54 protein-coding genes, 1 tRNA gene and 1 other RNA gene (1 of these 56 running past the window's edge) are annotated in these 57,671 nt (G+C 39.7%); 46 read left to right on the top strand and 10 right to left on the bottom strand.

Features of this window, described 5'->3' with window-relative positions; genetic code table 11:
* The 11 genes from lgt to ACFOZY_RS13785 form a co-directional block, all read left to right on the top strand.
* Nucleotides 1-199, top strand: partial view of a prolipoprotein diacylglyceryl transferase gene (lgt, locus tag ACFOZY_RS13835; protein ID WP_378156514.1) — the final stretch only. 617 nt of this gene lie to the left of the window's left edge; only the last 199 of its 816 coding nucleotides appear in the window; its start codon lies beyond the left edge, outside the window; the stop codon is at nucleotides 197-199.
* A gap of 31 nt (nucleotides 200-230) precedes the next feature.
* Nucleotides 231-1,172 (top strand): nucleoside recognition domain-containing protein, encoded by a 942-nt coding sequence (locus ACFOZY_RS13830; RefSeq protein WP_378156512.1) that lies wholly within the window; start codon nucleotides 231-233, stop codon nucleotides 1,170-1,172.
* Nucleotides 1,169-1,825: a pyrophosphatase PpaX gene (ppaX, locus tag ACFOZY_RS13825; protein ID WP_378156510.1), complete on the top strand. Its 657-nt coding sequence runs from the start codon at nucleotides 1,169-1,171 to the stop codon at nucleotides 1,823-1,825. Before ACFOZY_RS13830 ends, ppaX begins: the two co-directional genes overlap by 4 nt.
* Nucleotides 1,822-2,334 (top strand): acyltransferase, encoded by a 513-nt coding sequence (locus ACFOZY_RS13820; protein ID WP_378156508.1) that lies wholly within the window; start codon nucleotides 1,822-1,824, stop codon nucleotides 2,332-2,334. Before ppaX ends, ACFOZY_RS13820 begins: the two co-directional genes overlap by 4 nt.
* Before the next feature lie 116 nt (nucleotides 2,335-2,450).
* Nucleotides 2,451-3,971, top strand: coding sequence for a tetratricopeptide repeat protein (locus ACFOZY_RS13815; RefSeq protein WP_378156505.1), 1,521 nt, complete (start codon nucleotides 2,451-2,453; stop codon nucleotides 3,969-3,971).
* Nucleotides 3,972-4,039: 68 nt separating this feature from the next.
* The gene (gene trxB / locus ACFOZY_RS13810; RefSeq protein ID WP_378156503.1) at nucleotides 4,040-4,987 is read left to right on the top strand and encodes a thioredoxin-disulfide reductase; all 948 of its coding nucleotides are present in this window, start codon (nucleotides 4,040-4,042) and stop codon (nucleotides 4,985-4,987) included.
* Between the two features lie 336 nt (nucleotides 4,988-5,323).
* Nucleotides 5,324-5,809, top strand: coding sequence for an NUDIX hydrolase (locus ACFOZY_RS13805; protein ID WP_378156501.1), 486 nt, complete (start codon nucleotides 5,324-5,326; stop codon nucleotides 5,807-5,809).
* Nucleotides 5,806-6,684, top strand: coding sequence for an RNase adapter RapZ (gene rapZ, locus ACFOZY_RS13800; protein ID WP_378156499.1), 879 nt, complete (start codon nucleotides 5,806-5,808; stop codon nucleotides 6,682-6,684). The genes ACFOZY_RS13805 and rapZ overlap by 4 nt, the downstream gene beginning before the upstream one ends.
* A gap of 4 nt (nucleotides 6,685-6,688) precedes the next feature.
* Nucleotides 6,689-7,651: a gluconeogenesis factor YvcK family protein gene (locus tag ACFOZY_RS13795; RefSeq protein ID WP_378156497.1), complete on the top strand. Its 963-nt coding sequence runs from the start codon at nucleotides 6,689-6,691 to the stop codon at nucleotides 7,649-7,651.
* 25 nt (nucleotides 7,652-7,676) lie between these two features.
* A complete protein-coding gene (gene whiA, locus ACFOZY_RS13790; protein WP_378156495.1) occupies nucleotides 7,677-8,612 on the top strand; it encodes a DNA-binding protein WhiA in 936 nt (311 codons plus the stop codon).
* A gap of 73 nt (nucleotides 8,613-8,685) precedes the next feature.
* The gene (locus ACFOZY_RS13785) at nucleotides 8,686-8,943 is read left to right on the top strand and encodes an HPr family phosphocarrier protein (RefSeq protein ID WP_378156493.1); all 258 of its coding nucleotides are present in this window, start codon (nucleotides 8,686-8,688) and stop codon (nucleotides 8,941-8,943) included.
* Between the two features lie 42 nt (nucleotides 8,944-8,985).
* On the opposite strand, the gene clpP is transcribed toward ACFOZY_RS13785, so the two are convergent.
* Complete coding sequence (gene clpP, locus ACFOZY_RS13780; protein ID WP_378156491.1) at nucleotides 8,986-9,585, bottom strand: ATP-dependent Clp endopeptidase proteolytic subunit ClpP; 600 nt, start codon at nucleotides 9,583-9,585, stop codon at nucleotides 8,986-8,988.
* Between the two features lie 175 nt (nucleotides 9,586-9,760).
* Between clpP and ACFOZY_RS13775 the strand changes: the two genes are divergently transcribed.
* The 3 genes from ACFOZY_RS13775 to ACFOZY_RS13765 all read left to right on the top strand — a co-directional run bounded on the left by ACFOZY_RS13775 (nucleotide 9,761) and on the right by ACFOZY_RS13765 (nucleotide 11,615).
* Nucleotides 9,761-9,832: transfer RNA gene (locus ACFOZY_RS13775), tRNA-Arg, on the top strand.
* Nucleotides 9,833-10,254: 422 nt separating this feature from the next.
* Nucleotides 10,255-10,833 carry a LemA family protein gene (locus tag ACFOZY_RS13770; RefSeq protein ID WP_378156489.1) on the top strand — a complete coding sequence of 193 codons (579 nt, stop codon included), beginning with the start codon at nucleotides 10,255-10,257 and terminating at the stop codon, nucleotides 10,831-10,833.
* Nucleotides 10,833-11,615 (top strand): TPM domain-containing protein, encoded by a 783-nt coding sequence (locus ACFOZY_RS13765; RefSeq protein ID WP_378156487.1) that lies wholly within the window; start codon nucleotides 10,833-10,835, stop codon nucleotides 11,613-11,615. Before ACFOZY_RS13770 ends, ACFOZY_RS13765 begins: the two co-directional genes overlap by 1 nt.
* A gap of 174 nt (nucleotides 11,616-11,789) precedes the next feature.
* Here ACFOZY_RS13765 and ACFOZY_RS13760 read toward each other — a convergent pair whose 3' ends face one another.
* The 3 genes from ACFOZY_RS13760 to ACFOZY_RS13750 all read right to left on the bottom strand — a co-directional run bounded on the left by ACFOZY_RS13760 (nucleotide 11,790) and on the right by ACFOZY_RS13750 (nucleotide 14,707).
* The gene (locus ACFOZY_RS13760) at nucleotides 11,790-12,077 is read right to left on the bottom strand and encodes a hypothetical protein (RefSeq protein WP_378156485.1); all 288 of its coding nucleotides are present in this window, start codon (nucleotides 12,075-12,077) and stop codon (nucleotides 11,790-11,792) included.
* A 322-nt stretch (nucleotides 12,078-12,399) separates the two neighbouring features.
* Entirely contained in the window at nucleotides 12,400-13,122 is a 723-nt protein-coding gene (locus ACFOZY_RS13755; protein WP_378156483.1) for a sulfite exporter TauE/SafE family protein, read from the bottom strand.
* Nucleotides 13,123-13,343: 221 nt separating this feature from the next.
* A protein-coding gene (locus tag ACFOZY_RS13750) for an IS3 family transposase (protein WP_378156811.1) occupies nucleotides 13,344-14,707 on the bottom strand; the annotation gives its coding sequence in 2 pieces (ribosomal slippage) (nucleotides 13,344-14,248 and nucleotides 14,248-14,707; 1,365 coding nt in all).
* 368 nt (nucleotides 14,708-15,075) lie between these two features.
* Between ACFOZY_RS13750 and rpoN the strand changes: the two genes are divergently transcribed.
* The 10 genes from rpoN (at nucleotide 15,076) to ACFOZY_RS13700 (ending at nucleotide 25,399) form a co-directional block, all read left to right on the top strand.
* Nucleotides 15,076-16,341 carry an RNA polymerase factor sigma-54 gene (rpoN, locus tag ACFOZY_RS13745; RefSeq protein ID WP_378156481.1) on the top strand — a complete coding sequence of 422 codons (1,266 nt, stop codon included), beginning with the start codon at nucleotides 15,076-15,078 and terminating at the stop codon, nucleotides 16,339-16,341.
* A 17-nt stretch (nucleotides 16,342-16,358) separates the two neighbouring features.
* Nucleotides 16,359-16,592 (top strand): glutaredoxin family protein, encoded by a 234-nt coding sequence (locus ACFOZY_RS13740; RefSeq protein WP_378156479.1) that lies wholly within the window; start codon nucleotides 16,359-16,361, stop codon nucleotides 16,590-16,592.
* Nucleotides 16,593-16,720: 128 nt separating this feature from the next.
* Nucleotides 16,721-17,755, top strand: a complete 1,035-nt coding sequence (locus tag ACFOZY_RS13735; protein ID WP_378156477.1) for a sugar-binding transcriptional regulator — start codon at nucleotides 16,721-16,723, stop codon at nucleotides 17,753-17,755.
* Nucleotides 17,756-17,774: 19 nt separating this feature from the next.
* Nucleotides 17,775-18,779, top strand: coding sequence for a type I glyceraldehyde-3-phosphate dehydrogenase (gene gap / locus ACFOZY_RS13730; protein ID WP_378156475.1), 1,005 nt, complete (start codon nucleotides 17,775-17,777; stop codon nucleotides 18,777-18,779).
* Between the two features lie 298 nt (nucleotides 18,780-19,077).
* Nucleotides 19,078-20,265, top strand: coding sequence for a phosphoglycerate kinase (locus tag ACFOZY_RS13725; RefSeq protein ID WP_378156473.1), 1,188 nt, complete (start codon nucleotides 19,078-19,080; stop codon nucleotides 20,263-20,265).
* Nucleotides 20,266-20,277: 12 nt separating this feature from the next.
* Nucleotides 20,278-21,039 carry a triose-phosphate isomerase gene (gene tpiA, locus ACFOZY_RS13720; protein ID WP_378156470.1) on the top strand — a complete coding sequence of 254 codons (762 nt, stop codon included), beginning with the start codon at nucleotides 20,278-20,280 and terminating at the stop codon, nucleotides 21,037-21,039.
* Nucleotides 21,032-22,558 carry a 2,3-bisphosphoglycerate-independent phosphoglycerate mutase gene (gene gpmI / locus ACFOZY_RS13715; RefSeq protein ID WP_378156468.1) on the top strand — a complete coding sequence of 509 codons (1,527 nt, stop codon included), beginning with the start codon at nucleotides 21,032-21,034 and terminating at the stop codon, nucleotides 22,556-22,558. Before tpiA ends, gpmI begins: the two co-directional genes overlap by 8 nt.
* Before the next feature lie 20 nt (nucleotides 22,559-22,578).
* Nucleotides 22,579-23,874 (top strand): phosphopyruvate hydratase, encoded by a 1,296-nt coding sequence (gene eno, locus ACFOZY_RS13710; RefSeq protein WP_378156466.1) that lies wholly within the window; start codon nucleotides 22,579-22,581, stop codon nucleotides 23,872-23,874.
* A gap of 601 nt (nucleotides 23,875-24,475) precedes the next feature.
* Complete coding sequence (locus ACFOZY_RS13705; protein ID WP_378156464.1) at nucleotides 24,476-25,009, top strand: GNAT family N-acetyltransferase; 534 nt, start codon at nucleotides 24,476-24,478, stop codon at nucleotides 25,007-25,009.
* A gap of 21 nt (nucleotides 25,010-25,030) precedes the next feature.
* The gene (locus tag ACFOZY_RS13700; protein WP_378156462.1) at nucleotides 25,031-25,399 is read left to right on the top strand and encodes a DUF3221 domain-containing protein; all 369 of its coding nucleotides are present in this window, start codon (nucleotides 25,031-25,033) and stop codon (nucleotides 25,397-25,399) included.
* Nucleotides 25,400-25,480: 81 nt separating this feature from the next.
* Here the strand turns inward: ACFOZY_RS13700 and ACFOZY_RS13695 are convergent, their stop codons facing one another.
* Together ACFOZY_RS13695 and ACFOZY_RS13690 are read right to left on the bottom strand one after the other, a co-directional pair.
* Nucleotides 25,481-26,374, bottom strand: coding sequence for a GNAT family N-acetyltransferase (locus ACFOZY_RS13695; protein ID WP_378156460.1), 894 nt, complete (start codon nucleotides 26,372-26,374; stop codon nucleotides 25,481-25,483).
* A 165-nt stretch (nucleotides 26,375-26,539) separates the two neighbouring features.
* Nucleotides 26,540-27,676, bottom strand: a complete 1,137-nt coding sequence (locus tag ACFOZY_RS13690) for a M20 family metallopeptidase (RefSeq protein WP_378156458.1) — start codon at nucleotides 27,674-27,676, stop codon at nucleotides 26,540-26,542.
* A 312-nt stretch (nucleotides 27,677-27,988) separates the two neighbouring features.
* On the opposite strand from ACFOZY_RS13690, the gene ACFOZY_RS13685 reads away from it, so the two are divergent.
* Nucleotides 27,989-29,827: a DL-endopeptidase inhibitor IseA family protein gene (locus ACFOZY_RS13685; protein ID WP_378156454.1), complete on the top strand. Its 1,839-nt coding sequence runs from the start codon at nucleotides 27,989-27,991 to the stop codon at nucleotides 29,825-29,827.
* 18 nt (nucleotides 29,828-29,845) lie between these two features.
* Here the strand turns inward: ACFOZY_RS13685 and ACFOZY_RS13680 are convergent, their stop codons facing one another.
* Complete coding sequence (locus ACFOZY_RS13680; RefSeq protein WP_378156452.1) at nucleotides 29,846-30,547, bottom strand: ArsR/SmtB family transcription factor; 702 nt, start codon at nucleotides 30,545-30,547, stop codon at nucleotides 29,846-29,848.
* Between the two features lie 68 nt (nucleotides 30,548-30,615).
* Here ACFOZY_RS13680 and ACFOZY_RS13675 point away from each other — a divergent pair, with 68 nt between their 5' ends.
* The 9 genes from ACFOZY_RS13675 to ACFOZY_RS13635 all read left to right on the top strand — a co-directional run bounded on the left by ACFOZY_RS13675 (nucleotide 30,616) and on the right by ACFOZY_RS13635 (nucleotide 39,012).
* Nucleotides 30,616-31,086 carry a DinB family protein gene (locus tag ACFOZY_RS13675; RefSeq protein ID WP_378156450.1) on the top strand — a complete coding sequence of 157 codons (471 nt, stop codon included), beginning with the start codon at nucleotides 30,616-30,618 and terminating at the stop codon, nucleotides 31,084-31,086.
* A 365-nt stretch (nucleotides 31,087-31,451) separates the two neighbouring features.
* On the top strand, nucleotides 31,452-32,414 hold the full coding sequence (locus tag ACFOZY_RS13670; protein ID WP_378156448.1) for a tRNA dihydrouridine synthase: 963 nt from the start codon (nucleotides 31,452-31,454) through the stop codon (nucleotides 32,412-32,414).
* A 495-nt stretch (nucleotides 32,415-32,909) separates the two neighbouring features.
* Nucleotides 32,910-33,137, top strand: coding sequence for a preprotein translocase subunit SecG (gene secG, locus ACFOZY_RS13665; protein WP_378156446.1), 228 nt, complete (start codon nucleotides 32,910-32,912; stop codon nucleotides 33,135-33,137).
* 115 nt (nucleotides 33,138-33,252) lie between these two features.
* Nucleotides 33,253-34,002, top strand: coding sequence for an alpha/beta hydrolase (locus ACFOZY_RS13660; protein WP_378156444.1), 750 nt, complete (start codon nucleotides 33,253-33,255; stop codon nucleotides 34,000-34,002).
* Between the two features lie 42 nt (nucleotides 34,003-34,044).
* On the top strand, nucleotides 34,045-36,372 hold the full coding sequence (gene rnr / locus ACFOZY_RS13655; RefSeq protein ID WP_378156442.1) for a ribonuclease R: 2,328 nt from the start codon (nucleotides 34,045-34,047) through the stop codon (nucleotides 36,370-36,372).
* A 79-nt stretch (nucleotides 36,373-36,451) separates the two neighbouring features.
* A complete protein-coding gene (gene smpB, locus ACFOZY_RS13650) occupies nucleotides 36,452-36,919 on the top strand; it encodes an SsrA-binding protein SmpB (RefSeq protein ID WP_378156440.1) in 468 nt (155 codons plus the stop codon).
* Between the two features lie 88 nt (nucleotides 36,920-37,007).
* Nucleotides 37,008-37,363: a transfer-messenger RNA gene (ssrA, locus tag ACFOZY_RS13645) on the top strand.
* Nucleotides 37,364-37,570: 207 nt separating this feature from the next.
* Entirely contained in the window at nucleotides 37,571-37,804 is a 234-nt protein-coding gene (locus tag ACFOZY_RS13640; RefSeq protein WP_378156438.1) for a hypothetical protein, read from the top strand.
* 392 nt (nucleotides 37,805-38,196) lie between these two features.
* The gene (locus ACFOZY_RS13635; RefSeq protein WP_378156436.1) at nucleotides 38,197-39,012 is read left to right on the top strand and encodes a ZIP family metal transporter; all 816 of its coding nucleotides are present in this window, start codon (nucleotides 38,197-38,199) and stop codon (nucleotides 39,010-39,012) included.
* Between the two features lie 192 nt (nucleotides 39,013-39,204).
* Here ACFOZY_RS13635 and ACFOZY_RS13630 read toward each other — a convergent pair whose 3' ends face one another.
* Nucleotides 39,205-40,143 carry a cation diffusion facilitator family transporter gene (locus ACFOZY_RS13630; RefSeq protein WP_378156434.1) on the bottom strand — a complete coding sequence of 313 codons (939 nt, stop codon included), beginning with the start codon at nucleotides 40,141-40,143 and terminating at the stop codon, nucleotides 39,205-39,207.
* Between the two features lie 479 nt (nucleotides 40,144-40,622).
* On the opposite strand from ACFOZY_RS13630, the gene ACFOZY_RS13625 reads away from it, so the two are divergent.
* On the top strand, nucleotides 40,623-41,018 hold the full coding sequence (locus tag ACFOZY_RS13625; protein ID WP_378156432.1) for a hypothetical protein: 396 nt from the start codon (nucleotides 40,623-40,625) through the stop codon (nucleotides 41,016-41,018).
* A gap of 113 nt (nucleotides 41,019-41,131) precedes the next feature.
* Here ACFOZY_RS13625 and ACFOZY_RS13620 read toward each other — a convergent pair whose 3' ends face one another.
* A complete protein-coding gene (locus tag ACFOZY_RS13620; protein ID WP_378156430.1) occupies nucleotides 41,132-41,761 on the bottom strand; it encodes a flavodoxin family protein in 630 nt (209 codons plus the stop codon).
* Nucleotides 41,762-42,040: 279 nt separating this feature from the next.
* Between ACFOZY_RS13620 and ACFOZY_RS13615 the strand changes: the two genes are divergently transcribed.
* Genes ACFOZY_RS13615 through ACFOZY_RS13600 form a run of 4 tightly spaced genes read left to right on the top strand, consistent with a single transcriptional unit; the run spans nucleotide 42,041 to nucleotide 45,185 of the window.
* Complete coding sequence (locus tag ACFOZY_RS13615) at nucleotides 42,041-42,982, top strand: ring-cleaving dioxygenase (RefSeq protein WP_378156428.1); 942 nt, start codon at nucleotides 42,041-42,043, stop codon at nucleotides 42,980-42,982.
* 26 nt (nucleotides 42,983-43,008) lie between these two features.
* The gene (locus tag ACFOZY_RS13610) at nucleotides 43,009-43,629 is read left to right on the top strand and encodes a nitroreductase family protein (RefSeq protein WP_378156426.1); all 621 of its coding nucleotides are present in this window, start codon (nucleotides 43,009-43,011) and stop codon (nucleotides 43,627-43,629) included.
* Between the two features lie 15 nt (nucleotides 43,630-43,644).
* A complete protein-coding gene (locus tag ACFOZY_RS13605) occupies nucleotides 43,645-44,580 on the top strand; it encodes a ring-cleaving dioxygenase (RefSeq protein ID WP_378156422.1) in 936 nt (311 codons plus the stop codon).
* Between the two features lie 2 nt (nucleotides 44,581-44,582).
* The gene (locus tag ACFOZY_RS13600) at nucleotides 44,583-45,185 is read left to right on the top strand and encodes an alpha/beta hydrolase (RefSeq protein WP_378156420.1); all 603 of its coding nucleotides are present in this window, start codon (nucleotides 44,583-44,585) and stop codon (nucleotides 45,183-45,185) included.
* Nucleotides 45,186-45,338: 153 nt separating this feature from the next.
* Here ACFOZY_RS13600 and ACFOZY_RS13595 read toward each other — a convergent pair whose 3' ends face one another.
* Nucleotides 45,339-45,722 (bottom strand): hypothetical protein, encoded by a 384-nt coding sequence (locus tag ACFOZY_RS13595; protein ID WP_378156418.1) that lies wholly within the window; start codon nucleotides 45,720-45,722, stop codon nucleotides 45,339-45,341.
* Between the two features lie 425 nt (nucleotides 45,723-46,147).
* On the opposite strand from ACFOZY_RS13595, the gene ACFOZY_RS13590 reads away from it, so the two are divergent.
* From ACFOZY_RS13590 to ACFOZY_RS13560, 7 genes are all read left to right on the top strand, one after another.
* Nucleotides 46,148-47,107: an ABC transporter ATP-binding protein gene (locus ACFOZY_RS13590; protein WP_378156416.1), complete on the top strand. Its 960-nt coding sequence runs from the start codon at nucleotides 46,148-46,150 to the stop codon at nucleotides 47,105-47,107.
* Entirely contained in the window at nucleotides 47,100-48,623 is a 1,524-nt protein-coding gene (locus tag ACFOZY_RS13585) for an ABC transporter permease/substrate-binding protein (RefSeq protein WP_378156414.1), read from the top strand. Before ACFOZY_RS13590 ends, ACFOZY_RS13585 begins: the two co-directional genes overlap by 8 nt.
* Before the next feature lie 616 nt (nucleotides 48,624-49,239).
* Nucleotides 49,240-50,136 (top strand): DUF4747 family protein, encoded by an 897-nt coding sequence (locus ACFOZY_RS13580; RefSeq protein ID WP_378156412.1) that lies wholly within the window; start codon nucleotides 49,240-49,242, stop codon nucleotides 50,134-50,136.
* Nucleotides 50,111-50,737: a hypothetical protein gene (locus tag ACFOZY_RS13575; protein WP_378156410.1), complete on the top strand. Its 627-nt coding sequence runs from the start codon at nucleotides 50,111-50,113 to the stop codon at nucleotides 50,735-50,737. The genes ACFOZY_RS13580 and ACFOZY_RS13575 overlap by 26 nt, the downstream gene beginning before the upstream one ends.
* Before the next feature lie 508 nt (nucleotides 50,738-51,245).
* Nucleotides 51,246-53,996 (top strand): type I restriction-modification system subunit M, encoded by a 2,751-nt coding sequence (locus ACFOZY_RS13570; protein WP_378156408.1) that lies wholly within the window; start codon nucleotides 51,246-51,248, stop codon nucleotides 53,994-53,996.
* Complete coding sequence (locus ACFOZY_RS13565; RefSeq protein WP_378156406.1) at nucleotides 53,996-55,201, top strand: restriction endonuclease subunit S; 1,206 nt, start codon at nucleotides 53,996-53,998, stop codon at nucleotides 55,199-55,201. Before ACFOZY_RS13570 ends, ACFOZY_RS13565 begins: the two co-directional genes overlap by 1 nt.
* A gap of 18 nt (nucleotides 55,202-55,219) precedes the next feature.
* The coding region (locus ACFOZY_RS13560) for an HsdR family type I site-specific deoxyribonuclease (protein ID WP_378156404.1) at nucleotides 55,220-57,671 on the top strand (2,452 nt) is incomplete at its 3' end.

Here is a 57,671-nt window from a genome sequence, read left to right as displayed (position 1 = left end):
AATATTCCTTTCCTATCTGATTTGGTATTCAATCGGGCGTTTCTACATTGAGGGATTACGGACTGATAGCCTCATCAATGAATTATTTGGCGGATTGCGACAGGCGCAGGTGATTTCATTAGTCCTGATTGTTGTGGCAGTGGCGCTCATTATTTATAGAAGGGTTAAAGTGAACCCGCCAAGGTACTTAGACAGCTAAGATTAAGATAGATAAGGAAGTCGAAATGGGAATGTCAACAATTCAGAATGGCTTGAAAGCGGGCCTTAAGACAACTTGGGTATTGGGAAAGGTGATCTTTCCAATTACGCTCATCTTGGTCATGCTTCAATATACACCGGTTCTCCCATGGATTATTGAGCTGATCTCTCCTGTAATGGGCGTGTTCGGACTTCGCGGAGATGCAGCCATCCCACTCGTATTGGGCAATGTGCTCAATTTATATGCGGGGATTGCAGGGATTTTATCATTGGAATTGACTGTGAAGGAAGTGTTCATCCTCGCAGTTATGCTTTCGTTCTCACATAATTTATTGATTGAAACGGGGGTTGCCCTGAAAGTTGGAGTGAAGCTGTGGGTAGTACTGCTTGTCCGTTTTGGTCTTGCAGCAACATCTGCGATCTTAATCAATCTCTTCTGGAAGGGCGGCGGGGAAGTAGCGAAATATGGATTCGCTCATGTTGAAGAAGTGAATCCTGATGGCTGGTTTCAAGTTTTCTTATTAGGATTGGAAAAAGCATCATTTGGGATTCTTCAATTAGCCATGATCGTCATACCCTTGATGATCATCATCCAGTTCCTTAAAGACCGTCATTACTTACAAAAGTTTTCGGAGAAACTAACTCCTATTACGAAAGTTTTAGGTGTTCAGCCAAACACGTCGTTGACACTGGTCACCGGTTTGACAGTCGGGCTGGCATTTGGAGCCGGTGTTATGATCCAAGCAGTTCAAGAAGATGGTGTGAGTAAAAGAGATGCAACCATTGCGTTCATTTTCTTAGTAGCATGTCACGCCATAGTGGAAGATACATTAATTTTCATTCCATTAGGAATTCCTGTATTACCATTATTTCTGATTCGAATAATCGCGGCATTCGGATTAGCGTGTACCGTCTCCAACTTATGGAAACGATCAGAAGCAGCAAAAAGAAAAGAGGTGGCCATGTCATCATGAATGAACGTCCTATAACCACATTATTATTCGATTTTGACGGAACATTACTTGATACAAACGAATTGATTACGCAAACCTTTCTGACCGTACTTGGTGAACGGTTTCCCGGGAAATATGATCGTGAATCGGTTTTACCATTCAACGGACCGACATTAAAGCAGACATTTGACGCGATCGATCCTGAAATGTCGGACGAACTTCTGGCCGCTTATTATAAAGTCAATCAAACACTTCATGATGAACTGGCTGTGGAGTTTGAAGGAGTGTCGGAAACACTGAATAAGTTAAAGGCTCATGGCTTTAAAATGGCAATTGTTTCGTCAAAAAGACGGGACTCGTTAGATAAAAGCATGAAGCTTATAAGTGCTCGCGAAGTGTTTGATGTCATTATTGGCGCAGATGATGTAACGAATCCGAAACCAGATCCTGAACCGATTCTCCTTGCTTTGGAACAATTAGGAGCTTCGAAGGATGAGTCCTTAATGATCGGGGATAATTATCACGATATCGTAGGGGGGCAAAATGCTGGCGTTCGTACAGCCGGGGTTGCCTGGTCTGCCAAAGGCGAACAGTACTTAGCCACTTTCAATCCGGATTATATGCTTCAGCATATTTCCGACTTGTTAGAGATAACAGGAGTAGGAGTGAAATGAGGAGAACGGAACGCCATCCGGTAGACGGACCGAATTCCTTGTGGCAGCTATATAAAACAGTGTCATTTTGGAAGGTGGCGAAAAATTTCGTTGTCATCCAAATTGGCCGCTATACACCTTCCATGGCATTGAAACGTTTTCTCTATCGTACATTCCTTCGGATGGACATAGGGAAGCAGACTTCTCTTGCATTAATGGTCGTGCCAGACACGATGTTTCCAGAGAGGATTAAGGTTGGAGAGAATACCATCATCGGGTTCAATACTACCTTACTTGCACACGAGTATCTCATTGAGGAGTACCGCCTTGGTGATATCGTGATTGGTGACCGAGTCATGATTGGTGCAAACTCAACGATTCTTCCAGGTGTTGTAATCGGGGACGGTGCGATTGTATCGGCAGGTACCCTGGTCCATCGTGATGTTCCAGCAGGTGCAATGGCTGGTGGCAATCCAATGCGAATCATCTATACAGCTGAAGAAATGGAAGCAAGGAAAAGATCTCACTAATGGGATCTTTTTTCTATGCCAGCTCGGGAGTGTCTAGTACGGCAATGTGTTATAATGGAAATTATGAGATAGAATGTACATGACATTCTTTAACTACTATTGAAGGAGTTACAAGTTTGAATAATCAGCAAAGAAAAGATCGAAAGAAGAACGTAGTGTCTTTCATTCCGAATGGCGACTACTATTACAATAAAGGTTTACAAGCCCTTCAGCGCGATCAGTTCGATAAAGGGCATAAATATATGAAGCGGGCAGTGGAACTTAGCCCTGATGATCCGATGATTTTAATGCAATATGCAATCATTGAAATGGAGCTTCAGAAATACGATCATGCACTTGAATTGTTGCGCAGCGCCAACAGTCTCGATCCGAATGAATCTGATATCGTGTTCTTTTTAGCTGAAGTCCATGCCCATTTAGGGATGCTGCGTGAGGCCAAGAGATTTGCCACGAAATATCGGGAGATGGACCCGAATGGACCGTACCTGGACGAAGCTTTGGAAATTTTAGAGTTCATCGACCATGAATTCGATTTCGATCTATTGGAAGATTCGAAAGAAAGTGAAATGCACTATTTGCAAGAGAAGGCTCGTCGATTGATGGAGCGTGGTGAATTTGAACAGGCTGTACAGCTATTGGAATCGGTCATCGAAGAATTCGACGATTTCTGGTCGGCTTATAACAATTTAGCGTTAGCTTATTTTTATATCGGTGAAGAAGAACAGGCAAAAGCATTGCTTCATACAGTTCTTCGGAAGGACAAAGGGAATCTTCATGCCCTATGTAACTTGGCGGTCTTCTATTATTATGAAAAGAACGAAGAAGAGTTAGAGGAGATCTTGGAAGTGCTGGTCAAGATCAATCCATATTCCCTTGAACACAGATATAAATTAGGGGCCACTTTTGCGCTTGTCGGCAAGAACGAAGAAGCATATAAATGGTTGAAAAGTCTTCAACGAAAGGGCTTTGAAGGGGATCCTGGCTTTTACTTCTGGCTTTCACATGCCGCTTATTTCTCCGGTTATGAGGATACGGCTAAAAGTGCATGGAAGCAATTGACCGACTTGGATCCGACGAAAAAAGGACTTGAACCTTGGCATGACCGTGATAAGGCGTTGCATTCAACGAGTGAGTTCGATCGGACCTTCATTTTGGAAAAACTGAATAACTCTTATAGCAGTGAACGTCTATTCGGTATTTTCCTACTTAGTAAGTCAGAACATAAGCAAGAAATCATCTCGCATCCAAAATGGGTGGATATCGAAAAGTTGACCACTTTTGAAAAACTGGCCCTTGCCTATGCATTAGGCCACCGTTTTGAAGCAGCAGAGCCGAAGCTTAAAACTTTTTTGAAAGCGATGAAAGCGACGGAAATCTTATACGAGCAAAATAGTCCGCTCGATTCGGTGAAATCCCATTTATTCCAAATGTGGTTCCTTCTTTTCGAAAAAGGGCTTGAAAAAGGCTACTTATTTAAGAACACGGATGCGTTAGCCGCTGCTGCGGATTATATGTTCCGTTCTTCTCGTTTTTCAGGCGTTACAAAGAAGGCTGTGGCTGAACAGTATGGCGTGTCTGTGCCAACTTTAACGAAGTATGTAAATGACCTGATTCAATTTTTGCCCATGTATGATTGAGCAGAAAGATTGAAGAAGTTACATGTTTCTTATACGATTTAGGTAGCGTATGAGGAGGATAATGACAAATGACAACAGAAAAAATTTATGATGTGATTATCGTTGGAGCAGGCCCTGCAGGTATGACTGCGGCCGTATATACATCAAGAGGAAGCCTTTCGACTTTAATGTTGGAACGCGGTATTCCCGGAGGCCAGATGGCCAACACGGAAGAAATTGAAAATTATCCCGGCTTCACTTCCATTTTGGGACCAGACCTTTCAACTAAAATGTTTGAACATGCGAAAGCGTTTGGCGCTGAGTATGCATATGGCGATGTTGAAAGTGTTGTGGATGGAGCGGAATATAAAACCATTAAAGCTGGCGGAAAAGAATATAAAGCGCGTGCTATTATCATTTCAACTGGGGCCGAATATAAAAAAATGGGCATTCCCGGAGAAAGTGAACTTGGTGGACGAGGAGTCAGTTATTGTGCCGTTTGTGATGGGGCATTCTTCAAACAGAAGCATCTCATTGTCGTCGGCGGCGGAGACTCGGCAGTCGAAGAAGGTGTCTACTTAACTCGTTTTGCTGATAAAGTAACGATTGTTCATCGCCGTGATCAGTTGCGTGCTCAAAAAATTCTTCAGGATCGTGCCTTTGCGAATGAAAAAGTTGATTTCATTTGGAATCATACTTTGAAAACGATTAATGAGGAAAACGGAAAGGTCGGCAGTGCGACGTTGGTATCCACTGTAGATGACACTGAAACAACAATGCCGATTGATGGGGTATTCATCTATATTGGAATGGTGCCTTTGACAAAACCGTTCCAATCTCTTGGGATCTTGAACGAAAACGGGTATATCCCGACAAATACCGAAATGGAGACATCCGTTCCAGGGATTTTTGCAGCTGGTGACGTACGTGAGAAGCATTTGCGTCAAGTGGTCACTGCAACAGGTGATGGAAGTATTGCTGCTCAAAATGTACAAAAGTACGTAGAAGAACTAAAAGAAAAATTAGAATCCAACTAATTTAACCTGTTCTTAACGAGCCTGTAATACGAATGAAATATGGTTGGGTTATAGTAAGTATAGTAATTTGACCCCCTTTTAAAATAGTATTACCTTTGGATGGCTGCTCACCAATTTGGTGGCAGTCTTTTTTTATTTATAGGAAGGGATGCTAAGTTCGCCTATACCCACGGTTCACTTGTCGCAAAATACATTGCTGCTTCAACATCCCTTTTGTCAGTGCAGTTCATTCAAGGCAGTATTTTGTTTGGCAGCACAACCAATCGTGTTGGCCCGGAAATGCTTGATTAGGTATAATAAAAGGAATGAGTCTACAATAGATATGGAGTGTAGAGGGTGCAACGAATCGCAAACTTAATCGTCCTACGAGACGGCCAAGTATTATTATTAAAAAAACCTAGGCGCGGCTGGTATGTGGCACCCGGAGGGAAGATGGAGCCGGGTGAATCGATTTATCAGGCCGCCATCCGGGAATTTTCGGAGGAAACGAATACTGTCCCTTCAAATCCACATTTGAAGGGCATCTATACAATGGTCATAGTCGACCCTGAAACCGAAACTGCTATTGATGAATGGATGCTCTATACGTTTGTAGCGGATGGTTTGACCGGAGATTTGTTGGAAGAAAATCGGGAGGGTGTACTGGAATGGCACCCTGTAGAAAGCCTCTATCATCTTCCGATGGCTGAAGGCGATCGGAGCAACTTGCTCTTTGCCGTAACGCAATCCGGATTGCAATATGGAACATTTGTCTATACACAAGATTTTGAGTTGTTAAAAGAAGACCTACAATCTTCGAATGAAGGGGATCATAAGAAATGAATGAAAATCATGATATGGAACTTGTCATTATCACAGGTATGTCTGGTGCCGGGAAGACAGTTGCCATTCAAAGTTTTGAGGACTTAGGGTTTTATTGTATTGATAACCTTCCGCCGGAACTTCTCGTCACATTTCTGGATTTGATGAAGAGATCCAACCAAAAAATGAAGCGTATTGCGGCAGTAATGGATATGAGAGGTGGCGGTCTTTTCGATTCTCTCATCGGTACCCTTGATACCCTTTCAAAGGACAGCAGCATCCATATGGAAATTTTGTTCTTGGAAGCTGACAATGAAACGCTCGTAAAACGCTATAAGGAAACGAGGCGTACTCATCCTCTTGCTTCTGGAGGATTGTTGCTTGACGGGATTCGGAAGGAAAGGGATTTGCTTGGAGAATTGAAAGACCGGGCACATTTCATCTTTAATACATCCCGTCTTAAACCGAAAGAACTGCGTGAAAAGATTCAAAAGAACTTTTCCGAAAACGGGGAATCCACCTTTACCGTCCATTTCATGTCATTCGGCTTTAAACATGGGGTTCCAATTGACGCGGATCTTGTGTTTGATGTCCGTTTTTTACCGAACCCTTTTTACATTGAAGGATTAAAGGAAAAAACAGGAATGGACTCTCCAGTTTCCGAATATGTGTTAAAATGGGAAGATACACAAATATTTGTTGAGAAACTTACAGATCTATTTAAATTCGTCATCCCGCGATATCAGAGGGAGGGTAAATCCCAGGCTGTTGTTGCGTTCGGTTGCACAGGAGGACAACACCGCTCGGTAACTCTCGCTGAATACTTCGGCAAACTATTTGGCAGCGAATATAAAACAGTCATTACCCACCGAGACATTAATCATAGAAAGGGTTGACTATATGGGGCGTAATAATGAGAAACGAATCGTCATTATAGGCGGGGGCACCGGATTATCAACCCTCCTCCGCGGATTAAAAAACTTCCCATTACATATTACTGCTATTGTGACGGTAGCAGATGACGGAGGAAGCTCCGGTAGATTGAGGGATGATTATGATATTCCACCGCCAGGCGATGTACGGAATGTCATGGCAGCCCTTTCGGATGTAGAACCGCTTGTAGAAGAAATGTTCCAATACCGCTTTGCACATTCTGCCGATTTAGGCGGACATTCTCTTGGAAATCTGATGCTGGCTGCACTGACTGATATCACAGGAGATTTCACACATGCCATTCGAGAGATGAGTCGTGTCTTAAATTTGAAAGGGACTGTCCTGCCAGCAGCCAATCAGCGGATTACTCTACATGCCGAGTTAAGCGACGGAACGATTGTTACAGGCGAATCCAAAATCCCTACATATGATCTTAAGATCAATAAAGTGTATTTGACTCCGCACGATGTAGAACCTCTTTCTGAAACAGTGACTTCCCTTCAATCTGCTGATATGATTGTGATCGGTCCAGGCAGCTTGTACACAAGCATTCTTCCTAATTTACTCGTTGAGAGTATTCGAAAGGCAATTATTGAGTCAACTGCCAAAAAGGTCTATATTTGCAACTTGATGACCCAAGCTGGTGAAACGAAAGGCTATACGGCTGCTGATCATGTACAAGCATTGTACGATCATGTAGGCAGTCCGTTTATCGATACGATTTTATTGAACGATGTAGTGATGCCACCAGAAATACGTAAGTTATATGAAATGGAAAAGGCAGCTCCGGTCGAGTATGAGATGGAAAAGTTGTCTGGACTTGTTCCGGAAATAGTGATGAAAAGCATAGCCACTTCCAGAGAGGGCAATATTCGCCATGAAGCCTCAAAAGTCGCCGCATGGTTAGTGGAAAATATGGAAATGAGATAGATTGGATTGAGAGGGGGAGTGGATCATGTCTTTTGCTTCCGATACAAAAAAGGAATTGACACAAATAGAAACGTCGCCTTGTTGCACAAAGGCAGAACTTTCAGCCCTGATCCAGATGAACGGTGTGTTGTCGTTCACGAATAGGCAATGGAGTTTAGATGTACAAACAGAAAATGCTGCGATTGCCAGAAGAATTTATACCAATTTAAAAAAGCTCTATCCGCTTAGAGTTGAATTATTAGTTAGGAAAAAAATGCAGCTAAAAAAGAACAATGTTTATATTTGCAGAGTCCGCGAAGGAGCAAGAAAGCTGCTGGAAGAACTGGAAATCGTTTCAGAAGGTCTTCAGTTCGAACAAACGATTTCACCAAATATTATTAAAAAGTCCTGTTGTAAACGTTCCTACTTACGTGGTGCATTTTTAGCAGGGGGATCCGTGAATAATCCTGAGACCTCGTCTTATCACCTTGAGATATTCTCGCTTTATAAAAGTCATAGTGAAGCGCTTGTTAGGCTTATGAACCTTTTCAAGTTGAATAGCAAATCGATTGAACGTAAGAAAGGCTATATTGCTTATTTAAAGGAAGCGGAAAAGATTTCGGATTTCTTAGGATTAATCGGTGCTCATGTGGCTCTGATGAAATTCGAAGACGTGCGGATTGTCCGAGATATGCGAAATAGTGTTAATCGCCTTGTTAACTGTGAAACTGCCAATCTGAATAAGACAATCGGAGCAGCTATTAGGCAAATTGAGAATATCCGATACATCGATCATATGATGGGGCTCGATCAACTTCCTGACAAACTCCGAGAAATCGCCCGCCTAAGAATTGAACACCAAGACGTAACCCTTAAAGAGTTAGGTGAAATGGTTTCGACTGGAGCGGTTAGTAAATCAGGCGTAAATCACCGGCTGCGAAAGCTGGATGAAATCGCGGAAAATCTTCGTAAAGGAATTTGAGATTTGTTCTTTCATGATATATTCGTTAAGATAAAGAGTAAGGGTTTTCAATGTAGAAGGAGGCACTAGTTAGATGACCGAGAAATCTGTCGAGGTTAAGTTAAAAACTGGATTGCAGGCGAGACAAGCTGCACTATTCGTGCAAGTTGCAAACCGCTTCTCATCTGATGTGTATTTACAAAAAGACGATAAAAAAGTAAACGCCAAAAGTATAATGGGCATTATGAGTTTAGCAATCAGCAAAGGTACGTCGGTCACATTATGTGCAGACGGTTCTGATGAAGAAAATGCCATTTCCTCTTTGGCTGAAATTATTGAATCAGAAGAATAAAAAATCCCGGAAGGAAAGTTTCCTCCCGGGATTTTATTTGTCTTATTTCTTTGGTAATTCACTTGGGGACATTAAGATGTCATCAATCAGTCCATATTCTTTTGCGCGTTCAGCTGTCATGAAATTATCACGATCAGTATCACGTGCAATCACTTCAAGTGATTGGCCAGTACGTTCAGCCAAGATGTTGTTGAGCTTGTCACGCAAGAAGAGGATTCGCTTAGCAGCAATCTCGATTTCAGTAGCCTGACCTTGTGCACCGCCAAGTGGTTGGTGAATCATTACTTCTGCATTCGGCAATGCATAACGTTTTCCTTTTTCACCTGCAGCCAATAGGAATGCTCCCATGGAAGCGGCCATACCGATACAAATAGTTTGGACATCCGGCTTGATGTATTGCATCGTGTCGTAAATCGCCATACCGGCTGTAATGCTTCCGCCGGGACTGTTGATATACACGGAGATGTCTTTGTCCGGATCCTCTGCTGCAAGGAATAGCAATTGTGCAACAATGGAGTTCGCGACTTGGTCGTTGATTTCGGAACCTAAGAGAATGATCCGGTCCTTCAATAGACGGGAATAGATGTCATATGCCCGTTCACCACGGTTTGTTTGTTCAATAACTGTAGGAATTAAATTCATTTCGGTTTTCCTCCTTTAAGGTGGATGTATTTTCAGGACATAAAAGCGAAATGCTTTAGATGTACCTTTATCATAATAGTATGGTCAAGGATGGTCAAATATAATGCATTTTATTTCGCCTCTTGATATTTATTTTATTCGTTTGTATAATAGATAAGGTCCGATACAATTTCATGGCCTCGTGGTGTAATGGATAACACTGGAGATTCCGGTTCTCCCGCTAGGGGTTCGATTCCCTTCGAGGCCGTATTTAAAACACTGAAAAATACCTTGCAGATTCTGTAAGGTATTTTTTTATATCATTTTTCTGAAGTTAATAATATTCCGTGTGCTTCGTCTATTGCAAGTCTAACACTTTGTATATGATGTATTGAGGTAGAAACGAGTGAAAGAAATAAGAGTGGAAAACTATAAAATCGCCGTATATTACACGGAAGGCACTGTTTTTTAGAATTAAAAGTGAATTAGTCACTGTCCACGGCAACTCGCGAACCTTGGGAACCCATTTCCCATCCAATAATGGGTGAAGAAGATATATAAACTGCTTTTAGCAGTGGCACACTTGCATTATACGCAGTGTGCCCTTTTTCATAATAGGCATAGATTTGTTTTAATTCTTTTCGAAATAGGTACATTACATATATAGGACCAGCATGAGGAGGACAACATATGAAGAAAGCTTTTGGACCGATAGCGATTATTGTAATTATCTTAATAATTGGCGCGATGATGATCATACCGAGCTATAACTCATTAGTGGATTTGGAAGAGAATGTAGATCAATCATATGCGCAAATAGAAAGTCAGCTTCAACGAAGACTTGATCTAATCCCTAACCTTGTAAATACAGTTAAAGGGTTCGCGGCACATGAGAAAGAAGTGATCGCGAGCATTTCTGATGCCCGAGCAAAGTTAGCAGGAGCCAATACCCCGGAGGAACAAGCTAATGCGGATGCAGAACTATCCAGTGCTCTAAGTCGATTGCTTGTCGTAGTGGAGAATTATCCGGATTTGAAAGCCAATCAAAACTTCCAACAATTGATGGATGAATTAGCAGGGACTGAAAACCGGATTGCGGTGGCAAGACAAGATTATAACGGTGTTGTCGCAGCTTATAACAAAAAGGTGAGAAGATTTCCTGGCAGCTTAATGGCCGGAATGTTTGGTTTTGAACAAAAAGAATACTTCGAAGCAGATGCAGCAGCGCAAGAAGCCCCAACCGTCGACTTTGAAGGGAATGGAGACTGATGAAAAAGGTTGCAGGTTGGTTGACCATCGCATGTCTGGTTCTGGGAATTCAGATCAAAGCCGATGCTGCAGCAATTCCACAGCAGGTCGGGGACATCTTTGTCCAGGATCATGCAGGTGTATTGACCCCTGAACAGAAGTCGGAATTGATCACGTTAGGAAAAAATTTGGAGGCAGGAACGACTGCACAAGTTGTGGTGATGACCATTCCGAGTTTGGAGGATGAAACGGTTGAAAGCTATGCGTTAAAAGCACTTAGGGAATATGGGATTGGTCAAAAGGGAGAGAATAATGGTGTTCTCTTTCTGGTTGCTCTAAAGGAAAGAAAAATGCGGATTGAAGTCGGATATGGATTAGAAGGGGCACTGCCCGACGGAAAAGTCGGGCGGATTTTGGATGAATACGCCTATCCATATTTTGAGCGAGATCAGTATGATGAAGGAATCATTAATACGTACAAAGTTCTCTACAATGAAGTGGCTGCTGAATACAATTGGAACGGTGAAGTCGCTCAAGTTCAAGGAGCAGGAAACCAAGGTGGCGGTGGTGGATTTTCAACCATTTTGATAATGATCGTCTTGTTCTTTATCATAAGCTCCTTCTTTGGAGGGGGCGGCGGAGGCCGTGGTGGCGGACGCCGTAGAAGAAGCGTTGTATTCTTCCCACCATTCTTGGGTGGTGGTGGAGGCGGCTTCGGAGGCGGCGGAGGCGGTGGCTTTGGCGGTTTCAGTGGTGGTGGAGGAGGTTCCTCCGGCGGCGGTGGAGCAAGTCGTGGCTGGTAAAGATGAAAAAGCAGAGACTGTCCTTTAATTCCGTTCAGTTTTGAATCACTAACTTGCAATTCGAACCACAAATAAGCATCCAATTAAAATATCAATTGGATGCTTATTTTTATTGATATCCTACCGTTGATTCCGCTTTTTTAACTTATTGGACTCTCACAATAATTGCAAAGGTCATAATTTCAAACGCATTCGTTCTAATAATATAGGTGCTATATTTAGCAAGATAGAAGCAATAGTCAAAAACCAAAATGCCCTTGCCATACCGGGTATTACATCTGTTATAGCGGCCCAATCTTCCGCTTTTACCCATCGAGTTAGATAACTGTAATCTGCACAAATTGTTAATGCTGTAAATGATAACCCGATCGCCATAGCAAGCTTATAATCTTTTCCTGCTTTATACATATAAAGATTTATTAAAGTTGCTACTATTGCAATAACCCCAAATATTATCCACATAACTATACCTCCCCTGAAATTCTTTCATTCTACGATAGGCCATAATTCCTTCTTCCACTAATAACACTTTTACTATGAAACGTTTAAAACGAATTGATGTTCCAATTTTAAATAAGCTCCACTAAGGTATATTTAATTCATCTGATGTAAATGTAGAATGTGCGTGCTTAACAAAATATTAAAAGTCACAACTCCTAATATCGTTACTACTAAAATAAAATTTTCTAACTGTATGAACCTGGCTGTTACCACAATAAAAAATGAGCTGCTGCAACAAATATTGGATTTAAAACTCCAGCAGCCATTTGTTTAATATGGATTTTTACGAATTCAAACTTACGATTAGAAGAAAAATTCCTGTAAAACTTAAGAGAAAATATGTAAGTATCTTGAAAATCCTTTGATTCAGCCATTTGAAAATAATTTGACCTATTAACAACCCCAAAAATACGACAGGAATTGCATATAGACTTGATTCCCAGATGAATTTATTTGTACCCGAAAAGATTATTTGAGTAATTAGGCTGATCAAATAAATAAACAGATAAAAAGCTAGAGTCGTTGCTCTGATCTTCCCTTTTTCAGTATCAGTTCCTGTAAAATAAAGCAATAACGGAGGGCCTGGCATGCCAATGCTTGTAGTTAAAAGACCAGAAGTCCCCCCAACAATGAAATCTCTAATGCGAGTTGGTTTTACTCTAAAGTTTAGTATTAACAGCAATGTTAATATTAATAGCAATATACTAACTCCCATTTTAAATGCAGTTATATTCATGGAATTAAAGATTAATAAACCGAAGGGTACCCCGACAATACTTCCGATAATAAATCTCTTTATCAGTAAAAAATCAATGTCTTTTCTTATTTTCCATATTAATGAAAGAGAAATAATCAAAGATAAAATAATATTTATTTGTATAGCTTCTTTTGGTAGAAATAACATTAATAAAAATGGTGTCGCCATTATGGAAAATCCAAAACCTGTACTTGTTTGCAGAACTGATGCCACTAATATAATGCAGAAAAAAGATAATATAGTGCCCAAATTGACCTCCTATATACAATTCAAAAAATTTTCATTAATAATATGATCTACTCTAATTCAACAAAACAGCTGGTTTAACGTTTATCAGGAACGTGATTCAATCCCTTTTTCTGATAAAACCTTACTACTTGAATTAGATGCCGCTTTACTTAAATAAGTTCAACAGAAAGGGCATTAATCCCTTCCTGATGTGACCCCCAAAAGTTAGACACTCTATTTAGTTATGCAGCCTTTGAGGATTGAATCCGGTATTGTACTGGACTCAATCCTTTTAATTTTTCCTTAATCCGTCTGTGGTTATAATAATCGATGTATTCTTCAAGCTCACACTTGAAGTGTTCCATACTTTGAAACTCTTGAATGTATAGTAGTTCAGATTTTAGATGGCCAAAAAAGTTCTCCATTACGGCGTTGTCCAAACAGTTTCCTTTTCGCGACATACTTTGGGTAATTCCGTGTTGTTTTAATTCATAAATATAAGGTCTCATTTGATAATGCCAGCCTTGATCCGAATGTAAAACAGGGGCTTGTCCTTCGGATAAGCAAGTTAAGGCTTTATCCAACATTATCGAAACCAACTCGTACGTAGGACGGCTTTGAATATTGTAGGCAATGATTTCTCCATTAAATAAATCAAGTACAGGAGAAAGATAGAGTTTCTCACCAAACAAATGGAATTCCGTAACGTCAGTTACCCACTTTTCATTGGGGTTGGTAGCCGAAAAATCACGCTCAAGGATGTTTGGAGCAATCTTACCGACATTCCCTTTATATGAACGATATTTTTTCATACGTACCAGGGATTTTAAGCCCAATACCTTCATCAGTCGTTGAACCGTTTTGTGATTAATGAGATAGCCACGATTACGTAATTCCAATGTGATCCGACGATACCCGTATCTTCCTTTATGTTCGTGATAAATAGTTGAAATCATCGATTTCAATTCGGCATATTTATCCGGACGATCAAATTGTTTGGTCCAGTAATAATAGGTGCTACGTTTGAGGTTAGACAGCTTGATTAATGCCTTTATGGAAAACTGATCCCTTAGTTCAAACACTACTTGCGTTTTGTCTTTCGTTGTAATGCTTCCTTTTCTTGAACTAAGGCATTCAACTTTTTTAAATAGGCATTCTCCATACGTAACCGTTCATTTTCTGCCTGTAATGCTTCAAAGGAGCCCTCGACGAGGGCTTTGTTTTTAGATGGTTTTTGATTGTCTTTTTTCACCTTTGGACGCCCCTTCTTCTTTGGTTTAAGGGCTTCTACACCATTGTTTTTAAGTCTAATTCGCCATTTGCGAATCGTTCCTGGAGAAGATAAATTAAACCGCACGGCGGTCTCAACAGTAGACAACCCATTTTCGTTCATGTAATTGAGTATGTTTAGTTTATCTTCTAACGAAAAACTTGTATAGCTCTTCTTAAAGGCATCTTCTCCGTGTAATTCATATTTCCTTACCCAGAAATCAATCGTTTCAGTATTAGAGACCTTAAGGGACTTAGCAATCGAATTAAGACTCTCACCACCTTTTTCGTATCGTTTAACAGCCTCTAATTTTTGTTCACTCGTTATTTGGGCCATAAAAAATACACCTCCAATTGTTAGTTTTGTGTCTAACAATTGGGGTGCAGTTCATCCCGGATCAACGCCCCGTGGTCATTCTCGAATCCTCCTACCATTCTCATTCGTTGGTAATGGTAGGTACTTTTATAGTAAATTCAATCCTTTACTGCCCGCTTTTTTATGAAGCGTTGATAGAATCGAAAAATCGCTGATATATCCTCAAGAATCGTTGATATCTACCTAAGAATCGTTGATATCCTGATTGGGTTCGAATTCCCCCGCACCTTTTGAATTATTTTCACTTTCACCAACATAATGATAGCGTTTTCATTCTCATCTTCCAACCATTCTCAATTTTGTTTATAATGGATTTGGGGGTAGGGAGATTGAACGCGACTTTAAAACAATCTGCAACAATGTCACAAAGGCTCAAATTGTCACGGACTATGAAGCAATCCTTGGAACTTCTTCAGTATTCAACCGAGGAGCTGCATACCTTCTTAAAGGAACGAATGGAAGAAATTCCTTTTCTGAAAGTCAATTTCTATGAAAGTTCATTTCCTCATTTAACCATTGATTCAGTGCCGAATAAATTGACGGGAAGACAAGTACTTCACCGGAATATCCGAGATCAGCTAATGAACGAACCTATACAATCTGAAGTGAAGAAAGCGATCCATTGGTTAGTGGACGATATAGAGGAAGACGGCTTACTACGATCAGGTTTAGAATACTATGCAAAATTAATCGGAACGAAAAATTCTGTAGTAGCCGAAGCGATTCAGTACATCCAAACTTGTGAACCTGCAGGCATCGGGGCTACTTCCTTAGCGGAATCTTTACTGATTCAAGCGAAGCGCGCCGGATTATCGCAAACCGTAATCGATATACTCTCCGAATACTTCGATGCGTTCAGTTCAAGGAAATGGAGAGAAATTGAACGGGAAAGTGGTTATTCTACCAAAGAAATACAAGAAGCTGCAGTTCAAATCGGACAGCTCAACATGTATCCATTGGTACATTTATTAGGTCAAAGTACGCAATACGTACGGCCGGATGCCGATATAACCGGAGGGGAAATACGTTTTTTCAAACATGCTTTTCCGGAAATCGGCATTAGCCACGAATATATTCAAGCGTTGCCGTCAGATGATGCAACAGTAAAACAGTATGTCATTGAAAGAACTGCTGACATCCAACAGATCAGAACCCAATTAGTCGAAAGAAAATCTACGATTAAATTGATAATTAGAAAAATCACTGAAAAACAATCCAGCTTTTTCAAAAATGGTTTTCCCGCCATTGTTCCGATGACGATGACCGACATCGGAAAAGAGTTGAACTTGCATGAGTCTACGGTCAGTAGGGCGATTCGGGAAAAATACATTCACACACCTTATGGGACTATACCATTGAGGAATTTCTTCTCACAATCTGCCACCACAAAAGAACTGGTAGAGGTTTCACCGAATCATGTGAAGGAGAAGATTAAAGGATACATCCATGTCGAAGATAAGAAAAAACCTTTATCGGATCAGAAAATAGCGGAATTATTGATGATGGATGGTATTCCACTTTCTCGAAGGGTTATTGCAAAATATCGGGAGCAATTGAAAATCCCAGCCTCTTCGTACCGGAAAAGGTTAACATGATGAAAGGGACAGATTAGATGAAGATTCACTTTTATACTCGCCCTGGTTGTCATCTTTGTGATGAAGCAAGGTTGATGATCGGTCTTGTCCAAGAGGATTTCCAGCTGGAAGTGCTCGAACATAATATAGAACTGGATGATGAATTACATGAAAAATACATGCTCATGATTCCCGTTATTGAGAAAGATGGGGAAGTGTTGCTATATGGCAACATTGACTATGTAAATTTAGTGGAAGCGTTAGAATCTTAACGCTTTTTTTATTTGCATTTTTTAGTCAGGAAGAATAGACTGTGATTAACAGGTTTATTTTTTTTGCCCCACTTGGGACTTTTATTGATATGGCGGGACGAAAATTGTCCCTATGAAGGAGGTTCCGGATGGACCCTGTTGTAGATTCTTTGAAAAAAATCATGCCAGAAGCGGTTGAAAGTCTGTTAAAAAGGTATCGAATACTAACGGCTATTAAAAATATGGGACCTGTTGGAAGAAGAGTCTTGGCGGAACACCTTCAGTTATCGGAGCGGGATGCAAGAAAAGAAACCGACCTTCTTCGAAACCAAAGCTTAGTGCATTATGATTCCTCTGGAATGATGATAACGGAAGATGGAGAGAATGTTCTTGTCGGCCTTCATGAATTGACGCGCGAATGGTCAGGAATCACAGAGGTGGAACGAAAGTTAGAAGAACTTCTGAACATACGTGAAGTCATAGTCGTTTCAGGTGATTGCGAACATGATCCGCAAACTAAAACAATGATGGGTTCCGAAGCTGCTAATCGACTTTCTACGGTTATTCAAAAAGGACAGACGATTGCTGTGACCGGAGGTAGTTCAGTTGCAGCTGTTGCAGAGTCGGTTCCGTCTTCTGTTAAGAACAAGGATTTGCTCTTTATCGCCGCGAGAGGCGGTATGGGTGGCGATTTGCAGACCCAAGCAAATTCCATTGTTGCTTCAATTGCAGAAAAGACTGCCGGCAAGTACCGTACATTGTTTTTGCCGGATCAGTTAAGCGAAGAATCATATGAAAGCATTATGAAAGAGCCGTTCATAGTAGACATGATCAATCTCTACCAAACAACGGACCTTGTTATTCACGGAATCGGAGACGCCACTGAAATGGCCGTAAAACGTAACTCTACAGACGAAGAAATTGGAATACTCAAAGATACAGGAGCTGTAGGGGAAGCATTTGGGTATTATTTCAATGAACAAGGTGAAGCCGTTCACAGGATTAGGACAGTAGGCATCCAATTGAGCCAATTAGAAAGAGTGCCTACAATCTTGGCAGTAGCGGGAGGTTCCAAAAAGGACCTTGCGATTCTATCTTATTTGAAACACGCACCTCAACAAACAACGTTAATCACCGACGAAGGGGCAGCGTTGAACATGTTAAATCGTTTATCAAACAAGTGAACAAATGGAGGAGAAAGTTATGACTTTAAAATTAGCGATTAATGGATTTGGACGTATTGGACGTGTGGTTTTCCGTGATACATTAGGCCGGGAAGATATAGATGTTGTAGCAGTCAATGACTTAACAGATGCTGCAATGCTCGCTCATTTGTTGAAATATGATTCCATCCACGGAACATTAGAGGCAGATGTATCGCACGAAGGTGAGTATTTAATCGTAAATGGCAAAAAAATCCGTGTGTATGCAGAAAAAGATCCTGCAAATTTACCGTGGAAAGATTTAGGAATCGATGTTGTAATCGAGTCCACTGGTATTTTCCGCGATCCGGAAGGTGCAGGGAAACATATTGAAGCCGGAGCTAAAAAAGTAATCGTTTCGTCTCCTGGTAAAAATATGCCAACATTTGTAATGGGTGTGAACGAAGATCAGTACAATCCAGCGAATGATCACATTGTATCCAACGCATCTTGTACGACGAACTGTTTAGCACCAGTAGCGAAAGTGTTGAATGACAAGTTCGGCATTAAACGCGGAATGATGACTACTATTCATTCATATACGAATGACCAACGTATTCTTGACTTGCCGCACAGTGACTACCGCCGTGCACGTGCTGCTGGGCAATCGATGATTCCGACTTCTACAGGAGCGGCATCTGCAGTTGCGAAAGTTCTTCCGGAATTGAAAGGGAAATTGGACGGCATGGCAGTTCGTGTACCAACACCTAACGTTTCATTGGTGGACTTAGTTGCAGAATTGAATACGAATGTAACGATCGAAGACGTGAACGCAGCACTGAAGGAAGCTTCTGAAGGTGAACTAAAAGGATTCTTAAGCTATAACGATCTACCATTAGTTTCTGCTGATTATAATGGCGATAAATCATCCTCTACGGTTGATGGGTTATCGACCATGGTATTGGAAGACAATATGGTGAAAGTCCTTTCGTGGTACGATAACGAAACAGGCTATTCTACTCGCTGTATTGACCTTGCTCTTCATATGTACGCAAAGGGATTATAATCAATAGCCAAATAGACAATGGAACCTCTATAATGAAATAGGGTAAAGGAACGGGGGTTACCCGTTCCTTGTTTTTTTGGTACTGATTAAGATATTGTTCACCTAACCATTCCGCTTCAGACGGACGCTTTCCGAGGCCAACAGGATGTTGGTCATGGATGCGTTGCCGCAGGACGCGGCGAACTTAGCAACCCTTCCAAGCTCGCTGTCCCGCAGGAGTCGCCGTCTTACGCTCCATTAGGATCCAAACAATATAGCTTACTGTACCTATTTACATACATGTAGGAGGGTTTTCTTCATGCAGCAAAAACAGTCAATCAATGATGTGCAAATGGACGGCAAACGAGTATTTTGCCGAGTGGACTTTAACGTACCGATGGAATCGGGAAAGATTACAGACGACACAAGAATTCGGTCTGCGGTTCCGACCATAGAAAAATTGTTAGATAAAGGCGCAAAAGTCATTTTGGCGAGCCACCTTGGACGTCCAAAAGGCGAAGTGAACGACGACATGCGCCTGACAGCTGTAGGGGAACGTTTATCCGAACTTTTAGGAAAGCCGGTAAACAAACTGGACGAGTCCATCGGGACGGAAGTCGAGAATGCCGTTGCCTCTATGAATAAAGGCGATATCATCCTTCTGGAAAACGTCCGCTTCCATAAGGGCGAAGAAAAGAATGATCCTGAACTGGCGAAGAGTTTTGCAAATTTAGCTGACCTCTACGTCAACGATGCATTTGGCGCAGCTCACCGTGCGCATGCTTCAACGGAAGGGATAGCGAAACATCTTCCTGCAGTTTCCGGTCTTCTTATGGAAAAAGAACTGTCCGTTTTAGGTAGTGCATTATCGTCACCAGAACGTCCGTTTACTGCGATCATCGGTGGAGCGAAAGTGAAGGACAAGATTGGTGTCATTGAATATTTGCTTGAGAAGGTAGACAACCTGATCATCGGTGGCGGTCTATCCTATACGTTTGTAAAAGCGAATGGGCATGAAATCGGAAAATCTCTCTTAGAAGAAGATAAGATTGACTTAGCGAAATCATTTATTGAAAAAGCAAAGCAAAAAGGAGTAAACCTCTATTTACCGGAGGACGCTGTCGTAGCAAAAGAATTCTCAGCTGACAGCGAAACGAAGGTAGTGGAGATCAATGACATCCCTTCAGACTGGATGGGACTGGATATCGGTCCAAAAACTGTACAAACATATGCAGAAGTCATCAAAAACTCCAAAACTGTCATTTGGAATGGACCAATGGGTGTCTTTGAAATGAAACCATTTGCAGCTGGTACAAAAGGTGTGGCAGACGCAATGGCCGAAACAGAAGCTTATACGATTATCGGAGGCGGGGATTCCGCAGCTGCTGTTGAAAAGTTTGAAGTGGCTGACAAAATGGACCATATCTCTACAGGCGGCGGTGCTTCCCTTGAATTCATGGAAGGTAAGGAACTACCTGGAGTCAGTGCGTTGAACGATAAGGAATAAGGAGGAATCGGCATGAGAAAACCAATTATTGCAGGCAACTGGAAAATGTATAAAACGCTTGAAGAAGCGACACAGTTTGCTGAAGAAGTGAAAGGGCTTGCGCCGGATCCTGAAAAAATGGATGCTGTCATTTGTTCACCAGCACCATATTTAGCTCAGCTTGTCCAAGTGTTGGACGGCTACCCAGTAGCTGTCGGTGCGCAAAACATGCATTACGAGGATGAGGGTGCTTTCACAGGCGAAGTAAGTCCTGTCCAATTAAAAGACCTAAGTGTCCAATATGTGATTATCGGGCATTCAGAGCGCAGGGAATATTTCAACGAAACAGATGAAGCGGTCAATAAGAAAGCAAAAGCCGCACTTAAATACGAATTGACTCCGATTATTTGTGTCGGCGAAACTCTTGAAGAACGCGAAGCGGGCAACACGGAAAAGAAAGTATCGACTCAAGTGAAGGCAGCACTTGAAGGCCTCAATGATAGCCAAGTAAAACAATCGGTCATTGCTTATGAGCCGATCTGGGCAATCGGTACTGGAAAGACTGCAACTGCCGAGGATGCCAATGAAGTGTGCGGGGCTATCCGAAAAACCGTTGCCGAACTCTACAGTGATGAAACCGCCCAAGCGGTTCGAATCCAATACGGCGGCAGTGTGAAGCCGGAAAATATTGATGAGCTTCTTTCAATGGAGCATATCGATGGCGCCTTGGTCGGAGGAGCAAGCCTAAAATCCGATTCCTTCGCCAAACTATTGGAGGCGGGAGCCAATGCCTAAATCTCCTGTCGCTCTTATTATCCTGGATGGTTTCGCTCTTCGTGAGGAAACATTCGGTAATGCAATCGCCCATGCGAAGAAACCGAATTTTGATCGATACTGGTCATTTTATCCGCATTCCACATTGGAGGCATGCGGTGAAGCGGTTGGCCTGCCAGAAGGACAGATGGGGAACTCCGAAGTGGGTCATATGAACATCGGTGCAGGCCGAATTGTGTACCAAAGCTTAACGCGCATTAACAAGTCGATCCGTGATGGAGATTTCTTTGACAATGAAGTACTGCTCAATGCGATCCGACAAGTGAAGGAAAACAAGTCTTCACTACATCTCATGGGTCTTCTTTCAGACGGTGGCGTGCATAGCCATTACGAACATCTCTTTGCGCTGCTGAAATTGGCCAAAGAACATGGCGTAAAAGAAGTGTATGTCCATGGTTTCCTTGATGGACGTGATGTAGGGCCTGACACGGCAATCGGCTACATCGAAGAAACAGAAAAACAAATGGCTGAAATCGGTATAGGGAAATTCGCGACGATGAGCGGCCGATATTATGCCATGGATCGTGACCGTCGCTGGGACCGGGTGGAACAGACTTACCATGCAATTGTAGATGGAAAAGGCGAACAGTTTAAATCAGCGGCTGCGGGCGTTTCAATGTCTTATGACAAAGATATCTTGGATGAATTCGTTGTACCATTCGTCATTGAAGAAGAAGGAGAACCTGTGGCAAAGTTGAAATCAGACGATGCAGTTATCTTCTTTAATTTCCGTCCAGACCGGGCGATACAGCTTTCAATGGCGTTGACGAATCCGATATTCTCCGGTTTCCCATTGAGTGTCAACCATCCGAAAAATCTGAAGTTAGTAAGCTTTACACATTATAGTGATGAAGTTTTGGCGCAAGTGGTCTATCCAAATGATAATTTGGAGAATACTCTTGGCGAGGTCATCTCTTCAAGTGGGCTTACACAGTTGAGGATTGCAGAAACAGAAAAGTATCCACATGTCACATTCTTCATGAGCGGAAGACGCGAGGAGCCATTCCCAGGAGAGGACCGGATCCTCATCAATTCACCGAAGGTCGCTACATACGACTTGAAGCCTGAAATGAGTGCGTACGAAGTGACGGAAGCTTTGTTGAATGAAATCAAGAACGATAAAGTTGATGGGGTCATTCTGAACTTTGCCAATCCAGACATGGTCGGGCATAGCGGAATGTTAGAACCTACTGTCAAGGCTATTGAAGTGGTGGATGAATGCCTCGGAAAAGTGGTAGACGCCATCGTCATGAATGGCGGTACAGCGATTATCACAGCAGACCATGGGAACTCCGATGAGGTAGTGACGATGAACGGCGATCCGATGACAGCACATACCACAAACCCGGTTCCGGTGATTGTGACGAAAGAAGGAATCGAGCTTCGTGACGGGGGCATATTGGCCGATTTAGCGCCAACAATGCTGAAGTTATTGAATTTGAAACAACCGGTTGAAATGACTGGAAAACCATTATATTAGTTTGAGGGAGAGAGACCATTATGCCAATCATTACACATATCCAAGCACGTGAAGTATTAGATTCCCGCGGAAATCCGACTGTTGAAGTAGAAGTGTTCACTGAAAGCGGTGCGTATGGCCGTGCAATCGTTCCGTCCGGCGCATCTACTGGTGAATACGAAGCGGTAGAACTTCGTGATGGTGACAAGAGCCGTTACTTAGGAAAAGGTGTTTTGAAAGCGGTAGAAAACGTCAATGAAGTCATCGCGGCTGAACTTGAAGAGAACTATTCAGTCCTTGACCAAGTGGCAATCGACCGTGCAATGATTGAGTTAGACGGTACAGAGAACAAAGGCAAATTGGGTGCAAACGCAATCCTTGGCGTATCGATCGCTGTCGCTCACGCAGCAGCTGATTACCTTGATATGCCGTTGTATCAATACCTTGGCGGCGTAAATGCGAAGCAATTGCCAGTACCAATGATGAACATCCTGAACGGCGGAGCACACGCGGACAACAACGTGGACATCCAAGAGTTCATGGTCATGCCTGTAGGTGCAGAAACTTTCCGTCATGGACTGCGCATGGGTGCAGAAATCTTCCATAGCTTAAAAGCAGTATTGAAAGAAAAAGGCTTGAACACTGCAGTTGGTGATGAGGGTGGATTCGCTCCGAACCTTGCATCCAATGAGGAAGCTTTATCAACCATTATTGAAGCGATTGAAAAAGCAGGCTATAAGCCAGGCGAAGAAGTCCTACTTGCGATGGACGTAGCATCTTCTGAAATCTTCAACAAAGAAGATGGCAAATACCATCTTGCTGGTGAAGGAATCGTGAAGACATCTGAAGAAATGGTCGACTGGTACGAAGAGCTTTGCAACAAGTACCCAATCGTATCCATTGAAGATGGTTTGGACGAAAACGACTGGGCTGGCCATAAGCTATTGACTGAGCGCATCGGTAAACGCGTTCAATTGGTTGGAGACGATCTATTTGTTACAAACACGAAGAAATTGGCTCGCGGTATTGAAGAAGGCGTGGGTAACTCCATCCTGATCAAAGTCAACCAAATCGGTACATTGACTGAAACATTCGATGCCATCGAAATGGCGAAACGTGCTGGTTACACTGCAGTCATCTCCCACCGTTCCGGTGAATCCGAAGATGCAACAATCGCGGACATCGCGGTTGCCACAAACGCAGGTCAAATCAAAACAGGAGCACCTTCCCGTACTGACCGTGTTGCGAAATACAACCAACTTCTTCGTATCGAAGATCAATTGTATGATACAGCACAATACCTTGGACGTAATACGTTCTACAACTTGAAAAAATAATGGTAGTTGACCCCGGATTTTTCCGGGGTTTTTTATTTGAACGAAATTTGAACCGTCAAAAACGGTATATCAACGATTCTTTACAGGATTTCAACGATTCTTGACCATATATCAACGATTAATGATAGGATATCAACGATTATGGAACAGTTATCAACGATTATCAGCATATTTCAACGATTCCCTAAAATAATCTGATATTCGAACGAAAGTATAGAGTTCATGCTTTCGCAATCTACCCCGTATGATGTTTCCGGGGTTTTTTATTTGAACGAAATTTGAACCGTCAAAAACGGTATATCAACGATTCTTTACAGGATATCAACGATTCTTAACCATATATCAACGATTATTGATAGGATATCAACGATTCTTGACCACTTATCAACGATTATCCATATATATCAACGATTCCCTAAAATAATCTGGTATTCGAACGAAAGTATGGAGATCATGTTTTCGCAATCTACCCCGGATGATGTTTCCGGGGTTTTTTGATGAGATTCCCAATGAATTGTAGAAACTATAATTGTATTCAACCATTGCAGAAAAATCCCTTTTCAAATTCAAAGATAAAATGAGAAGTTTTTTATGTAGTACAATGAAAAGAATTAATCTGAATTTGGCGGTGCAAATGATGAACAATAGACCGAATGTAAAGGAATATTCAAGTGAATATCAGGAACAAGTAGTAGAATTAATTCTTCAAATCCAACAACAGGAATACAATATCCCGATTTCTAAGGAAGACCAACCCGATTTGTTTAAAATAGAAGAGTTTTATCAAACAGGGAACGGTAACTTTTGGGTTGCCATTTATGATGAAAAAGTGGTAGGCACCATTAGCCTATTAGATATTGGAAATCATCATGTAGCCTTACGGAAAATGTTTGTGAGAAAGGAATATCGGGGAGCGATATATAAGACAGCGAGTCTACTATTAGAAACAGCACTTAACTGGGCAAAGACACGTGATGTCCATGCAGTGTACCTTGGGACAACTCCTCAATTCTTAGCCGCTCATCGATTCTATGAGAAAAATGGATTTATTTCGATACCGCCTACAGAGTTACCTAAGAACTTTCCAATACTGCAGGTAGATAAAAAGTTCTATAAATATGACTTGAATACATAAAGATGGTTGGGAGGATAGCCAATGAAAAAATTACTATCGAGTGTCGTAGTTTTATTACTAATCATCATAATGGGATTCTTTTTATTTTTGTCATCATCACATAAAACGACAGGAACGATTATCGGAAACTATGAAGCGGACGGAGAATTTAAAATTTGGGTAATTGATGATCGATCATCTCGATCAGAGGATATAAAAGGGAAATCAGAGGAGGAATTGGAAGAGGGATTCCAGCTTTCAGGAACAGTGTATACCATTCCTAATTATGTTCCGGGTTTTATAGTCAGCGATCTTCAAGTTGGCAAGAAGGTGAAAATCTATTTTAGTGGAATTGTAATGCAATCTGCTCCCAGCCAAGCTGACGCATACTGGGTCGAGATTTTGGACTAATGAACTAAGCGTGATCACACTACTTCCAAACTAAAACAGGGTCAACCAAGTTTATGGTTGACCCTGTTTTCTATAAAGAGATTAAAGTTTATAGGTATAGCAAACCAACGCTTCTTCCTTAATGAATCCTTCTTTCGTGTAAAGCTGTACGGCACGTTCATTATCCGCATTGGCACTTAACACTGCCTTTGGAAGTCCGATGCTCTGTCCAAAAGTTAAAGCTTTTCTCAGCAACTGACGTCCTAATCCTTTTCCTTGATGGTCCGGGATGAGAGCTAAAGGGCCAATATTGAGAACCGATTCCTCATTGTAAATATCTTCTGAAGCTCGTACGACACCAATCGGCTTTTCATTGTGATAAAGAAGAAAGACTCCACCCTCTATATACTCTTCTTTCTTCTGCATGTTCTGTACCTCTTCAATAGTCATCGGGGTTTCAGAACCCTTCAATGTAGCAAAACCGGCATTTCGCACATACAGATAGTCTTCCTCATCCAGACCGATTTCAAAAGTTTTAAAGTTGTAGCCATTTGGTAGTTTCGGTTGTTCGACATCCAATGCTTCTCTCGTTAGGAAATAGGCATATCGTTCAATTTCAAACTGCATGGAGTGAAATAAATCTCGAACAACTGAATGGTCTTCTTTGATAAAAAGGAAGACATTATTAATTTCTGATACATGCTCCTTGATGCTTTGGAGCATCAGCTTGTAAATCTCGAGCTTTGGCTCAACAGAGTTAAAAATTCGAAAGCGAGCCTTTTTACCTCTTCTGTAATAGGAATCCATAACAAGAGAAACTGCAGCAATGATCTCATCTTGGTCATTGATGACGATATAGGTTGGATTATCCTGATCAGGTTGGAAGTTTTGTAAGTCCTCCTCGTAAAGATAGGATTCATCGACTTCGTTCCTGTGCCTCTTACAGAATTCAATGAAATCTGAAACCCTTAATTCTGACAAATACTCAATCTTCATCAAATGACCCCCTGTGGTAAGTCTGTTAAGACTTATGCCATTCTAAAAACAATTCGATTATATCATGCGGTAGATGTGGAATTTGTCGCTTTAATAAGTGATGAAGCACTCCTATGTGATCGAAGTGGAGTGCCAATTATGTTGAGCTATTACTCTCTACAGCAATTACTGGACAGATGAGGTTTTCAGGAGAAGCATACTTAAAATTGCGGTTCGATTCGGAATCTCGTCTACAACAATATGTTCACTCCGTTCGTGAATGCCACTTCCCATAGCTCCTAATCCATCGAGTGTCGGGATACCTAAATGAGCGGTTAGATTTCCATCACTTGCCCCTCCGACCGCAGCCTCAACTAAGTGGACGCCTAAACCTGCTGCTGCTTCCTGTGCAAGCTTAAACAATTTAAAAGTCGCTTTCCCTCTTTCCATAGGAGGGCGATTGATGCCCCCTTTGACATTGAGGACGATCCCTTCCGTCTGAGGTTTAAGCCCCATGATCAATTGATGAATCCTCTTTTGTTCCTCGACCGTTTTCGCTCTTATATCAATTCCGATTGTCGCTTTGTCTGGAACGACATTGAGTTTCCCTCCACCTTTTATGGCTCCAACGTTCACTGTAGTTCCCTTGTCATAATCGGTTAAGGATTCCACATATAAGATTTGTTTTGCTATTTCGCGAATCGCACTGATCCCTTTTTTATGATGATTTCCGGCATGGGATGCCCTGCCGTTCACTTCAATTGTATACTTCGAAGTCCCTTTCCTTCCGGTCTTTAAAGCACCACTCGATGTAACTGGAGGTTCCATTACAAATGCTGCGTCGCTATTTAAAGCTTCCTGTTCGATTAGCTTTTTAGACGAGGGGCTCCCGATTTCTTCATCACTCGTACAGAGCATGACGATTCTTTTGTTGAGGTTGATACCCAAGTCATGAAACGACTTGATTGCCCATATTGCCTGGACAAGACCGCTCTTCATATCCAAAATGCCTGGTCCGTAGATCCGGTTCCCATCCTCTTTTACAGTCAGTTCGCCTGCATCCCAGACGGTATCAAAGTGAGTGAGAAGAAGAATTTGACGATCTCCTTCACCATATTCAAAACGCAAATGATTTCCATAAAGAGTTTCCTTCACAACTTCAGCAGGATAGCCAAAGTAACGGATGAATAATTGCTGAATTCTTTGTGCGCAACTATCCATCAGTTCTTTTTCTCTTGAAGGAGAGTCGGCTTTGACGATGTACTTAATGTCTTTTAGTATTTCTTTTTGATGTTCAAAAATATAGTCATGAATTTCATGCATTCGTTTACACTCCCAAACAATAGAATATCCCATCTGAAATAGGGGCGGGATATAGGTGAATCCCTAAGAAGTACCTCACTTAATTTAGCTGTAAACTTACTATATTGTACATCTTGAATAATCATTATAGTAAAAAATTAAAGAAAATTTAGTCGAAATCCCTCGGTATCTTTTTATGATGTGCTGCATACAGTAGCAAAGTCTGTGTATTTTAGACTTCGAAAAACAGTAAAAAAGATACAGAGAAAACATGAAACAAAAAGCAAGAGTAGAAGTCTAATCGATGTGTAAGAACGAAACATAGGGGGTTATATGTTGAAGAAGTTATTTGCGATGCTCATGTCATTCCTTTTAGTAGTGGGATTGTTCATGCCGGCAGCGGTAGGGGCAGCACCGAAAGGGTTCAAGGACCTAAAAGATGATTACTGGGCGAAGAAAGAAATCGAGTACTTGGTCAATAAAAGAATCATCAATGGCTACGATGACAAAACGTTCAAACCAAATAAGGGGATTACTAAAGCTCAGGCAGCAGTCATGTTAGTAAAAGCACGCGATTTAAAAACAGAAAAAGATCCAGCTCCGATTTTCAAAGACGTAAAGAAGAAAGACTTCGCGTATAAGGAAATTGCCGCTGCGGTCAAAGCAGGCATTTTTGAAAAAGGCGACAAGTTTTATCCGAATAAACCGATGACGCGTGCAGATGTGGCATTGGCGATTTCAAAAGGGTTTAACATCAAAGGTACAGGTAATGTGACGTTCAAGGACGTATCAAAAACATCGCCTGCTTATGGAGCAATTTCAGCTTTGGCAGAACATAAAATCATCATGGGATATCCGGATGGTACATTCAAGCCAAACGGGAAAGTAACGAGAGTGCAATTTGCGGTCATGGTATATAGGGCGATGAACGCCGATGAATTCACAAACCAATATGAGATTCCGGTCAATATGAATCCAATTACGATCATGTTTAAATATGTATTGGTCAATCCGGACGGTGCAAAGGAGATCTTCCTGCCAGAGAGCAATTTCAATCTGAAGGAATTTGGCAAAAACGTTATCACATTTGAAAATGTCAATTTCAAGGAAATTGCAAGAGTCAACGGCCTTACAGAGTTTGTGCTAACTTTTGATGCGAAATTAGAAAAGAATTACAAAGGTAAGTTAGTCGAAAAAGGCAATCGTCTGTATGTGGTAGTTAAGAAAACAGGCTTTATGGAGTTCAAAATTTCAGCTATTGGTACGACGCCACATCTTACAGCAGATGAATCTGTCTCAATTACCGATCAACAAGCATTAACCTTAATCGCTGACGCGAAAAATGCGTATTGGACCGTAGTTCGTGGCGGAGATGATAATCGTACACTCATTACGTTCATGTATAACGGGACAGAGTATCGATATATGGCCGAATCATTAAGTACGATGGAAAAACTTAAAGGATATTTAGGGAAATATTATACTCCGGCAAAAGTAGAAGACATTATTAAAAAACTGCGAATCATTTCGCTTAACGGCAAATTGGCACAACCGAATGCAGATGGCGGCAGTCTCATGGATTATCGAAGAGCAGTGATTAAACCACTATCATCGGTATCTTCAACTATCCGCAGTTTTGAATTGACAGTACCTCTTAGTGGAACAGGAAAAACTGAGAAAGTAACAGAGGAATTGCATTTAATCGCGGGCCAAGGCTGGAGAGTGGCAGAAGCAATCTCTAACCAACAGGCGATCGATCTTTTTACAGCATCTTCTAAAGTATACTGGTCAGTTGTAAGTGGCGGAGAAGGCAAACGGGTAACCGGTAGTTTCAACTACAATGGAAATTACTACCGCTGGATGGCAGAGTCCCTTGATACGATGCAGGAACTGAAAGAATACTTAAACTCGGTTTATACACCAGCTAAAACCGATGAGTTGATCAAACAACTTGGCATTGTTGAAATTAACGGGAAATTAGCGCAACCTGATGCTGACGGCGGCAGTTTATTGAATTACAATAAAGCATCGATTAATTCGATAAAAGGATCAGAACTAAAACGCGAATTCGAACTGATTGTTCCATTAGGGGATACAGGATTGAAAGAAAAAACACATGGTGAGCTGCAATTCGTTGTTGGCTCTGGCTGGAGAGTATCAAATTTAAAATAGACAGTAAGAACCAGTCCGTCAATTGATGGACTGGTTCTTCAGTTTAATCCCTAATTGTTCATGTATTGCATTTAAACCCTTTGTTGTGAGTTGGACAGCTCGGCTTTTCTCTGATTTGGAAACCCAATTCTGTTCAAAAAACAATTTAGCGATTTCGGATCCTAACCATCCAGCAATATGGTAGCGTCGTTCACTCCAGTCAAGACAGGGCTTTGCAAATATCCTCCTTGGATTTGCTTCCTCTATGTTGATTCCCCACTTTAAAAACCACATTTTCCCTTCTTCTGTGACTGCATATTCGCCATCTTTTAAAAAGAGATAGTTTCTGTTAATAAATCCTTCTGCTACCTCTACACCAAGTTTCCCGGCAAGATGATCATAACAAGTTCGCGCATGACGAACTTGTTGGAGATGATGAGATTGTCTTAACGAGCGAACTTCAACAGTCGGCGCAATGGTTCCGAATTTCTCGATCACTTCTGCTACCTCACTGTTTGCAATACGAAAATAGCGATGTCTGCCATGTTGCTCTACTAAAAGTAGATTGCCTTCAACCAATTTAGACAAATGTGAACTGATGGTCGGATGGGATACCTTCGCCATGTATGCCAATTCACCAGCAGGCAGCGCTTGGCCATTCATTAAACAATCCAAGATAATTGCCCTTGTAGGTTCAGCTATTAACTTTGCGATATATGAAATATTCGGATATACATTCATATTTCGATGTTACCCTAAATAATTGAACGATACAATGAGCTTGTGTACAGAACAAAGGAGGCATCAATATGAATGCAGTTGAACTTATTATATTAAATTTAAAAGAAACACGGCGACGCTCAATTAAGCTATGGCAATCCCTACCTGATAATTGGCTTGACTGGAGACCGCATAAAGAGGCCATGTCCTTTGGGGAAATGATTCGTCATGTATGGAGCGGAAGTTTTCATTATCATATGTTACTAATAAACAATGGATCTCTAAATGAAATACATGCTCCTTTTGACGGGATACCAATCACTTCTGTAGAAGAAGAAATTGCGTTATCAAAATCCTATTTTGAAGATTTTTTAGCATATGTCCGATCCATTACTGTAGAAGAATTAGATAGTAGGGTCATTGATCGCAGTGATGTTGGCTATCAACGTTATTTAGGGGATATGCTGCTACGGATTGCCTATCACGACTCAGTACATGCAGGCCAATTTTTACAATATTTAAGAATGGCAGAAATAGAAAGACCGAATATATGGGATTAGACTTACGACAAACAGCACTAATATAATCAGAATCAAGGATTCGTGGACTGAAACATTTAAACGGATACATCGAAGAGCTTCAAAGTCGAGATATGAGTAAAGGTTCTATTAAATATAGTGACGAATTAAAAATTGACCATCAAATTCCAATCGAATTTGATGGTCATTTAATTTGATTTATAGTAAAATTTTCTTTTAGCATTACTGTAATATGTCCATTTTTCGGATAACATAAATGTCTGGTAAAATATGGTTACCTTAGTAATTGGGAAAATGAAGCAGAGATTTCTTTGCTTTTTTATTTTGTAATTCTCAACAGGGTTTATCACGATTGCCCCCTGTTATGAAAGGATTTGAATATCAATATGTCTACAAATTTTTGGCGTGATTTACCACGGCCGTTTTTTATATTAGCACCAATGGAAGATGTGACAGATGTTGTTTTTCGACATGTCGTGAGTGCTGCAGCTAAACCTGATGTTTTTTTCACAGAGTTCACAAACTCGGAAAGTTACTGTCATCCAAAAGGACACAATAGTGTGCGGGGTCGTTTGGCTTTTACAGAAGATGAGCAACCGATTGTCGCTCATATTTGGGGAGACAAGCCCGAATTTTTCAGACAAATGAGTATCGGAATGGCGGAAGAAGGTTTCAGCGGTGTCGATATTAATATGGGATGCCCGGTACCGAATGTAGCGCAGAATGGAAAGGGAAGCGGCCTGATCCGTCGGCCAGAAGTTGCAGCAGAGCTGATTCAGGCAGCCAAAGCGGGAGGTTTGCCGGTAAGTGTCAAGACAAGGCTCGGATACACGGAAATAGAAGAATGGCGTGAATGGCTGACGCACATATTGGAACAAGACATCGTGAATCTGTCCATCCATTTGCGTACACGAAAAGAAATGAGCAAAGTGGATGCCCATTGGGATCTCATCCCGGAGATTAAGAAACTACGTGATCAGGTAGCTCCTGACACACTATTGACCATCAACGGGGATATTCCTGACCGTCAAAAAGGTTTGGAGCTTGTGGAACAATACGGCGTTGATGGAGTAATGATCGGTCGAGGCATTTTCAAAAACCCGTTTGCTTTTGAAATGGAGAAGAAAGAACATAGCAGTGAAGAATTGCTCAATCTGTTAAGGCTGCACCTCGATCTCTATGAGCACTATGCGAAGGAATTTGAACCACGAAACTTCAAAGCCCTCCAGCGATTCTTTAAAATTTACGTCAGTGGTTTCCGGGGTGCGGGTGAATTGCGTAATCAATTAATGAACACAGCGACACCGGACGAAGTGCGTACTTTGCTCGATCAATTTGTAAAAGAATGATTTCTTAACTTTAAGTAGAAAATCAGGCACTTTGAATGACACCATTCGAATTGCCTGTTTTAACCTTATTTAAATTTTGGTACAAAAGTAATCCTTAAATGTCCAGTTAAATAGAAAATTAAAGAAATTACAATAAAGATGATCATGAGTATTAGCACGTACTTGATAATAGTATTCGCTATATTTTTATATCCTGTAGCTGCTAAAATTCCTGTTATTGCTAATAATGTATACAAGTATGGCAGATATGAATTCAGAGTAAACTTTATAATTCTTCCTCCCAACGTAAACATACTTTTTTCATCTTATTCGGATTTTAAGCTGACGATTACAGCTTAAGCCGAGGGATGGGTGGATTAAAACAATGATATTGAACGGTAAAAAGAACTTTTCCGTAATCGTTCAAATCTTTCTGAAAAAAGTCGTATTGTATAAGTAGGGAGTTTTTGATAGAATTAGTTCTATGTGAAGGTGTTTATTCAGGAGGTGGAATTCATGCACGGAATTCTTTTGACTTTATTGGTCATTGTTTCGCTCGCATTAATCGTTGTCGTATTATTACAATCCGGAAAGAGTGCGGGACTGTCTGGTGCCATCTCCGGTGGAGCAGAGCAGTTATTCGGAAAACAAAAAGCGCGTGGACTTGACTTGGTTCTACATAGAGCCACAATCGTTCTTGCAGTTTTGTTCTTCATCTTGGCGATTTTAGTCGTGAAATTCTAATACTAAACATAGACCGCCTGACCGGCTACCGGTCAGGCGTTTTCTTTTCATTTTGAATCTTTTCTCCCGTATAGTGAGAGAAGGGAAAGATAGGCTATAACTATTGGAGGTCATCATGATGCGAATCACTCAACCGAAACCTTTCTTATTTGAAGCAGGACCAAGGGCCGTACTGTTATTGCATGGGTTTACAGGAAACTCTTCGGACGTTCGGATGCTCGGACGCTTTTTAGAGAAGAATGGATATACTTCTCTTGCACCACATTATAAAGGGCACGGCGTTCCTCCTGAAGAATTGGTCCATACAGGACCGTCCGATTGGTGGAAAGATGTGGTCGAAGGCTATAACCGTTTGAAAGACGTCGGCTATGAGGAAATTGCTGTCGCTGGACTGTCTCTTGGTGGTGTGTTTTCATTGAAATTAGGGTATAGCGTTCCTGTAAAGGGAATCGTCACGATGTGTTCGCCGATGACGATGAAAACGACCGAATTGATGTACGAAGGCGTATTGAAATATGCAAGGGATTATAAACGGTATGAAGGCAAATCACCTGAAGTGATCGAACAGGAAATTGAAGAGCTGAAAAAAACGCCGATGGAATCCCTGACGGATCTTCAGGCACTCGTGAAAGACGTCCGGGAACATATCGACTTAGTATATGCCCCGTTATTGGTCGTCCAAGGAAGAAAAGACAATGTAATCGATGTAAACTCGGCGAATATCATCTATGAGGGAACCGAATCGATCGACAAGAATATCAATTGGTATGAAGAATCCGGCCATGTGATTACATTAGGACCGGAAAAAGAGAAAATGCACGAAGACATCTTAGAATTTCTTCAGTCGCTCGATTGGAATGTGTAAAAAGATAGCACGTTGTACACGCTATAAAGGGAGGGATGTAACATGGACCAATACGAAATCGAATTAAGGGAACGACTTCTTTCATTCATGAAGGAAGAATCATATAAGCCAATGACTGTCCAGGAGATTCAGGACCAGATGAATATTACGGACGCAACCGAGTTTAAGGAGCTTGTAAAGACGCTCGTTAAGTTGGAGGAGCAGGGATACATAGTACGTTCCCGCACGAACCGATACGGTGTTCCGGAACGGATGAATCTGTTCCGTGGTAAATTCATCGGACACGCAAAAGGCTTCGGCTTTGTCGCGCCGGAAGAGGATGGAATGGATGATATTTTCATCCCGCCGAATGAAACCAATTCAGCGATGAACGGGGATATCGTCTTAGTACGTGTCTCGAAGGAGAAGTCTGGAGACCGACGTGAAGGGACCGTTATCCGGATTGCCGAAAGACGGACTACTAAAGTGGTCGGGATGTTCCAAGACCATAAAGGCTTTGGATTTGTCATTCCTGATGATAAAAAACTATCGATGGATATTTTCGTCTCGAAAGAAGATTCATTAGGCGCGGTAGATGGCCATAAAGTAGTTGTGGAAATTACAAGTTGGCCGAGTGATATTAAATCTGCAACCGGTATGGTCACACAAATTTTAGGACATAAAAACGATCCAGGTGTCGATATCTTATCGATTATTCACCGTTACGGAATTGAAACTGATTTCCCACAAGAGGTAATCGATCAGGCAAATAAAGTGCCGGACGAGATTTCCGAAAAGGATTTGTTCAAACGTCGGGACCTTCGCGATGAAGTGATTGTCACGATCGACGGTGCAGATGCGAAGGACTTGGACGATGCCGTTACGGTAACGAAAAATCCGGACGGAACGTATAAATTAGGGGTGCATATCGCAGATGTCAGCTACTATGTGACAGAGAATTCCCCTCTTGACCAGGAAGCGTTTGACCGGGCAACGAGTATCTATTTGACAGACCGTGTCATTCCGATGATTCCACATCGATTATCCAATGGAATCTGTTCACTGAATCCTCAGGTGGACCGTTTGACATTGTCTTGCGAAATGATGATTGATGGAAGCGGGAAAGTTGTTTCTCACGAAATCTTCCAAAGTGTCATAAAGACGACGGAGCGGATGACCTATACCGATGTCTATAAGATCCTTGAAGAGAAAGACGAGGAACTTATCAAGCGCTATGAACCATTAGTGCCGATGTTTGAATCGATGGCAGAGCTTGCAGCGATCCTGCGGAAAAAGCGGATGGAACGTGGTGCGATTGACTTCGATTTCAAGGAGTCGAAAGTACTTGTGGATGAAAAGGGCTGGCCGACAGATGTTGTCATTCGTGAGCGTACCGTTTCCGAAAAACTGATTGAGGAATTCATGTTGGCGGCTAATGAAACGGTGGCGGAACACTTCCACTGGATGCAGGTTCCGTTCATTTACCGGATCCACGAAGATCCAAAACCAGAGAAGCTACAACGTTTCTTTGAATTCTTAACGAATTTCGGACTTGTCGTAAAGGGTACCGGAAATCATATTCACCCGAGAGCCTTACAGGAAATCGTTGAAGCGATCGAGGGAACTCCTGAGGAAACAGTCATTTCGACGATGCTCTTACGTTCGATGCAACAGGCGAAGTATTTCGAAGAAAGCTTGGGCCACTTTGGACTTGCAGCTGATTTCTATACACACTTCACATCGCCGATCCGACGTTATCCAGATTTGATCGTTCACCGGTTAATCCGTACGTATCTCATCGAAGGGGACGTATCAAGCTCAACGATTGCTCACTGGGGAGCACGTATGCCGGAAATCGCCCAGCATACATCCGAACGTGAAAGACGCGCGGTTGATGCGGAACGTGATACGGAGTCACTGAAGAAAGCACAGTTCATGCTCGATAAGATTGGTGAAGAGTTCGAGGGTATCATTAGTTCCGTAACGAACTTCGGTATGTTCGTCGAGCTTGAAAATACAATTGAAGGTCTTGTCCATGTCAGCTATTTAGTGGATGATTACTACCACTTCGACGATCGTCAAATGATGATGATCGGTCAGCATAGCGGCAAACAATTCCGTATCGGGGATGAAGTGACCGTCCGTGTCGTGGCAGTAAAACCGGAAGAATCGGCCATCGACTTTGAACTTGTGGGCATGAAGAAAACATTCCATCGCACACGTACTGATGCACCAAAGGTTATACGTGCGAAGAAAAAGGATGGCGCACCTGGCCAGCGTGGACAAAAGGATCAGAAGAAAGACGATAAGAATAAACCGAAAAATAACAAGAAGAAAAAGTTCTACGAAAATGTTCCGAAGTCCAAAAGTCGGAAACGGAAGAACAAATAAAAGTGGGGCGGCACTTGCCGTCCCCTTCATTTATTTTATACAATGAAAGATACTAGTTGCTGGGTTAGAGGTGAGAAGTATGCCAAAAGGAATGGGGAAAACGGTTGCCCAAAACAAGAAGGCGAACCATGATTACTTTATAGAAGAAACATTCGAAGCCGGAATCGTCCTACAAGGGACAGAAATTAAATCTGTCCGTAACGGGAAAGTCCAATTGAGGGACGCATTCGTCCGAATCCGGAACAACGAAGCATGGATTTCAAATATGCATATCAGTCCGTATGAACAAGGAAACAGGTTCAACCACGATCCAATTCGTTCGAGAAAGCTCTTGCTCCATAAACGTCAAATTAACCAGTTGATTGGTACGATCAAGGAGCAGGGAATAACAATTGTACCGATTAAGATGTACATGAAGGACGGCTATGCAAAGGTCCTGATCGGAATCGGTAAAGGGAAGAAAAACTACGATAAGCGTGAAGACCTTAAGAAGAAAGAAGCGAAACGCGAGGTAGAGCGTGCATTCAAGGCAAGGTTGCGTGAGTAGACCCCTTGAAATTTCCTGTAAAATACCTTATAATAAGGTTACAACTTGCCAGATTCAATCCTTTTTAGGATTTCCTTACATCCCATACGGGGACGTTACGGATTCGACAGGGATCGTCTGAGCTTGAGTTGCGCGTCGGAGGGCTCGGCTCCGTATCAACGGCAGTTAATAATAACTGGCAAAACAAACAACAACCTAGCTTTCGCAGCGTAAGCTCGAAACTGCTCTATGTATCCATCGCCCATGTGGCTATGTAGAGCTCAACTTTAGTGGGATACGACGACTGGTACCACCTGAGTCAGCCGTAAGAGATTTCCAGGTTAGCGAACAGGACGCCTGCTTGTCGGCATAATGCTGCGTGAAATGTGAATAGGCAAGATACACGCGTAGAAGCTTAAGTGTTGGAGTCTCTGGACGCGGGTTCGATTCCCGCCGTCTCCATAGTACGTACTATGGTTTAATACGAATAATAAAGCCACTTTCCTTTAAAATAGGAAAGTGGCTTTTTCGTTGAGAGTTTCCTTGTGTCAGTAGAAACTTTCATTTTGATTTGGAGGATTCTTATCACATTTGTTGAATTAAAAAAGTAAAGGATAAAACTGAGGATACATTTTGAGGAAGTACTTTAACGTTAATTAAGGAGGCCAATCATTGGGAGATATTGATAAGCGAAATCGATTCGACGAGGAGATTTTTGCCTATAGAATTACAAAAGATAAAAAAGTATTTATCTCCTTTCAAGGAAAGCACGTAACCACGCTTGCAGGTAAAGCGAGTGAAAAGTTTTTGAGTAAGATACAATCTGCAGATTTTAAAGAAGCCCAATTACTAATGGCTAAAGCAACAGGTAATTTTAAGCATGGCAATGAGAAGGATCATAAGTGATCAACTTCATATGTTTTTTTCATCTCCCATTCGTATATGTAGGGCAATTATGACTGCTGGTGTCAGCGTAGAAACGGGTTCGATTCCCGACACTTTCATAGTAAATTGCTATGGAAAAAAACAGTACGTTCTTAAAGCATAAAGCTGTCATTATGACAGCTTTATGCTTTATTTATTTCCAAGTTTCTATTTGAGCTTACATCGAAATGGTCGAATTACAAGTTAATTAACTACACTCATATTTTGATTGAAGTATTCACCAGATCATTTCAAGGGTAATAAATTGAATGTGTCGTCAAAGTAAAAATGTTGCACGAAGGAAACTTTGAGCATACAATAATACCATTAATAAAGATTAGGATTGAAAATAATATGGGGGAGGCAGAAGCATTATGACTGACTATTTCGCAACGCTAAGTCCTGTTGCTCAAGCGCTGATAGCTACTCTTTTTACATGGGGTATGACTGCTATTGGTGCTGCATTAGTATTTACTACTAAGAAAATGAACCAAAAGCTTATGGACGGAATGTTAGGATTTGCTGGTGGAGTAATGATTGCAGCAAGTTTTTGGTCGTTACTGTCGCCTGCCATTGAAATGTCGGAAGGTAGTTCTTTTCCGGCATGGTTTCCGGCAGCTATTGGGTTTTTATTAGGGGGCTTTTTTCTTTGGGTAGCTGATAAGATTATTCCTCACTTGCATCCCACTTCTTCTATGAAAGATGCGGAGGGAATAAATCCTGCAAAAAGGCGTCGTAGCACCCTTCTGATCTTTGCTATCACATTACACAATATACCTGAAGGACTTGCAGTTGGCGTGGCTTTTGGTGCTATAGCAAACGGTTTTCCGTCAGCCTCTTTACCAGCAGCGATCGCATTAGCGATTGGTATAGGTATTCAAAATTTACCAGAAGGTACAGCTGTTGCTATGCCTTTGCGAAGAGAGGGTATGTCACGACGTAAAAGCTTTTTTTACGGACAGTTATCGGGTATGGTGGAGCCTGTTGCAGCAATAGTTGGGGTTCTTGCCGTAACATTAATGACACCGGTACTCCCATATGCTTTGAGTTTTGCTGCAGGTGCGATGATATTTGTTGTAATTGAAGAAGTTATTCCAGGGTCCCATGAAAATGGATATAAAGATTTAGCCTCAATATGCTTAATGTTAGGTTTTACAATCATGATGATCTTGGATGTTGCATTCGGATAAGAGATTGTAAAGAATCTATTGTATGTGCTGCCTTAATTACCGGCGAAACATTGAGTAACGTGTCAGTCCGTGTTGAGATAAGCATTTTTAAAAAAGCTATCAGAAAAATTCTGATAGCTTTTTTTGCTTTGTTTCTTGAGTTGTGTCATTGGACAATTTGGAAAATACATAAGTAATGATCTAAATGGAGTATTAATGATCGTCATGATGAGGAGAGCTTTCTTCATTTTGATTATGACACAAAATTGTATTTTCGTGAGGGTGATCATCATTTTCCATTTGAATCGTAATATGGCCAATCCCCAAATGTATCAATTCATGCTCAATTTCATTGATCATCTTTTGGCTCTCTTGAATCGTTAAATTGTCATTGATGACTACATGACAAGATAGGGCGTTTTGTCCGCTTGTAATACTCCACACATGCAAATCATGGATGTCGATTACTCCTGGTGTGTTTTTAAACGTACTTATAATGTCTTCAATATTAATATTACTTGGCGTGCCCTCCATTAGTACATTTACTGATTCTTTCGTAACCCGATAACCACTAATCAGTACGAGGATAGCAACGATGATACTTGCAAGTGGATCCGCCCATCCCCATTCCAAAAACATGATGAGAAGCGCAGCAACAATGGCTCCTACTGAACCAAGCATATCACTGAGTACGTGAAGAAACGCGGCACGAAGGTTTAGATTTTCTTTTGTATCCCCACCGCGCATGATGATCCATGCTACAAGTATGTTAATTAGTAAACCAATAAATCCAATGATTAACATACCAGTAGAAGCTATTTCGGGTGGATTAGTAAATCGTTGGACTGCTTCATAGGAAATGAAGATTGCAATAACGATTAAAGTAACACCATTAAATACTGCAGCTAATATCTCGAATCTTTTATATCCGTAAGTTTTATTGTAATTGGCTGCTTTTTCGCCGAATTTAAACGCTAATAACCCTACCGCCAGTGAGATAGAATCGCTTAGCATATGTCCTGCATCAGATAATAGAGCAAGACTATTCGTGAATACTCCGCCAATTACCTCGATGAACATAAAACCGGTAATAATAATGAACGATATTAATAATGTTTTTTTATTCGCGCTATGTGTATGATCATTGCCCATATGGTTACCTCCTTAGACAAAATGGAGTTACTCACACTGAAACCTGAAGCTTTCGATAAAATGGTAAATACATACTCACTTCATAGGTGTAATAAAAAGTGTTTCCATCCCGCTGAAATTTTACTATCATAAGCTCCGTTATATTCTTTACCCTAAATTCAACTTATCATTAAATGGTATTAAGAAGAATATTCGTTTTCCATGGTTTATATTTTGAGGCTATTCAATTAAGAAAGATGATTACCAATTTCAATTTCTATCTAAGAATAACAACGGGAGCGAAGACAAAATAGCCTCCTACTTACTATGGATTAGTTCAAATGGTGGAAATTTAGAAATAGTTGACGATAGCGATAGATATGTGAGATTAACAAAGCAAGATTCAGAAGTTTTATATGAAATTTTAGTTGGAGAAGATTAATGAAATCTTCTACTAAAGGAGGGAGGCGATTTATTTGAAATAGTTAGCTCTCATTTTTATGGTCTTCTTATTGATGGCTTGCCAAGGAAATGACCCCAATGCAATTACATTAAAAGAGGTTCTATCTTCATTTGAAGAACAGCAATTGTCACTAAAGGAAAGCAAAGTAAATAAGGACGACCATATATTTGGTATGAAACTTAATGGAGTTAGACCTTCTGGTCATGAATTAGATGGGAAAATGCTTTTAATTTATATTTATGGTTCAAGTATTGAACGAGAAGAGGGCTTGGAGGATTGGCGTGAAAAAACAGCAAGTATGGACACAGTCTCATACAAAGTGTACGAGGTTAATAATGTGATGCTGTTTTATGTCTATGAAGGAGAAAAGCTTAAAAATGAAATAGACAGCAAAATACAAAATGTAGTGAATGGGTTAAGTGAAAGTAATTAACTACTAACAATCCCTCAAGTTGTTTACGTCCAACAATCAGGTTAAAATCAAAAAGAATCAATCCAATTCTATTGAATCGGACTGATCGTTTTGTATCCTATCTGATATTTATATTAACTTTCAATCACATTTCCCTCGGCCGGAATCGGATGCTCTTTCAACAACCGGGCAAAATGCAGTAAATTGTAAGCAGTAATTTTTGCATGTTGCATTGTAAAATCGTTTTCGTACCCGTTTGCCTCGATATATGATGGACCAGGACCCGCTTCTCCTACCCAATAAGTATCCACATTTGGAGGAATCGTAAATCCGATATGCGACAATGTGTATATTATGTAGCTTGAAACGTTTTTCGCACCATCTTCGTTACCTGTAACAACCACTCCGCCAACTTTGTTATAGTAAATGTACTGGCCTTTTTCGTTCGTAAGGCTGCTTCCACCATATAATCTTTCTACTACCAAAGTGGACAGGCTGCTCTGTTCGCCAAGCCAAACGGGCGAGCCAAGCAAAAGAATATCTGCCTGTTTCACTTTTTCAAAAATCTCTGGCCATTGATCCTGATCATTCACTGCCTCATGAGTAATTCCTAAACCGATATTATAGTCAGCCATGCTGAGTACTTCTGTCTCCACGCTATTCTCATCAAAAATCTTAACAATCTCGTTAATGAGCGCACGGGTATTGGATTGCTTCGTGCTGTCCTTCAAACTGCAATTCAAGACTAACGCTTTAATGCTCATAGCTACATCTCCTTAAAATCATGGTAATAGTATTTCTTTACCCTGAGAATTCTATATAAAACGAAAGAAGCCGCTCGCTTTCGGTATAGAAGGGGTGTTACAACCGACTGTTAAGAGCTGCAGACTTGGTTAGAAGAATTAATACTCTACAATTATATATTTCAGTTTCGAGATAAAACCATTGACGAACAAATCCCTCCGTGTTATCTTGAATTAAAGATAATATCATAATCATATATCTCGAATTCGAGATAATTATAAAAAGTGGAGGTGGATGGGATGATGCAAATAGAAGGACATCACCATATTTCAATGGTGACGAAGAATGCTCGGGTAAATCATGATTTTTATAAGAAAGTATTAGGTCTGAGAAGAGTCAAGAAAACGGTAAACCAAGATGATCCACGTATGTACCACTTGTTTTATGGTGATTTAACCGGCAGTCCTGGAACCGAGTTGTCGTTTTTTGAAATACCTAATGCAGGTAAAACGCATAGAGGAACAAACGCCATTACAAGAATCGGTCTGTTTGTTCCAACCTTTGAAAGTCTGATTTACTGGAAAAACCGATTTGAGAATCTACAGATACAACATGAAGATATTTCATCATACGCAGGAAGAGATGCACTCCAATTTGAAGATTCTGATGGCTTGAGGTTAGTGCTTTTAAACTTAAATGGTGCTGACGTTCCTAATCATTGGCAGCGTTGGACAGATTCTCATATACCGTTGGAACATCAAATTTTAGGAATGGGAACAGTAGAAATGACCGTTGCCAATTCCAAACAATTGTCTGATACATTGGAAACTGTATTTGGCTATTCACTGGCTGAAGAACTAAAAGAAGGAATGCTTTATCAATCAGTTAAAGGAAACGTGTTTGGAGAGATTTTAGTTGTTCAGTTAGATGGGCCGAAAGAAAAACGGGGTAAAGGAAGCGTTCATCACTTGGCGATTCGTGTCAAAGATGGAGATGAACTTCGATTGTGGAAGGAACGCATCGTAAATGCCGGTTTTAAGGTTATGAAAATTACAGACCGTTATTACTTTGAAAGCTTGTATTTTAGAGAGAAAAACGGAATCTTGTTCGAACTTGCAACCGATGGTCCTGGATTCACAGTGGATTCTTCAATTGAAGAATTAGGTACTGTACTCGATTTGCCGCCATTCTTGGAAAATCGAAGAGAAGAGATTGAAGCTTATTTAGAACCGATTGATTGAAAAGGTTAAGCAATGGAGGACAAGACATGAGATCGTTCCAGCAAGTAGTAGAAGAACGGAGATCAGCGAATAATTTTCTGCCGGATTATCCGATTACCGAAAAAGATTTGAATGACATCTTCCGGGTATTGAAATATACGCCCTCCGCTTTTAACCTCCAGCACACCAGGTACGCCGCAGTCATTGACCCTGACCTGAAAATGCAGTTGAAGGAAGCGGCAAATGGGCAGTATAAGGTAGGAGCGGCATCGGGGGTAATTGTCGTATTAGGCGACACATTAGCCTATCAGGAAACGGCTCAAATCTATGAAGGTCTATTGACTTTAGGTGTATTGAGCGAAGACCAATACAATGATGAAGTGAATGATGTAGTGTCATTTTACAAAAGAAGAGGCATTTCTTTTCACCGGGATGAGGCAATCCGGAATGCGTCCCTATCTGCCATGATGTTCATGCTGGCGGCAAAGGATGCCGGATGGGATACATGTCCCATGATCGGTTTTAACCCGCATGAAGTGAAAAGAGTGTTAAATATTCCAGACCACCTTGAAGTTGTCTTGATGATCGCTATCGGGAAGGAGAAAGTGGCAAGCAGACGGCCAAGAGGCTATCGAAAGCCCGTAAGCGAATTAGTGAAGTACTATTAAAAGGAGAAGAACAATATGACAAAAAGAACAGAAGGAATCCATCATATTACTGCAATTGTCGGTCATCCACAGGAAAACATAGACTTTTATGCAGGCGTTTTAGGACTCAGGTTAGTTAAGAAAACCATTAACTTTGATGATCCTGGTACGTATCATTTGTACTTTGGAGATGAAGGCGGGAACCCAGGGACGATTATTACATTCTTCCCTTGGCCAAATGCTTATAAAGGACGCATTGGCGATGGACAAGTAGGGGTTACATCCTATGCAGTACCAACAGGTGCTTTGCCGTTCTGGGAAGAGCGTTTAGCGAAGTTCAATATTGACTATACAAAAGCTGAACGTTTTGGCGAGTCGTACCTCCAATTCGAAGATACGCACGGTCTCCGTTTGGAATTGGTAGAACGTGAGGAAGGCAAGAAGAGTGACTGGGAATTTGGTGGCATCACTTCTGACGTAGCTATTAAAGGTTTTGGTGGAGCTACCTTATTTACTGCCAAACCAGGAGCTACTGCTCAATTGCTTGAAGAAGATATGGGATTAGATAAGGTTGGTGAAGAAGGAGAAATGATCCGCTTCAAATCCTCTGCCGACATAGGCAATGTGATTGATGTTAAAATTACACCAAATGGCCGTGGAACAATGGGTGTGGGAACAGTCCATCATATCGCTTGGCGTGCGAAGGATGATGAAGACCAACTCGCGTGGAAAGCATATATCGAGGAAAAAGGTTACGGGGTTACACCGGTTCAGGACCGCAGTTATTTCAATGCGATTTACTTCAGAGAGCATGGAGAAATCTTATTTGAAATTGCAACGGATCCTCCAGGTTTTGCTACTGATGAAACAAAAGAAGGACTTGGTACAGATCTTAAACTGCCACAGCAATACGAACAATATCGAGATCAATTGAATGAACGGCTAATTCCAATCAAAGTAAGGGAGTTGTAAGGATGAAACATATTTATCAAAAAGCAGCCAATCCAACTAAACCAACCTTTCTATTACTACATGGAACTGGTGGGAATGAAAATGATTTAATTCCGTTAGCAGGTATGTTGGATGAGGAAGCAGGATTCCTTAGTGTGAGAGGGGAAGTACTGGAAAATGGAATGCCGCGTTTCTTCCGCCGTCTTGCAGAAGGTGTCTTCGATATAGAAGATCTAATCGCCCGTACACAGCAATTAAATGACTTTTTGGATGAGGCAGCACAGGAACACGGATTTGACCGCCAAAATATCATTGCAATCGGATATTCTAATGGAGCAAATATCGCAGCAAGCCTGTTGTTCCATTATGAAAACTCTTTAAAAGCAGCGATCCTTCACCACCCGATGGTGCCAAGACGAGGAATCGAATTGCCTAAATTGAACGACACTCCGGTATTTATCGGGGCTGGAACAAACGATCCGATCTGTTCGCCTGAAGAGTCTACGGAACTTGAAAAACTTCTTTCAGACGCAGGTGCGAAGGTGCGAATTCACTGGGAAAATCGCGGTCACTCATTGACAAGTAGTGAAGTGGCAGCCGCTTCAGAGTGGTACAAAAATATGTAATTTTCGTTGCGTTCTATAGGAATCATCTTATGCAGTGAAACTATGAATAAAGGCGACTCCAATTTTATTAAAGATGGAGTCGCCTTTTTTGTTAAAGCTGAAAAGCAGCGCATAAGCGGTGCAAGAATTATTATAGAAGAGTCTATTAGTGAGTTAGTATGGACGATAGCGATGGTGGTGTCTATGTGGGAATCCAGGACCTCCGAAACCAAGACCAGGGCCATAGCCGAAGCCGGAACCATAACCGCCAACACCTGGTGCACCAAAACCAAGACCAGGACCATAGCCGAAGCCAGAACCATAACCGCCAACACCCGGAGCGCCAAAACCAAGACCAGGACCATAACCGAAGCCAGACCCATAACCGCCGACACCTGGAGCACCGAAACCAAGACCAGGGCCATAGCCGAAACCAGAGCCCCAACCGCCAACACCTGGAGCTCCATAACCCATGCCAGGACCATAACCAAAACCATGCCTATAATCAGATGCTTCAAACCCAAAGTCTGCATCAGATAATTCCATTTCAGGATACATAGTTAAACCTCCCAAATTTAATCACTGCCTAAATAGTATATGTGGGTGTACTCAAAACACCGGTATATATGCCCATCTATAGAAGGATTACTTTGACACAGGCTCATCCTCAGACAGGAAGAAGTCATGAAAATACGATGGTTTGACTCGAAGAAGTAAAAAAGGCTAACTCGTAATGTTTTAAGCGACTCAATCTATTTAGCAGATTTAGTCGCTTTTTTTATTTCTAATAAATATCAATGTGTATGAAATTACCGTGTATCGATATAGGAAACAATGGCAGATGGAGTAGAGAAGGTGTATTAAATGAATCGCATCTTTTGTTGGTATATGATTATGACTAAAGATCATAGCAGCATAATCCAAGAAGGGATAGGCTAATGGAAAATAACAGTATAACCGACATCTAATTGTAGGAGGATAAAATGATCCAATTTGAAAATGTGACCAAACAATATGATGATGGTACGGCTGCCGTTAAGTCATTAAACCTCACCATCCATGAAGGAGAGTTTTTTGTTCTTATTGGACCGAGCGGCAGTGGTAAATCCACAACACTTAAAATGATTAACCGTTTAATCAATAGTTCTGACGGTTCTATTTACATTAATGGCAAAGAAATTAGTGAGTACGATATTCATGAACTAAGGTGGAATATTGGGTATGTGCTTCAGCAGATAGCACTTTTCCCGCATATGACGGTGGAAGAAAATATAGCAGTTGTTCCAGAAATTAAAAAGTGGAGTAAAGATAAAATCTCTCGTAAAGTGGACGAGTTATTAGAGATGGTCGGTTTAGATCCACAAACGTTCAAACATAGAAAGCCGAGTGAATTGTCAGGCGGTCAACAGCAAAGAGTCGGGGTTGTCAGAGCTTTAGCAGCTGACCCAGATATTATTCTAATGGATGAGCCTTTTAGTGCACTCGATCCGATCAGCAGAGAGAAATTGCAAGACGATATTATAAAACTCCAAAAAGCCATCAAGAAAACTATCGTTTTTGTTACACATGATATGCATGAAGCCCTTAAGTTGGGTGATCGGATTTGTATGATGAATGAAGGAGAGATTGTGCAAGTAGGTACCCCGAGCGAGTTGATCTCTCATCCTGCCAATGACTTTGTGCAGGAATTCATAGGGAAAGTGAAACAGGACCAACCTGAATTTAACTTGGAGAATTTGCTGACAAGAAGTACAGAACCCCTCGCAGTGGAAGGATTACCGATGATCCCAATTTCGAGTTCACTCCAACAGACGTTAGAAGCATTATCTGAACGAGATGAAGTAGGGGTGGAAAAAGACGGGGAAGTGGTTGGGCTTTTAAGCAGGCAATCTATGATCCAGCACGTATTACATAACGTGAAAGAAGGTGGAATAAATGAATAGTTTAATTGAAACCTTCTTCAATAGAAAAGAAGATTTGATAGATGGACTCTTTGAACATATCGAAATCGCATTTATCGCCCTATTTTTTGCGTTACTTATTGCCATTCCTCTTGGAATTTACTTGAGTAGAAGAGAAAAAGCTGCGGAGTTTGTCATCGGAATTACAGCTGTCTTCCAGACGATTCCGTCATTAGCTCTATTAGGATTATTAATACCGCTTGTCGGAATCGGAACAATTCCAGCTATTATCGCACTTGTCATTTATGCTCTACTTCCTATTTTGAGAAATATTTATACAGGAATAAAAGAAGTGGATCCAAACTTGATCGAAGCGGCAAAAGGATTAGGGATGAACAACCGACGATTGCTTTTTAAAGTCGAGCTTCCTCTTGCGATGCCGGTCATTATGGCAGGTATTCGAACATCCATGGTTCTGATTATCGGTACAGCAACAATCGCTGCATTAATCGGTGCTGGAGGGTTAGGTGACCTCATTCTCGTTGGCATCAGCAGAAATAATGCAGACCTGATTCTTTTAGGCGCGATTCCTGCAGCTCTTTTAGCGATCTTCTTCGACTTTTTGCTGAAGCAGCTTGAAAAACTATCCTTTAAAAAGTCGTTGATCTCCATTGTTTCGGTAATGGTAGCAGGTTTTTTAGTCATTACAGTTTCTTCTTTCGCGCAGCCAAACAAAGCGGATTTAGTAATCGGCGGTAAATTGGGGTCCGAACCTGAAATCTTAATGAATATGTACAAACTGCTGATCGAAGAGCACTCCTCACTAACGGTTGAGGTGAAACCGAATATGGGCGGGACAACATTCGTCTATAATGCCCTGACGTCAGGCAGTATTGACATCTATCCGGAATTCACGGGGACCGTCATAGTCGATCTCCTAAAAGAACAACCGAACAGCACGGACCGTGAAGAAGTATATAAACAAGCAAAAGAAGGATTAGCAGACAAATTGGACTTAGTATTGCTTGAGCCAATGGAATTTAATAATACGTATGCATTAGCGGTTCCCGCTTCTTTGGCAAAAGAGCATAACTTAAAGACGATTTCAGACTTAAAACCGATAGAGGGAAGCATTCACGCAGGCTTCACACCAGAATTTCCAGAACGTGAAGACGGATATCTCGGAATCCAAGAACTTTATGGTATCGAATTCCCTGAAGTAACCACTATGCAGCCAGAACTGCGATATACTGCAGTTGAGTCAGAAGAAATCAATTTAGTCGATGCCTACTCAACAGATAGTGAACTTCAACGGTATAACTTGACTGTGTTAGAGGATGACCTAAATTTATTCCCTCCATATCAAGGTGCACCTCTGTTGAAGAAAGAGACATTAGAAAAATACCCGGAGTTAGAAGAGATTTTGAATAAACTCTCTGGAAAAATCAGCGATGACGAAATGAGAAAGATGAATTATGAAGTTGCGGTGGAGAAGAAGAGAGCTGAGGATGTAGCGAGAGAGTATTTGGAAAGAAATCAATTACTAAACGATGAATAATCCTTGATCATTAAATAAGTGAATCAGTATTGTTCATGTTCTTTGCCTACTATTTTTATTAAAGTGTTTCTTGAAAGCATAGTAATTAATAACCGGGTGGGAACGGAAGAAGAAGAAAGAGTAGGAAGATCGGATTGATTAGGATTTTAAAGTGAAACGTCGAAGTTTTGGTATCTCATGTATTTCTTCCGTGGCCGTCGTGAACTTGGATTTGCTATATTATCAAGGAATCAGTATCTGCAGAATCGAACGGCTGATTTAAGGGGGAACCGTTAAAAACATTTTAAGATGCAAATAGCGATTGCTGGAATACTACTGATTACAGCTTCCAATGACAAGTGAAAAAAAGTACTAACTTCTGCTTTGCATGCTTGTTTGATGGGTTGCAGTTTCTGGTTGGAGTGTCTAGGCGGAGTTGAGAAAGCCGCAATCGTGCTAACAAGTTTTGCTCTCACCTTACCATTATTGGGAATTAATTCAGTGTATTTGCAGGGGTAAGACATCATTTTTGTCGTTAATTGTCATAAAATGACGAACGATATATCGCATTACAATCTGGAAAAGAGAGGAGTAATGTCGAAATATAAATTAAGACTTGTTACATGGAGGGGTATGGATGGCTACATTTTATACAGCAAAATTTAATTTTAATGAGAAAATACATAAAATAAGAGAAGGTGAAGAAAATTTAGCTGAATTATTAGAAAAGGTATTTACCGGTATAAATCAAGATGCCCGAATTGTTGACGACAAGGATGAAGAAATCACATATAAGTTCATTCAACTTTTTCATGATCAACAAGATTATGTATTAAATGGAACACTGGTGAAATACTATGATGGTATAAACTCGCATTATGACGAAATAGAAGACGATGTAATTGATAATCCTGCAAATAATAAAGCTGATTATGTATCTTTTAGCTTTGATATACATAAAGAAGTAATAGGCTTTGTTCCAAAGCAAACCTTTACAAAGGAATCATTTATAAAGTACTTTACTTTATTGGTTGAAGAGTGTGTACCAGAAGTGGGTAATGTTGTATTAATATTAATTAATGATGCGGGACAGCTTGAGGAAAAATTTAAGCGGATAAAAGTATTAAAAGAAATTGAAGTAAGTTTAATACCTTCTAACAGCGACCAAAAATCTATTGGAGAGCTACTTGAAATTTTAGGCGAAGATGTTAAGGATACAAATGCTCAAAACTTGAAAATGAAGCTAACCGGTACTATTAAAGAACCATTAAAAAAGAATTCAAAATTGATAAATGAATTTATAAGCTTGGCTAAAAAAGCTTATGCAAAAGTAAGAGCTATTGGAAGAGATGATAACGGTAACCCATTTGAAATAGACAGTGAGAAACACACATTATTAAAAAGACCAGTACATAACTCCAATAGAAATTCATTACCTGTTATTGCCGAATTGACAGAGGAGGCAGGTAAAATCTATACGGCTCAAAGAGCCAATGAGGTGATGAGAAATGAACGAGAAGAGGGACGAGAATAAAGAAGATATCCTATCGGTCCTGAAAGATCCAGACTTAAAAAAAGTATTAAATTTTAATCGATTCCATCAATTATTATTTGCTACTAAGAAATACAAGGATTTGATATCTGAAAAAGAAGCTTTTTTCAATTTTCTTTTATCTATAGGTGTGCTTGTATTAGTTCATATCTTTTATAACCAGTCTCGGCAAGACTTTTTTAATTCCGTATTAACATTAATACCTGTTTTTATTGGTGGGATGTTTACAATTTTAGGTCTTTCTCTTGCTGGTTTAGCAATAGTAACTGCAACAATTGGTGAAAAATTTATTACTAAATTAGTTAAGGAAAAGAAACTATATTCATTAATCGATATTATTTTTAGTTTTTATTTTGCAGGCGCAATTATTTCTTTAACAATCATAATTTTATTACTTACATACTTTATTATAATGACGGTGAGTTATTTTAATATTGTATGGTTTTCCGTGGTTAGCTTTATAAATATTTATTTTACATTTTTCAGCTTAATTTATTCTGTAATGCTACTTGGAACGTGTATCAGATTATTATTAGTTAAATATGCTATAGAGAAAAAACTTGGAGAAGAAAATAAAGAATGATTTACATTTCTTTATTTTTAATTAATTTTAGGTTTTATTTTTCCAAACAAACGATAAAGACATATACATTGTAAAAGGGATAATTGTAATGGAGGACTTTACTTTAAGACGTTAACCTATCATAGGGAAATGACGGACAAAAATTTGGATTAGTCCTGGACCGTATAATGTAGGGGGACTAAAAATTATTCTTTGGTTTTTCAAATACAGATATCAATATTTTCGTCTTATTGACTATTAAAGCATAACCTTTCATTTTGAAGGTTTATGCTTTATTTCATTTCTAAATATATTGTAAATGTTTAATAACTGTAGGTATTAGAGGCGTTAGTAAGAATGGGATCCATATATAGATACAACTATTTAGGAATTGTCCACATTTACTAAGCCAATACAAATGATATAGTATTTATATAAAATATGTTTTATATTTTCGTAGGATTGACGAGCTGATGATCGCAAAGAATAGACAGATCACAGATTTCTACAGAAATATTGGAGGGGCAAAATGAATAAAAAACAATTAGCAGCAAAAATTTGGGAATCGGCTAACAATTTACGAGGTAAAATGGAAGCGAACGAATATAAAGACTATATTCTTGGATTCATTTTCTATAAGTTTCTTTCAGATAATGAGATAGCATTTCTTAAAAGAGAACATTACACAGAAGAGGATATAAAAAATCTTACTGAAGATGATAAAGAACAAGTTTCATATATACAAGAAAACCTTGGGTATTTCATTTCTTATGAAAACATGTTTCAATATTGGATTGAATTAGGTGCAGATTTTACAGTTGATAATGTCATTACTGGTTTATCATCATTTAACAAAAATATTGGAAATACTCACAAGAAAGTATTTAAGAATATTCTTAAAACTCTGGATCAAGGAATTACAAACTTGGGTGAAAATGCACAGTCACGTACAAAGGCTATTAGACAATTGATTAGAATAATAAAAGATATCCCTACTGATAATAAATCCTATGATGTATTAGGGTTTGTATACGAATATTTAATTAGTCAGTTTGCATCCAATGCGGGAAAAAAAGCCGGCGAATTTTATACACCGCATGAAGTATCGTTAGTGATGGCAGAGTTAATAGCTCATCATACTAAAATGTTAAGAAAGGATCATATTGATATTTATGATCCAACAAGTGGTTCAGGATCACTCCTTATAAATATAGGTTCATCAGTTGCAAAGCAGATAAAGAATACAAATGCAATTAAATATTATGCTCAGGAACTAAAGGAAAATACTTATAACTTAACACGTATGAACCTGATTATGCGAGGAATAATTCCAGATAATATTATTGCCAGAAATGGAGATACACTCGAAGAAGATTGGCCATACTTTGATGAAAATGAGAATGGGGTCATTGAAGGAACTTATACTACTTTACGTATAGATGCTGTTGTAGCAAATCCTCCATATTCTCAAAGATGGGATGTTGAAGGAAAAGCAAATGATCCACGTTTTAGTGAATATGGTTTAGCTCCAAAGACAAAAGCAGATTATGCTTTCTTACTTCATAATCTATATCATTTAAACCAAGACGGGATAATGACTATTGTTTTACCACATGGAGTGTTGTTTAGGGGTAATGAAGAAGAGAATATTCGTAGGAAATTAATAGAAAATGGGCATATAGATACAATAATTGGGCTTCCAGCAGATATTTTCTATGGAACATCAATTCCTACTATTATTATGATTTTGAAAAAGAATAGAGAGAATAATGATATTTTGTTTGTTGATGCTTCAAAGGGTTTTGAAAAACAAAAAAATCAAAACGTTTTGAGACAAAGAGATATCAAGAAAATCGTTGATACAGTCATAAATAGAACTGAAATAAAAGGATATTCTTATAAAGCTAACTACGAGGAAATTAAGAGAAATGAATACAATTTGAATATCAGGAGATACATAGAATTTAATGAGACCGAAACTATGGATTTATATGCTTCAATTTATGGAGGAATACCCAAAAAAGAACTAAATGTTTCTGATTTAGGTGAACTGTGGGAGACTTTCCCATCCTTGTTTAATACTTTATTTGAAGATAATGGTTCAGATTATGTGAATCTTAGAAGTAATGACTTGAAGTTATTAATAAATGAGAACCATGAAGTTATTAAGCATAAAACACAATTTTCGAATGATTTTGTCGACTATCATGATTATCTACGTAATATATTGATAGACGATATTAGTGCTATTGACTCTTTAAATATACTTGATGAGATTTCAACAAATCTTTTTGAACGTTTAGAAAAGTATAATTTAATAGATAAGTACTATGCATACCAATTTTTGGCTAATTCTTTCGAAACAATATTGGAAGACGTTGAAATGATACAAAGTGAAGGTATTCAGACAATAAAAAGAGTAGATCCGAATTATGTTGAAAAAGTTCGGAAAGGGAAAAAGGTCATTATTCAAGATGGCTGGAAAGGGCACATTTTGCCATTTGAATTAGTTCAAAATGAATTATTAAAAATTGAATTAACGAGGTTAAGCGAAAAAAAACAAGAGCTTACAATTATTGAAGAACATTTAAATGAGATAAAAGAGACATTGTCTGAAGAAGACAATGAATATGATGTATTAAATAGTGATAACTCAAAGTTTGTGAAAAGTGAAGTGAACAAGAAGCTTTCAGAACTTCAAACAGATATTGATCTGCCTCAAAAGAATATTCTTGATGAGTACTTACTGCTTAGTAAAATCGAAAAAGAGCATTTTGTTAAAAGTCATCCTGAAATTGATTGGGGGAAAATGGTTAGAGGTAAAAATGGTTATACAAAAACGGAAATCAATAAGTATTTAAAAATGTTGTTATCTGAATATCGCTTTCCTGAAAATACATTTGCGTCAAAACTTGCAGAAGTTTCAATATTGCTTGATAAGCTAACAATTTTATCTAATGAAATAAAGTTCGAAGAAAATGAACTTCATAAACTTACAAAAGAAACGATAGAATCGCTAACTGATAATGAAGCGTTGCGTTTACTAGATATTAAATGGAACATGCCAATTTTATTAAATATTAAACAACTACTTTTTAATGCGATTAATGATTTGATAAAAAAAATTAACATGTTAAATAATAAATACTCAGACACGCTGGTTACTATTGAAAAAGAAATAAAGTCATCTAACAATAAAATGGTAGAGCTATTGAATGGATTTAAAGGAAGTGACTCAGCATTAAAAGCTCTTGATGAATTGAAGGGGGTACTTGACTAATGTTAGAAAAGAATAAACCTTCATTGAGGTATAAAGAGTTTACTGATCCCTGGGAACAGAAGAAGTTGGGAGAAATTTCTGAAAAAGTAACTGAGAAGAATAAAAACAATTTATACTATGAAACACTAACAAATTCAGCAGAGTTTGGAATAATCAATCAACGAGAATTTTTTGATAAAGATATTTCAAATGAAAAGAGTTTACATGGTTATTATGTAGTACGTCCAGATGATTTTGTTTATAATCCAAGGATTTCTAATCTGGCTCCAGTTGGTCCAATAAATAGAAATAATTTGGGAAGAACAGGTGTAATGTCACCTCTATATTATGTATTTCGGACACATGGTATTGATAAAATATTTTTAGAAAAATACTTTTCATCAAATAAATGGCATAAATTTATGTGGTTGAATGGAGATTCCGGCGCACGCTCTGATAGGTTTTCTATTAAAGATTCTGTCTTTAGAGAAATGCCTATCCCACTTCCTCAAGAAGAAGAACAAATCAAAATTGGTAACTTCCTTAAACAGCTCGATGATATTATCGCAGTTAGTCATCGTAAATATTTAAAGTTGAAACAAATAAAAAAAGCACTACTTATTGATATGTTTCCAAGTGATGGAAGTGATAAACCTAATCTACGATTAAATGGTTTTGAGGACACTTGGAAGATGTGTCAATTGGGGGAATGCTTTAGCGAAAGAAATGAAAGAACATCAGAGGGAGAACTTCTATCAGTAACAATTGATTCGGGTGTTGTTAAAGCAAGTAGTTTAGAACGGAGGGATAGTTCGAGCGAAGATAAATCAAATTATAAAAAAGTTAATGTTGGAGATATAGCATACAATTCAATGAGAATGTGGCAAGGAGCAAGTGGCGTATCAAACTATTCGGGTATTGTTAGTCCTGCCTATACTGTCATTACTCCTAATACAGATATATCTTCTTTGTTTTTTTCCTATCAATTTAAGTTAACAAAAATGATTCAAACTTTTGAGTTTCATTCGCAAGGGTTGACTTCAGATACTTGGAATCTCAAATATCCTACCTTGAAAAATATTGAAGTACTTGTTCCAAGCTATGAAGAGCAAATAAAAATAGGTTCTTTTTTCAAACAGCTTGATGACACTATTTCGCTCCAATATCGTAAATATGAAAAAATAACCAGGATAAAAAAAGCACTAATACAAGACATATTTGTCTGAGTATAGGGGTGGGGTAAAATGGTATTTACAAAAGAAATTGATTTTGAGAATGCTATTGTCGAGTTGTTAAAAAATAAGGGTTGGGATGGTGGTGTTATTGAAAATCCTAGTGAGGCCACTCTAATACAAAACTTGGCAAATATTTTATATAGAAATAATAAAAGTGAAGATCGTCTAAATAAGGTTCCTTTGTCCGACGGGGAAATAGCCCAGGTTGTTGAGCAGATTAGTAATATTTACTCACCAAACCAGGCAAATAAGTGGATAAACGGTGGTTCTATTCAAATTAAAAGAGACATAGATTCTAAGGATATTTTACATCAAGGCAAAGTTGTAAGTCTGAAGCTGTATGACAAAAGAGAAATAGCTGCAGGAAAAAGCCATTATCAAATAGTTCGTCAATCAAAATATTCAAAGAAAATTAATGTCTCAAAAGATAGACGTGCAGATTTATGGTTATTAATAAATGGATTACCAGTGATAAATATTGAATTAAAACGTTCAGGAGAATCAGTTTATAAAGCAACAGAACAAATTAAAAAGTATTATTATGAAGGTGTTTTTTCTGGAATCTTCAATCTGGTACAGATCTTTGTCGCAATGACACCTGAGGAAACTCTTTATTTCGCTAATCCGGGAAGTGTAGATGCCTTTGATGAAAAATACTTCTTTCATTGGGGAGATTTTAAAAACAACCCAGTAAATAATTGGAAAGATATAACTGAAATGTTGCTTTCAATACCTATGGCTCATAGTATGGTAGGTTATTATACCATTGCAGACGATAGTGACGGTAAGTTGAAAATAATGAGAAGTTACCAATACTATGCTGCCAGCACTATTTTTAATCAAATCAAAAAAACTGATTGGTCAGAACCAGAAAAATTAGGTGGTTTTATTTGGCATACTACGGGGTCAGGTAAAACACTTACCAGTTTTAAAGCTGCTCAACTAATTGCAGATTGGGGAAATGCAGATAAGGTAATCTTTTTAATCGACCGAATTGATATTGGTACTCAGTCGTTCGAAAATTTTAAAGGATTTGCGGATGATGAAAATGATGTACAAGACACTCAATCAACATTTGAACTTAAGAAAAAAATGCTTGATACTGATTCTAGTTCTACTTTAATTGTTACCTCACTGCAAAAAATGAGTAGAATTAGTAAGGACGATAAGAATATTGCAGACATGGACAAAATTACTAATAAACGTATAGTTTTTATTGTAGACGAAGCCCACCGTTCAACATTTGGAGAAATGCTTGTTGACATAAAAAAAAGATTCACTCGATCTGTCTTTTTTGGTTTTACTGGAACGCCAATAATGGTAGAAAATGAGAAAAACGGAAATACAACCTCGGATATATTTGGTTCTGAATTGCATCGCTACTCTTTAGCCGATGGCATTCGTGATAAAAATGTCTTAGGATTTCAAATTGATCAAGTCCCAACCTTTTCAGACGATGATATTCGTTTAGCTGTTTCGTTGGAAAAAGCAGGTGCTAAAGATATATCTGAAGTTTATGACGATGTAATGAAAAAGAAAGTCTTTAATTATTATATGAATCCTGTTGAAGTGAAGATGGCGGGAGAGATTGTAAATGGAAGATATAAAAAAGGTATAGAAGATTATTTAAGTTCATCACAATTCCGGGAAAAAGAAGAACATTTTGATGTGGTGCTTGCTGACATTGCTAAACAATTTGAATTACTATCCATGGGAGGTAAATATCATGCAATTTTAGCGACTTCTTCAATAACAACTGCAATAAAATATTACAAAAAAGCAAAAGAAAAATATCCATATATTAAATGGGCAGCTGTTTTTGATTCTGATGATTCAAATAGTCCTACATCTCTATCAAAGATTAAAGGTCTCTATGAGATTATAGAAGATTATAATGAACGATATGATCAATTGTTTACAACTGAAGATAAGTCATTTAAGCAGTATAAAAGGGATATAGCTAATAGATTAGCACATAAGAAGCCTTATCAAAACATAAAACCTGAACAACAAATAGACGTTATAATTGTCGTTCGACAACTTTTAACGGGATTCGACTCTAAATGGATTAATACTATTTATCTTGATAAAACGCTTGAGTATGCAGATATTATTCAAACCTTTTCTCGGACTAATCGTTTACAAGGAACTGACAAGCCATTTGGAAATATTCGTTATTATCAACGAATACATACGATGAAAAATAAAATTGACAAGGCAATTGAAATGTATTCGGGTAATCGTCCTGATTTACTTTATGTACCAAAACTTGGTTTAAATGTGGAAAACATGAATATGAAATATAAGGAAATAGAATTACTATTTCGCGCTAATAGTATTATTAATTTCGAAAGACTTCCTTCTGATGAATCAAGTATTAATCAATTTGCAAAACTTTTTAACGAACTTAATGATATCCATACTGCAGCCATACTACAAGGCTTTATATGGGAAAAAAAAG

The organism is Chungangia koreensis (assembly GCF_042651785.1).
Lineage (GTDB): Bacteria > Bacillota > Bacilli > Bacillales_A > Planococcaceae > Chungangia > Chungangia koreensis.
Note: the sequence above shows the minus strand (reverse complement) of the source record. Positions and strands in the feature narration are given on the sequence as shown.

Coding starts and splice junctions, on each gene's coding strand:
- ACFOZY_RS13830 (WP_378156512.1), top strand. CDS start 231: ATGTCAACAATTCAGAATGGCTTGAAAGCGGGCCTTAAGACAACTTGG.
- ppaX (WP_378156510.1), top strand. CDS start 1,169: ATGAATGAACGTCCTATAACCACATTATTATTCGATTTTGACGGAACA.
- ACFOZY_RS13820 (WP_378156508.1), top strand. CDS start 1,822: ATGAGGAGAACGGAACGCCATCCGGTAGACGGACCGAATTCCTTGTGG.
- trxB (WP_378156503.1), top strand. CDS start 4,040: ATGACAACAGAAAAAATTTATGATGTGATTATCGTTGGAGCAGGCCCT.
- rapZ (WP_378156499.1), top strand. CDS start 5,806: ATGAATGAAAATCATGATATGGAACTTGTCATTATCACAGGTATGTCT.
- ACFOZY_RS13795 (WP_378156497.1), top strand. CDS start 6,689: ATGGGGCGTAATAATGAGAAACGAATCGTCATTATAGGCGGGGGCACC.
- whiA (WP_378156495.1), top strand. CDS start 7,677: ATGTCTTTTGCTTCCGATACAAAAAAGGAATTGACACAAATAGAAACG.
- ACFOZY_RS13785 (WP_378156493.1), top strand. CDS start 8,686: ATGACCGAGAAATCTGTCGAGGTTAAGTTAAAAACTGGATTGCAGGCG.
- clpP (WP_378156491.1), bottom strand. CDS start 9,585: ATGAATTTAATTCCTACAGTTATTGAACAAACAAACCGTGGTGAACGG.
- ACFOZY_RS13770 (WP_378156489.1), top strand. CDS start 10,255: ATGAAGAAAGCTTTTGGACCGATAGCGATTATTGTAATTATCTTAATA.
- ACFOZY_RS13765 (WP_378156487.1), top strand. CDS start 10,833: ATGAAAAAGGTTGCAGGTTGGTTGACCATCGCATGTCTGGTTCTGGGA.
- ACFOZY_RS13760 (WP_378156485.1), bottom strand. CDS start 12,077: ATGTGGATAATATTTGGGGTTATTGCAATAGTAGCAACTTTAATAAAT.
- ACFOZY_RS13740 (WP_378156479.1), top strand. CDS start 16,359: ATGAAGATTCACTTTTATACTCGCCCTGGTTGTCATCTTTGTGATGAA.
- ACFOZY_RS13735 (WP_378156477.1), top strand. CDS start 16,721: ATGGACCCTGTTGTAGATTCTTTGAAAAAAATCATGCCAGAAGCGGTT.
- gap (WP_378156475.1), top strand. CDS start 17,775: ATGACTTTAAAATTAGCGATTAATGGATTTGGACGTATTGGACGTGTG.
- ACFOZY_RS13725 (WP_378156473.1), top strand. CDS start 19,078: ATGCAGCAAAAACAGTCAATCAATGATGTGCAAATGGACGGCAAACGA.
- tpiA (WP_378156470.1), top strand. CDS start 20,278: ATGAGAAAACCAATTATTGCAGGCAACTGGAAAATGTATAAAACGCTT.
- gpmI (WP_378156468.1), top strand. CDS start 21,032: ATGCCTAAATCTCCTGTCGCTCTTATTATCCTGGATGGTTTCGCTCTT.
- eno (WP_378156466.1), top strand. CDS start 22,579: ATGCCAATCATTACACATATCCAAGCACGTGAAGTATTAGATTCCCGC.
- ACFOZY_RS13705 (WP_378156464.1), top strand. CDS start 24,476: ATGAAAAGAATTAATCTGAATTTGGCGGTGCAAATGATGAACAATAGA.
- ACFOZY_RS13700 (WP_378156462.1), top strand. CDS start 25,031: ATGAAAAAATTACTATCGAGTGTCGTAGTTTTATTACTAATCATCATA.
- ACFOZY_RS13695 (WP_378156460.1), bottom strand. CDS start 26,374: ATGAAGATTGAGTATTTGTCAGAATTAAGGGTTTCAGATTTCATTGAA.
- ACFOZY_RS13690 (WP_378156458.1), bottom strand. CDS start 27,676: ATGCATGAAATTCATGACTATATTTTTGAACATCAAAAAGAAATACTA.
- ACFOZY_RS13685 (WP_378156454.1), top strand. CDS start 27,989: ATGTTGAAGAAGTTATTTGCGATGCTCATGTCATTCCTTTTAGTAGTG.
- ACFOZY_RS13680 (WP_378156452.1), bottom strand. CDS start 30,547: ATGAATGTATATCCGAATATTTCATATATCGCAAAGTTAATAGCTGAA.
- ACFOZY_RS13675 (WP_378156450.1), top strand. CDS start 30,616: ATGAATGCAGTTGAACTTATTATATTAAATTTAAAAGAAACACGGCGA.
- ACFOZY_RS13670 (WP_378156448.1), top strand. CDS start 31,452: ATGTCTACAAATTTTTGGCGTGATTTACCACGGCCGTTTTTTATATTA.
- secG (WP_378156446.1), top strand. CDS start 32,910: ATGCACGGAATTCTTTTGACTTTATTGGTCATTGTTTCGCTCGCATTA.
- ACFOZY_RS13660 (WP_378156444.1), top strand. CDS start 33,253: ATGATGCGAATCACTCAACCGAAACCTTTCTTATTTGAAGCAGGACCA.
- rnr (WP_378156442.1), top strand. CDS start 34,045: ATGGACCAATACGAAATCGAATTAAGGGAACGACTTCTTTCATTCATG.
- smpB (WP_378156440.1), top strand. CDS start 36,452: ATGCCAAAAGGAATGGGGAAAACGGTTGCCCAAAACAAGAAGGCGAAC.
- ACFOZY_RS13635 (WP_378156436.1), top strand. CDS start 38,197: ATGACTGACTATTTCGCAACGCTAAGTCCTGTTGCTCAAGCGCTGATA.
- ACFOZY_RS13630 (WP_378156434.1), bottom strand. CDS start 40,143: ATGGGCAATGATCATACACATAGCGCGAATAAAAAAACATTATTAATA.
- ACFOZY_RS13625 (WP_378156432.1), top strand. CDS start 40,623: ATGGTCTTCTTATTGATGGCTTGCCAAGGAAATGACCCCAATGCAATT.
- ACFOZY_RS13620 (WP_378156430.1), bottom strand. CDS start 41,761: ATGAGCATTAAAGCGTTAGTCTTGAATTGCAGTTTGAAGGACAGCACG.
- ACFOZY_RS13615 (WP_378156428.1), top strand. CDS start 42,041: ATGATGCAAATAGAAGGACATCACCATATTTCAATGGTGACGAAGAAT.
- ACFOZY_RS13610 (WP_378156426.1), top strand. CDS start 43,009: ATGAGATCGTTCCAGCAAGTAGTAGAAGAACGGAGATCAGCGAATAAT.
- ACFOZY_RS13605 (WP_378156422.1), top strand. CDS start 43,645: ATGACAAAAAGAACAGAAGGAATCCATCATATTACTGCAATTGTCGGT.
- ACFOZY_RS13600 (WP_378156420.1), top strand. CDS start 44,583: ATGAAACATATTTATCAAAAAGCAGCCAATCCAACTAAACCAACCTTT.
- ACFOZY_RS13595 (WP_378156418.1), bottom strand. CDS start 45,722: ATGTATCCTGAAATGGAATTATCTGATGCAGACTTTGGGTTTGAAGCA.
- ACFOZY_RS13590 (WP_378156416.1), top strand. CDS start 46,148: ATGATCCAATTTGAAAATGTGACCAAACAATATGATGATGGTACGGCT.
- ACFOZY_RS13585 (WP_378156414.1), top strand. CDS start 47,100: ATGAATAGTTTAATTGAAACCTTCTTCAATAGAAAAGAAGATTTGATA.
- ACFOZY_RS13580 (WP_378156412.1), top strand. CDS start 49,240: ATGGCTACATTTTATACAGCAAAATTTAATTTTAATGAGAAAATACAT.
- ACFOZY_RS13575 (WP_378156410.1), top strand. CDS start 50,111: ATGAACGAGAAGAGGGACGAGAATAAAGAAGATATCCTATCGGTCCTG.
- ACFOZY_RS13570 (WP_378156408.1), top strand. CDS start 51,246: ATGAATAAAAAACAATTAGCAGCAAAAATTTGGGAATCGGCTAACAAT.
- ACFOZY_RS13565 (WP_378156406.1), top strand. CDS start 53,996: ATGTTAGAAAAGAATAAACCTTCATTGAGGTATAAAGAGTTTACTGAT.